Raw genomic sequence first — 55,993 nt, 5'->3', positions numbered from 1 at the left:
ACCTGCGCGTTGCGCCGCCCAGCTACACGCGACAGGCTGCACGCGACGAGCCTTCGCTCGACACGCGCGCGCCGCAGGGCACGCGTTTGTCGTGGACGCTGCGCCTCGCGCCGCAGCCTGCCGCGGTCGAACTCGTCTTCCACGACGGCCGTCGCGTCGCGCTGCGTCGCGATGGCGACGTCTGGCGCGGCGAGCACGTGCTCACGCGTTCGGCGCTGTATCGACTGAGCCTGACCGATGCGCCGCCGCTGCGCGATGCCAAACCGCATCGCCTCGATGCTGTGGCCGATCGCCCGCCGCAGGTGCGCGTGATCGAACCCGACCGCAGCTTGAGCCTCGCCACCGCGAACCAGAAGGCGTGGTCGGTTTCGTTCGAAGCGAGCGACGATTACGGCATCGCGAACACCGCGAAGCTGCGCATCACGCTTGCGCAGGGCAGCGGCGAGAACATCACCTTCCGCGAGCAGACCGTCGCGTTGCGCAGCACCGGCAGCGCGACGACGAAGCGCTTCTCGCATTCGCTCGACCTGCGCGCGCTCGGCTTTTCGGTGGGCGACGACCTGATCGCGCAGCTGGAGGTGGAAGACAACCGCACGCCGTCGCCGCAGAACGCGCGCAGCGCGAGCCTCATCCTGCGCTGGCCTTCGGACCTCGGCACCGAAACCAGCGATATGGAAGGCATGGTGCGCAAGGTGATGCCGGCGTACTTCCGCAGCCAGCGCCAGATCATCATCGACGCCGAAGCGCTGTTGAAGGAAAAGCGCCGCCTCGACGCCACCGAATACCTGCGGCGCAGCGATGCGATCGGCGTCGACCAGCGCATCCTGCGCCTGCGTTACGGCCAGTTCCTCGGCGAAGAGGCCGAAGGCAAGCCGAAGCCGCCGCCGACGTCGGATGACGTTGCCGCCGTCACCGAATCGGCGACCGAAGACGAACACGACCACGCGAACGAACCGGCGACGGACGATCACGCGCACGACAACGCCGCCGCGACGCCCTCGACTTTCGGGCAGGAAGGCGCGGTGCTGGAGGAATACGGGCACACGCACGATCACGCCGAAGCGGCGACGCTGCTCGATCCGGAAACGCGCGCAACGCTGAAGCTCGCACTCGACGCGATGTGGCAGTCGGAAGGTCATCTTCGCCAGGGGCATCCCGACCTCGCGCTGCCCTATGCGTACACCGCGCTCAAGCACATCAAGCAGGTGCAGCAGGCCAGCCGCATCTACCTTGCGCGCGTGGGGCCGGAGCTTCCGCCCATCGACGAATCGCGCCGCATGAGCGGCGACCGCACGGGCATCGCGCGCCGCGGCGATGCGCTGGTCGCGGCGACGGCGCCCGATCCCGCGCTGCTGCAGTTGTGGCAGGCGCTCGACGACGCGCGCGCTCGCACGGGCGACATCGACTTCGCCGCACTCGACCGCTGGCTGCGTGCCAACGAATCGCGCGTGGCCGATCCGCTGTCGCTGATCGCCGCGATCGATGCGCTGCGCGCCGAACCATCGTGCGCGTCGTGCCGGAGCGAACTGCGCGCGCAACTGTGGCCGCTGCTGTCGCGGCCGCCGGCCGCGGTGCCGCGTCGCGACGACGGCGATGCGGCCGGTCGACGCTATCTCGACGCACTGCGGCAGGAGAACGCGCGATGACGTGGTTCACGCCGACGACGACGGCCTGGGTGCTCGGGCTCGCGACGGTCATCGCGATCGTGCGCCTGCTCGTGCGCCACCTGCGCGCCGAGCCGGCTCAGCGCTCGCACCCGGCGCGCATCGCGGCGCTGCTTGTCGCGCAACCGCTGTGTGCCGCGCTGCTCTACTTCGCGCTGTGGCCGCCGACGGTGCCCGGTCGCGCGGGCACGCTGGTGATCGCCACCGCTGGCGCGCAGCGCACGCAGGTCGCGTCCGGCGATGCGCTGGTCGCGCTTCCCGAAGCTCCGACGTGGGCGGAGGTCGAGCGCGCGCCGGATCTCGCGACCGCATTGCGACGACATCCCGGCACGCAGCGCGTGCGCGGCATCGGCGAAGGCCTCGATGCGCGCGATCGCGATGCGGCATCGGGCCTCGTCGTCGAGTTCGAAGCGCCGCCGCTGCCGCGTGGCGTGCTCGAACTGCATGCACAAGAGCGCATCGCGGTGGGTGACGAATTCAGCGTGTCCGGTCGCGTCGGCGGCGTGCAGGGGGGCGTCGTTGAACTGCTCGATCCGGCGCGACGTCGCGTCGACCAGATGACGCTGCCGGCCGACGGGCGCTTCGCCCTGACCGCCACCGCGCGCGGCGAAGGCAGCGCAATGTTCCGCGTCCGCGTGCTCGATGCGCGCCAGCGTGCGGTCGAAGACGTCGACGTGCCGGTCCAGGTCGAGGCGCAGTCGCCGCCGCGCGTGCTGGTGATCGCCGGTGCACCCAACCCGGAAGTGAAATACCTGCGCCGCTGGCTGGAAGACGCCGGCCTGCCGGCGCAGACGCAGATGGCGGTCGGCGGTGGCGTGCAGCTGGGCGATGCGCCGGTTTCAATCGATGCCGCAACGCTGTCGCGCTTCGACGTCGTCATCCTCGACGAGCGCGCGTGGTCGTCGCTCGGCGATGCGCAGCGTGGCGCGCTTGATGCCGCAGTGCGCGATGGCCTGGGTCTGATGATTCGCGTGACGGGCGCGCTGTCGGCGAACGAACGTGCGCGCCTGCGCGCGCTCGGTTTCGTCGTCGAGGGTGGCCGCGACTCCACTGTCGCGAAGCTTGCGCAGGGCGCCCGCGACGATGCCGCCGAGCGCGCACGGCTGGGTCCCGGTACGCAGGACGCGCCGCGTTCGCACGAGGAACCGCCGGTCGCCGTGCCGGAACTCACGCGTCGCGATGCGAAGCTCGGCGCTGCCGATGGTGTGACGCTGCTGCGCGATGCGAATGGCGCGGTGCTCGCCATGTGGCGCGCACACGGGCGCGGTCGCGTGGGGGTGTCGTTGCTGGCCGACAGCTATCGCCTGGTGCTTGGCGGTCGCGACGATCGCCATGCGCAGCTGTGGAGCGATGCCGTCTCGACACTGGCGCGCGCGCGAACCCACGCGACATTCGATATCGACGCCGATGCGTGGCAGGGCGAGCGGATGTCGCTCTGCGGCGTGCAGGAGGGCGCGTCGGTCGTTGGACCCGACGGTTCGATGCATCGCGTGCTGCGCGATCCGGCGGCCCGTGGTTGCGCCGCGTTCTGGCCGGAATCGGCGGGCTGGCACCGCGTGCGATCGGGCGATCGCGAACAGGCGTTCTTCGTGCGCGCCCACGATGCGGCGCCGGGCATGCGCGCGCAGTCGATGCGTGAGGCAACACTGCGCCTCGCATCGTCCACTTCGAATGTTGCGAACGATCAGGCGACGGGCCCGGATCGACCGGGCGCGCGTTGGCCGTGGTGGCTCGGCTGGCTGGTCGCGAGCGCGGCGTTGTGGTGGTTCGAGCGTTCGCGCATGGGGCGCCGCATCAGCGCAGCGTGATCGAGCGTGACGGGCGCGTGTCGGCCTGCAAGGCATCGCGCAGCAGCTTCAGTGAAGCCGTGCGCCGACCCTGCGTCTCGGACGCGACGCAATCGGACGGCACGCGCAGTTCGAAGCCGTGCATGTCGGCATCGGTCGCGGTGGCGAACACGCAGACGTCCAGCGCGACGCCGGTCAGGATCAGCTTCTTCGCACCGAGCTTGCCCAGCAGCATGCGCAGCGGTGTATCGCGAAAGCCGCTGCGCTCGGGCTTCAGGACGAAGAAGTCGTCGTCCTCCGGATGCAGCAGCTTCACCAGCGGCGCGCCGAGCGAACCCGCCGCGCCGCACTCGGCGACGACCTGCTTGAAGTCCGAACGCCATTGGCCGTAGTTGTCGTTGACGTAGATCGCCGGCACGCCGCGCGGCTTCAGCCGCTTCTTCAGGCGCGCGATGTTGCGTGCGGCCGGCAGGGCCGCGGCGAGCAGCTTGTCGCCCCGCGGGAAATCCAGGGCGTTGATCATGTCGATGATGAGGAGGGCGTGGCCTTTCACGCGTCGCTGCGACCAAGAACGGGAAGGCTAGGATCGACGCGACGAGGTGAGCGTGCCGTCAGAAGTCATTTCCGTGAGCGGCTGACGTCGCCTGGAAGCGCCCTCATCCGCCCCTCCGGGGCACCTTCTCCCGCAGGCAGGAGAAGGGCATCAACAAGTGAGCGGCGAGTACGCTCAGTTCACCGGCGCGTAGCGCAGCGTCAGGAACCACTCCCGTCCAGCCTGGTTGTAGAACGCGACGGTCTCGTAATCCCGATCGAACACGTTCGCCACGCGGGCCTGCAGCGTGAGCGAGGTGGTGATCGCATACTCCGCGCGCAGGTCGAGCGTGCCGTAGCCGCCGAGGCGACGGGTGTTGGCGACGTCGTCGAAACGCGATCCTTCACCCACCGCGGTCGCGCCGATGCGGAACTTGCCGAAGGCGCGATCCACGTCGACGCGGGCGCTGTTCTTCGCGCGACGTGCGAGGTCGTTGCCTTCGTAGAAGCCGCTGCGGTTCTCGGTGTCGAGGTAGCTGATCGCACCGTTGATCGTCCATTCGGCAACCGTGGTGTCCACGGCGAGTTCGGCGCCACGCATACGTGCGCGCTCGACGTTGTTCGGCAGGCCGATGGCCGCGTCGAATGCGATCAGGTCATCGACGTCGGTGTCGAAGGTATCCAGGCGCACGTTGAACGTGTCGCCGCGCCACGCGACGCCCAGTTCCCACGTCTCCGAATCTTCCGGACGCAGGTTCGCGTTGCCGAAGAACGGGTAGTACAGCTCGTTGAACGTCGGCGCCTTGAACGCGCTGCCGTAGCCGGCGGTGACGCGCCAGTTCTGCGCGAACTCGATGCCCCACGCCGCGCTGCCGGTGGTGTGGTCGCCGAACTGCTCGTTGTCGTCGCGACGCACGGATGCTTCCACCGACTGCGCACCGATGCGCCCCTGGTACTGCACGAACGCGGCCTTGTTGTCGCGCGACAGTTCGTCGTACTCGGTCGTGCTGCTCACGCTGTCGTCGAGCCAGTCCAGGCCCACGCTCAGCAGGTGCTTCTCGGCGAGGCCGAAATCGCCCTGCAGCGTCGCGCTGTCGCGGTAGGTGCTGAAGTAGTCGAGGTAGGTGTCGCCGAGGTAGTTGTCCGACGCATCGGTGTTCCGGCCGGCGGTGAGGTGCAGGTCGACGCGGTCGTTCGGGTGCCAGCGCAGCTTGCCGCCGACGACCTGCTGCACGGTCTTCGCGCGATCGGTGAAGTCGCCGTCGAACTCGTTGTCGCCTTCGTTGCGCAGGCCGTGGCCTTCCAGGCTCCACTGCTCGTTGAACTCGATGCCGCCGCGGACCGACAGCGCATCGCGCGTGTAGCCGTCGCGGTCGGGCTGCGAATCCGGCGCGATGAAGCAGCCGGCGCCGTCGAAGGTCACCGGGTCGAAATAGCCGCGGCACGCGTTGATGCCCTGCGTGTGGCTGTGCGAGTAGTCCGCGCCGAACCACGTGCGGCCGCTGCGGCCGCCGAAGCCGGTGGCGAATTCGTTGAGGCCGTTGGAACCGCCGCCGACGGTGACGCGCGGTGCGAAGCCTTCGCGGTCGCGGCGCGTGAACACCTGGATCACGCCGCCGATGGCGTCGGCGCCGTAGAGGCTCGAACGCGGGCCGCGCACGATCTCGACGCGGTCGATCAGGTCGACCGGGAGATCCTGCAGCGACGCGAGGCCCGAAGTCGCCGAGCCGATGCGGATGCCGTCGACGAGCACGAGCACGTGGTCGGATTCGGCACCACGGAGGAACAGCGTCGTGAGCTTGCCCGCGCCACCCTGGTTCGACAGCGAGATGCCGGCGCGACCGCGCAGCAGGTCGGGCAGCGAGCGCGCCTGGCTGCGGCGGATCTGCTCGGCGTCGATCACCTCGACCGGCGCGAGCGCATCGTTGACGGTGACTGCGGTGCGGTTGGCGGTGACGACGACTTCGTCCAGGTCCGTCGCCTGCGGCGCGGCGTGCGCGAGCAGGGGCAGGGCGGACGCGCAGGCCAGGGCGAGCGCTTGGACGTGGATGCTGCGGAAGGACATCGGGGTTCTCCGGCGCGTGTTCGCGCCAACGACAAGGGGAACGGTTGCCGGGAGAATCGAGGCTGCGGACAAGGGCGCGGACGCACCGACGTCGCCGCCGCGACGCCCTCCGCATCGCAACCAGGGGTGGTCCGGCCTGTCGCCAGGCGGTCCGTGCGGAGAGGCCGGTCTCCGGACTCGCGAGGCAGGACAGGGTCCTCGGGCTGCGGCGCCTTCCCGTGCGTGCGCACAGTGGCCAGTGCCTAGCCCGGATCCGGATGGATCCGCCTTCGCTTACCGTTGCGGGGGCAGTGCCGGAATGGCCGCGTGGGCGTCACCGGCTTCCCGTTTCAACCCGTGGGCAGACGCCGCCGGGTCACCTCGAAGCGGGGCGAAGTCTACGGCATTTTCTCGGCGAGGCAGTTGAAAGCCCCTCTCCCGTTTGCGGGAGAGGGGCTGGGGTGAAGGGCAGGAGCCGTGGGCAACTATCTGGAAAGCATCGGCATCGATCGATGTCGACGCAGCCATCCGTGGCGAAAGAAGACCGGCTTGCCGAACGCCCGGCCCGGCCATCCTGGCCGGTCGTTCGCCGGACCACGCGGCAATGCCGCGTAAGCGGTCCGGCTCACCCTCATCCGCCCTTCGGGCACCTTCTCCCGCTTGCGGGAGAAGGGAAAGAAAAGGTCAGTCCCGATCCGCCGGCTCGTCGAACAGCGTCGGCATCGCGATGCTTTCTTCCTCGCGCGCCATCTGGGTCGTGGTGACCGGCGCGGCGGCCGGCTTGTAGCGCGGCGGCGGCAGCAACGCGGTGGCCGCGTCGGCGGCGAGGATCAACTCGCTGCGGCGTTCGTCGGAGATTTCCTGCCAGTGGCAGTCCTGCAGCGCGCCTTCGATGGCGTAGAGCAGGTTGAGCGTCGGCTTGAAGCCGGCACGCTTGACGCGCATGAAGGCTTCCACCGTGCCGGCGGCCGCGAGGTCCTCGCGCGTGCGCAGGCCGACCTGGCGCAGCCAGGCGGCGGACTTCGGGCCGATGTTGCGCAGCTTGTCGGCCTGCTTCGGGTCGGGCTTGTCGGTCATTCCAGTGACTCCACGAAAGCCCGCGCGATTGCCTCCAGGCCGTGCTGGTCTTCAACGTCGAAACGATCCTGAACCGGACTGTCGAGGTCGAAAACGCCGATCAGCGCGCCCGTCGACGACACCAGCGGGACGACGAGCTCGGAGTTGGAGGCCGAGTCGCAGGCGATATGGCCCGGGAACGCGTGCACGTCGGCGATGCGCTGCGTCTGGCGGGTCGAGGCCGCGGCACCGCACACGCCCTTGTCGAGCGGGATGCGCACACAGGCGGGCAGGCCCTGGAATGGGCCGACGACCAGTTCGGTGCCGTCGAAGAAATAGAATCCGGCCCAGTTGAGCTGCGGCAGCGCGTTGTACACCAGCGCCGACAGGTTGGCGGCATTGGCGATGCGATCGCGCTCGCCGTGCATCAGCGCCCGGGCCTGCGCAAGCAGCTGTTCGTATTGTTCCGGCTTGCTGCCGCTTAGACTTGCGCTGGTGAACATGAGTGCCTCGAACCTGCCGTCGCATAGTGCCTGGGATGCCAGTGTAGATGGGGCCGGACTGCATCGCTGCAACCGGCGCGGCAGCCAGGTGCGGCGATGACGCGCGGCTGGTTCGTCACCGGCACGGACACGGGCATCGGCAAATCGCTGGCCAGTGCGACGCTGCTGCACACGCTGCGCGCGGGCGGGCAGCGTGCGGTGGGCATGAAGCCACTGGCGAGCGGTTGCGAATCCACGCCCGATGGCTGGCGCAACGAGGACGCCCTCGCGCTGCAGGCGGCGAGCGATCCGCGACCGGCCTACGACGACGTCAATCCGTTCGCGCTGCCCAATCCGCTGGCACCGGAGCTCGCGGCCGCCGATGCCGGCATTCGCGTTACCCTTGCGCCCATCGTGTCCGCATTCCGGCGCCTGTCCTCGCAGGCCGATGCGGTGGTCGTGGAAGGCGTGGGCGGCTGGGCCGCGCCACTGTCGGCCGACCTGGACCAGGTCGACCTCGTGCGCGCGCTCGACCTGCCGGTGGTGATGGTCGTGGGCCTGCGGCTGGGCTGCATCAACCACGCGCGCCTGACTGCGCGTGCGATAGAACACGATGGATTGCGGCTTGCGGGCTGGATCGCCAACGACATCGACCCGGCGATGGGCCGCGCCGACGACAACTTCGAGCTGCTGAAGCAGCGGCTCCCGGTGAAATGCTGGGGACGGCTCCCGTTCCGCGAAATGCCCGATCCCGCACAGCTGTGGTCTTTGCTCCAACCGGCCTGATCGTCGATAGGCGTGACCAATGGGAGATGGGCTGCTCCCGAGCAATGCTAGACTGATCGGTATAGGAATTCGAACCCGTCCGGGCTTCACCGCTCGTCATGAAGGAACTGGAGTCTTCCCCCATGGTCAAGAACCCGCGCACGGTGGCGATCGCCGCCGCGTTGGCCCTCGCACTGTCCGCCTGCGGCGGCAAGGATCAAGCCCAGCAGGGTGGCGGCATGCCGCCGCCGGAAGTCGGCGTGGTCACGGTGAAGCCGGGCGACGTGCCGTTGCAGAAGGATCTGGTGGGCCGGCTGGCCGCCTTCCGCAGCGCCGACGTGCGCGCCCGCGTGCCGGGCGTGCTCCAGCGCCGCGTCTACGAGGAAGGCAGCGACGTGAAGGCCGGGCAGGTGCTGTTCCTGATCGATCCGGCCCCGTTGCAGGCAGAAGTCGGTCAGGCGCAGGCCTCGCTGGCTTCGGCGCAGGCCAACTACGCCAATTCCAAGGCCGCGGCCGATCGCGCGCGCCGCCTCGCCCCGGACAAGTTCGTCTCGCAGTCCGACCTGGACAACGCGCTGGCCGCCGAGCGCAGCGCCGGCGCGTCGGTGAAGCAGGCCGAGGCCGCGCTGGCCAACGCCCGCATCAACCTCGGCTACGCCACGGTCACCGCGCCGATCAGCGGCCGCGCCAACCAGCAGCAGGTCACCGAAGGCGCGCTCGTCGGCCAGGGCACGGCCACGCTGCTGACCACCGTCGACCAGATCGACCAGCTGTACGTGAACTTCTCGCTCAGCGTCAGCGAGCTGGAGCAGGTGCGTCGCGCCCAGCAGCTGGCCGGCGACTCGAAGGTGCAGGTGATCCTGCCCGACGGCACGCCGTACGAGCACCCGGGCAAGCTGGACTTCTCCGGCGACGTCGTGGATCCGACCACCGGCGCGATCGCATTGCGCGCGCTGATCCCGAATCCGGAAAAGAACCTTCTGCCGGGCACCTTCGTGACGTTGCAGGCGACGCTCGGCACGCAGCCGAACGCCTACCTCGTCCCGCAGACCGGCCTGCAGCGCGACGCGAAGAGCGCGTACGTGCTGGTCGTCGGCAGCGACGGCAAGGTCGCGCGCAAGGACGTGCGCGCCGAGCGCCAGCAGGGCGGCAACTGGGTCGTGACGCAGGGCTTGGCGCCGAACGACCAGGTGATCGTCTCGGGCGTGCAGCGTGCGCAGCCGGGTTCGCCGGCCACCGCCAAGCCGGCCGACGCTGCCGATGCGGGCAAGCCGGGTGCCGCGGCCGCGCCGGGCGCTCCCGCGCAGGGACAGGCTGGCCAGAAGCCGGCTGAAAAGGCCGCCGGTCAGGAACCGGCCAAGAAGGACTAATCCCCCGCCATGTCCAGATTCTTCATCAACCACCCGGTCTTCGCCTGGGTCATCGCGATCCTGATCTCGCTTTGCGGCGTGCTCGCGATCCTGAACCTCGGCGTCGAGTCGTATCCCTCCATCGCACCGCCGCAGGTGACGGTGTCCGCGTCGTATCCCGGCGCGAGCGCCGAAACGGCCGAAGGCGCGGTCACGCAGGTCATCGAGCAGCAGCTGACGGGCATCGACAACCTCGTCTACTTCTCCTCCTCGTCCAGCTCCAGCGGCGGCTCGAACATCACCCTGACGTTCTCGCCGGGCACCGATCCGGACATCGCGCAGGTGCAGGTGCAGAACAAGGTCGCACTCGCCACGCCGCGACTGCCGACCGAAGTGACGCAGCAGGGCGTGGTCGTCGCCAAGGCGAACGCGGGCTTCCTGAAGGTCGTCGCGCTGCGCTCGGACGACGAGTCGATGGACCGCGACGCGCTGAGCGACATCATCGCCTCGCGCGTGCTCGACCAGATCGCGCGCGTGCCGGGCGTGGGCAGCACGCAGCTGTTCGGCAGCGAATACGCGATGAACATCTGGCTGAACCCCGATCGCCTGCGCGGCTTCGGGTTGTCGGCCACGCAGGTGCTGCAGGCCGTGCGCTCGCAGAACGTGCAGTTCGCCGCCGGCAAGATCGGCGCCGACCCCGCGCCGGTGGAGCAGGGCTTCACCGCGACGGTGTCCGCCGAAGGCCGCTTCAGCACGCCCGAGCAGTTCGGCAACATCATCCTGCGCACCAACACCGACGGCACCTCGGTGCGCCTGCGTGACGTCGCGCGCGTTGGCCTGGGCGCGACGTCCTACGGCTTCGACAGCCGCTGGGACGGCAAGCCCGCGGCCGGTTTCGCGATCCAGCTGGCGCCGGGCGCCAATGCGCTGGGCGTGGCCGAAGCCGTCACCAAGCGCATGAACGAGCTGCAGGCCACGTTCCCGAAGGGCGTGACCTGGTTCTCGCCGTACGACAGCTCGACCTTCGTCGCCGTCTCGATCAAGGAAGTGATCAAGACGCTGTTCGAGGCGATCGTGCTCGTGTTCCTGGTGATGCTGATCTTCCTGCAGAACCTGCGCGCGACGCTGATCCCGACGCTGGTCATCCCGATCGCGCTGCTCGGCACGTTCCTGGGGATGTACTTCATCGGCTTCACCATCAACCAGCTCAGCCTGTTCGGCATGGTGCTGGCGATCGGCATCGTGGTGGACGACGCGATCGTGGTGATCGAGAACGTCGAACGCATCATGACCGAGGAAGGCCTGTCGCCGAAGGCCGCCACGCGCAAGTCGATGTCGCAGATCAGCGGCGCGGTCGTGGCGATCACGGTCGTGCTCGCGGCGGTGTTCATCCCGTCGGCCTTCCAGGGCGGTTCGGCGGGCGAGATCTACAAGCAGTTCGCCATCACCATCGCGATGGCGATGTTCTTCTCGGCGTTCCTCGCGCTGGGCTTCACGCCCGCGCTGTGCGCGACGCTGCTGAAGCCGACGGCCGATCATCACCGCGACAACATCGTCTTCCGTACCTTCAACAAGTACTACGACAAGATCGCCAAGACCTACGTCGGCCACATCGGTCACGCCATCAGCCATGCGCCGCGCTGGATGATGGTGTTCGGCGTGCTCGTGGTGCTCGCGGGCTTCCTGTTCACGCGCATGCCGGGCAGCTTCCTCCCCGAGGAAGACCAGGGCTACGCCATCGCGCTGATCAACCTGCCGGCCGGTGCGACGATCAACCGCACCAATGCCGTGCTGGACCAGGTGCGCGAAACGGTGGCGAAGGACGACGCGTTCGACGGCATCTTCACCGTCGCCGGCTTCAGCTTCGTCGGCCAGGGCGAGAACGTGGGCATCGCGTTCATCCGCCTCAAGCCGTGGGACGACCGCAACGTCACCGCTTCTGAATTCATCCAGAAGGCGAACATGGCGCTGTTCGGCATCCGCGACGCGCAGATCTTCGTGATCAATCTGCCGACGGTGTCGGGCCTGGGCCAGTTCGGCGGCTTCGACATGTACCTGCAGGATCGCAGCGGCCAGGGTCGCGCCGCGCTGACCGAGGCGCGCAACACGCTGCTGGGCAAGGCCGCGCAGGACAAGGCGCTGACCGGCGTGCGTCCGAACGAACTGGAAGCGGCGCCGCAGCTGCGACTGGACGTCGACCGCGTGCAGGCGCAGTCGATGGGCCTGTCGGTGGGCGACATATACAGCGCGATCCAGCTGATGCTGGCGCCGGTGTACGTCAACGACTTCGTCGACGAAGGCCGCGTGAAGCGCGTGACCATGCAGGCCGACGCGCCGTACCGCACCGGTCCGGAATCGCTCACGCGCTTCTACACGCCGAGCCCGCTGACGCAGGCCGCCCCGGGCGAAGCCACGTCGATGGTGCCGCTGTCGAACATCGTGCGCAGCCACTGGATCACCGCATCGCCGTCGCTCACCCGATACAACGGCTACGCCGCGGTGGAAATCGTGGGTTCGCAGGCACCGGGCCACAGCTCGGGCGAAGCGATGACCGCGATGCAGAACATCGTCGAGAAGGACCTGCCGCAGGGCTTCGGTTACGACTGGACGGGCCAGTCGTACCAGGAAATCCTGTCGGGCAACCAGGCGCCGGCGCTGCTCGCGCTGTCGATCCTGGTGGTGTTCCTCTGCCTTGCGGCGCTGTACGAAAGCTGGTCGGTGCCGGTGGCGGTGCTGCTGGTCGTGCCGCTGGGCGCGCTCGGTGCGGTGCTGTTCTCGCTGCTGCGCGGGCTGCCGAACGACATCTATTTCAAGATTGGCCTGATCACGGTCATTGGTCTTGCGGCCAAGAACGCGATCCTGATCGTGGAGTTCGCCATCGAGCAACGCCAGCACGGCAAGACGCTGCGCGAGGCGACGATCGAAGCGGCGCACCTGCGTTTCCGCCCGATCCTGATGACGTCGTTCGCCTTCATCATGGGCGTGTTCCCGCTGGCGATTTCCAGCGGCGCCGGCGCCAACTCGCGTCACGCGATCGGTACCGGCGTGATCGGCGGCATGATCTTCGCGACCTTCCTTGGCCTGCTGCTGATCCCGGTGTTCTACGTCGCGGTGCGTCGCCTGCTCGGCGACAAGATGGACGAGAAGCCGGTGATCGAGCACGACGACGAGGAAACGACGCCGCGTCCGGCGACGTAACCGATCGCCTGCTTCACGAAAAAGCCCGCCGGTTGGCGGGCTTTTTCTTTGCGGCGCCGATGTCGTGCGCGCGTCGATCAATCGCGTGCGTCGTCCGCATCGCGCCACGATCGCGCGTCGCCGGGAAGATGCCCGTCCGGATCGTGCACGCGCAGCATCCGCGCAGGCAGCTGGCTGGAGTTGAACAGAACGAGATTCGTACCGCCTGCATGCGCGGACGACGGAAAGAGGATGCCGGCGGCACCGGCATCGAGCGCGATATCGCCCAGCACCCAGCTTGGCGGCTCGCTGCGTTCGTCGAAGGCGAGGCGTCGCCAGTTGCAGGCGTAATCGGCCCAGATCGGCTCCCAGCGTGTGCTGTCGAAACCGGCGGAGAAGTCGACCACCACGAGCGGGCCGACGAGGAAGGTCACCAGCGTTCCGGGTGGCAGCAAGAGCTCGTGCTGGCGGTATTCCTCCAGCGCGGTGATCGCGTCCTTCGACAGATAGAGCGCTTCGAGTCCGGGCCGGTTGAAGCGACCGCCCTTGCGTGCCGCGCCGGCGCCGGAGGTCGGCGCGTGCGACCAGCGCGGGACGATGACGCGATACAGCGCGTCGCCATCGCCCAGCTCGCGCAGGATCATCCGGTCGCGCCGCCGGCAACCGACTCGATGTAGTCGATCACGACCTGCGCCTTGCCGGCCTGCACCAGCGCATCGGCGGTGAGGTACTCGAAATCGGCCAGCGGGTCGTTCATGAACCAGAAGATGGCGCGCGTGCGATCGCCGCCGGCGGCGTCCTCCGCCGCGGCGATGACGCGCACGACGTCGCGCAGGTACTGCTGGAGGTGTTCGTTCTGCGGGCGCGCGGTCGGCGTGTTGCGGCTGACGCGGGCGCGCTCGGCCAGGCTCTGCACCTGCAGGCCCAGCGCATCTCCGATGCGGCGGGGCGAGAGGTAGACCTGGTCGGGCTCGCGGACGGCTTCGGCCAGGCTGGCGCGGGATTTCATGACGGCGTTCATCAGGAACTCCGGTCGAGGCATGCACGAATCATGCACGAAATTCGCACGCAGTTCCAGCCGCACGGCGCGAGCGGCTGCACAGTCGCCCAAAAAGAAAAAACCCGGCAGCACGGGCTGCCGGGTTTCCAGTCCGCCGGGAGGGGAGGCGGACGTCTTGGAAAAAGAAAGCGAAAGGAGAGAGTTGAAGCGGTAGGGATTACTTGACGCTGGCGGCCTTCGGGCCGACGGACGCGGCGGCCTTCACGGTCTTCTCGACCTCGCCTTGCACGCCGCGGGCGGCGGCTTCGAACTGCGACTTGGCCAGCTCGGAAATCGCGCCCTGCGTCTTCATCGTGCGGCCGAAGACTTCCTGGCCGGTGGCGACGCCGCGCTCGAAGTTCTCGCGGGCGACCTGCGTGCCCTTCGGCCACAGGTTCTTGAAGCCGTCGAAATCGCGGATTTCAGCCGCTTCGCCGAGGAAGGCGAACGTGGCGTTGACGCGGTCCTCGATCGCCGAAAGCTGCAGGCCGAAGACGGCCTCGGCGTTGTCGAGGGCGAGGCGGTTGACCTGTGCGGCCGTGTCCGCGAACTGGCGCGTCGCGGCGGCGAACTGTTCGTTGAACGGCTGGTACATGGTGGTCTCCAGGCAATCCGGGGAGAGAGGGGGTTCGGATTGTGCGGTGCAGCATAACCGAGGATTTGTTGCGGTGCAACACGGGGCGGCACGGGACTCAGGTCCCATTGGGGGAGTTGAAGTCCGGTGGCAGAATCCCGCTGCAACGGGCTCTGCCCGCGCAGGATCGCCAACCAGGATGACCGGACGATGATGCAGGCCCGCCTCCCCTCCACGCCGCGCTGCCGGGGGCTGATGGCCAGCCTGGCCGTCCTCGTCGCCGTCCTGCTCGGAGCGGTCGCATCCCCGGCCATCGCCCAGACCGCGGCTCCGGATCCGGCGCATTCCGCCCATCTCCCCTGCGTCGGCCTGGTGCTCGGCGGCGGCGGCGCGCGCGGGTCGGCCCACGTCGGCGTCCTCAAGGTGCTCGAACGCGAGCGCATCCCCGTCTGCAAGGTCGCCGGCACCAGCATGGGCTCGATCGTCGGCGGCCTGTACGCCACCGGCTACACGCCGGCGGAGATGGAAAACCTGATCGACACCATCGACTGGGCGGACATGTTCGTTGACGACCCGCCGCGGCCCGGCCAGCCGATGCGCCGGAAGGACGCCGATTTCCGCTATCTGCTCGACCTGGAGATCGGCTACGTCGACGGCCGCGTCGTGCTGCCGGTCGGCATCGTGCAGGGGCAGAAGCTGTTGATGCTGATGCGCCGGCTGACGATCTCGACCTGGAACGTCAACGACTTCGACCAGCTGCCGATCCCGTTCCGCGCCGTCGCCGCAGACATCATCAACGGCGACAAGGTCGTGTTCGAGGATGGCGACCTCGCGCTGGCGATCCGTTCGAGCATGTCCGTGCCCGGCGCCTTCGCGCCGGTGCGCGTGGGCGACCGCCTGCTCGTCGACGGCGGCATGGTCGACAACGTGCCTGTCGACGTCGTGCGCCAGATGGGCGCCGACCGCCTCATCGTCGTCGACGTCGGCTCGCCGCTGCACAAGGAAGAGGCGCTGACCAATCCGCTGGTGATCATGGACCAGATGATCTCGGCGCTGATGACCGAGAAGACCGAGGCGACGCTCGCCACGTTGCGCCCGGAGGACGTGCTCATCCGCCCGGAACTGGGCGACATCACCGCGGCGGAATTCAACCGCGGTGCCGAAGCCATCGCCATCGGCGAACGCGCGGCCGAAGCGGCGCTGCCGCGGCTGCGCGCGCTGTCCGTGGACGAGGCGACGTATGCCGCCTATCGCGAGCGCCAGCGCAAGCGCGATTTCGATCCGAAGCTGGTGGCGTTCCTCGACGTCGTCGAAGGCCGTTCGCCGTCGGCGACGCGCGAAGTCGAGCGTGCCGTCGCCCCGAACCTGGACGAGCCGTTCGATGCGGAGCGTCTGGAGAAGACCATCGGCACCGCGTACGGCGACGGCCGCTTCCAGCAGATCGACTACCGCCTGGTCGAACGCAACGGCGAACGCGGCCTGCAGATCATTCCGGCGGAAAAACCATGGTCGGCGTTCGGCAAGCTCGGCTTCCAGCTGGACGACAACTTCAACGGCCGCAACAGCTACATGGTCTCGGCGGAGCTGACGTTCAACGACGTCAACACACTGGGCGCGGAATGGCGCAACGTGCTGCGACTGGGCCGCATCACCGGGCTGCTGTCGGAGTTCTACCAGCCGCTGGGCGAAACCGGGGCGTTCTACGTGAAGCCCGCGCTCGAACTGCGCAACGAATCCTTCCCGCTGTGGATCGAGGACGCGCAGCTGGCCGAGTACCGGGTCAACCGGCGCCAGGTCGCCGTCGAAGCGGGCTGGTCACCGCAACCGGAATGGCGCATCAGTGCGCAGCTGGTCGCCGGCAAGGATCGCGGCGACCTGCTCATCGGCAATCCGGCCGACTTCACCAACAGCGAGGAGAAGTACGCAGGCGTGTTCTACAACGCGACCTGGGACACGCTGGACAACATCAACTTCCCCACGCGCGGCATCCGCGTGAGCGCGGACCTGGAGACCTACCACGACACCGCCGGCGCGAACGTCGAAGGCGACGTCGCGCGCCTCACCGCCGACTGGGCGCAGGCGTGGGGCCGCTACCACCTGCTGCTCGGCGCGCACCTGAGCAGCGCGCTGGAAGACGACAGCTTCTTCCAGACGCAGGGCTTCCTCGGCGGCTTCCTCAATCTTTCCGGTTTCGACGAACGCGCGCTGTTCGGCACGCAGACCGCACTGGCACGCGCGGTGATGTACCGCCGCACGGGCAACACGAGCCGGTTGTTCTCGATGCCGATGTTCGTCGGTGCGAGCCTTGAAACCGGCAACGTCTGGGCCACGAAGGACGAGGTGGACGACGACCTGATCCTCGCCGGCAGCCTGTTCGTCGGCTTCAGCACGCCGCTGGGGCCGATGTTCCTGGCGTACGGCGCCAACGACGAAGGCGAGAACTCGTGGTACCTGACGTTCGGCTCGCTGCTGCGGCCGCAGGTGAAGTGATGCCGGGCGCGCCGGTGGCGCGCCTCAGGCCTTGTAGTGGCAACCCGACGTGCAGGTCTCGTGCACGACCACTTCGGACAGCAGCGGGAGCGAGGGCCTCAGCTGGTCCCAGATCCACTTCGCCAGCACTTCGCTGGTCGGATTCTCCAGGCCTTCGATGTCGTTGAGGTAGTGGTGGTCCAGGCGGTCGTAGATCGGCTTGAACGCCGCTTTCAGGTCGGCGAAGTCCATCACCCAGCCGAAGTGCGGGTCGATGTCGCCCTCGACGTGGATCTCGATGCGGAAACTGTGCCCGTGCAGGCGCGCGCACTTGTGGCCCTCGGGGACATTGGGCAGGCGGTGCGCGGCTTCGAGCGTGAAGGCCTTGAAGATTTTCATGCGCGCAGTGTACCGCCGGCCCGTCGCCCGGGCGCTGCGACGCTCCCGGCGCGGGCGGCATCCAGAGGTAGAAATCCCTCGGAAAACTCCGCCATGCCGAAGCTGCTCCGCGTCGCCGCCCTTTTGCTGCTGTCCGCCTTCGCCGCGCATGCCGCGCCCGTCCCGCGCGAGCGGGTCGACGCCGTGGCCGATGCGATCGCCGCGAACTACTTCGATCCCGCGCGTGGGAAGACCATCGCCGACGACCTGCGTCGCGATGCCGCGAGCGGTAAGTTCGACGCGCTCGCACCGCAGGCGCTGGCCGACGCACTGACGACGCGCCTGCGTCCGCTCGATCGCCATTTCCGCGTGCGCTGGGAGGGCACAGGCGCGACCGATACGCAGCCGGCCGGCCCGAGGCGCCACTCGCCGCCGGCGAACCACGGCATCGCGACGGTGGAAACCCTGCCGGGCGATATCGGACATCTCCGCCTGAGCGAGTTCGCGCATTTCGAGTTCGGCGACGCGAACGCGCCCGAACGCGCCGCGATCGACGCGGCACTCGCGAAGCTCGCCGGCACGCGCGCGATGATCGTCGACCTGCGCGGTTGCCGCGGCGGTTCGCCGAGCATGGTCGGCTACCTCGCCAGCGCCTTCGTCGCGCCGGGCGCCGACATCTACAACACCTTCCACACGCGCACGCAGACGCTGAGCGAGGCGCCCGATACGCCTTACGCCACGCCGCGCACGCAGGTGCCGCTGTACGTGTTGGTGGACAAGGGCACGGCTTCGGCGGCCGAATCGTTCGCCTATACGCTGCAGAGCGCGAAGCGCGCCACCATCGTCGGCGAACGTAGCGCGGGTGCGGCCAATCCCGGCGGCATGACCGACCTCGGCGACGGTTACAGCGTGTTCGTCTCCGACGGCTCGCCCGTCAATCCGATCACGCGCACGAACTGGGAATCGACCGGCATCGCGCCCGATGTCGTGACCACCTCCGACCAGGCGCTCGACGCCGCGCTGCGTCTCGCCCGCGCGTCACGCTGAACGGAAAACGCGTCGTACACGCCGGATTCGCATCGGTGAACGGACACGGCGCACGAAACGCGCGATATCGCGGATTTCACGCGGAACTACGCATTTGCGCTGAAAGCTGTGCGCACCTTCAACGGGAGCCACGACATGAAGATCCGAACGAATTCGACCTTGTTCGCCGCCGTCTTCGGCGCGGCCGCGATGATCGCCGCGCCGGCCATGGCGCTTGCGCAGGATCGCACCCAGACCGAAGCGGAAGAGGAAAGCGATTCCGCGCAGCCGGTCAACGACACCTGGATCACCACCAAGGTGAAGGCCGATCTGATGGCGACCTCCGACGTGCCGGGCACCGAGATCGACGTCGACACCACCAACGGCGTGGTGAAGCTGTCCGGCACGGTCGACAGCAAGGCCAAGCATGACAAGGCGATCTCGGTCGCCAAGGGCATCAAGGGCGTGAAGAGCGTCGATGCGAAGGGCCTGACCGTCGCCAAGGGCGACAAGAAGTAACGAACCGATAGGGCGGCCCTGGGGCCGCGCGGGCGGCAAACGCCCGGGTGTCCGCACCCGGGCGTTTTGTCGTGGAAAGAGGAGAACAACGCGATGGCAAAAGAGAAGAAGCCGACGTCGAATGCCGATGGCACGGCGGCGAAGCAGCAGGCGATCCAGGAGCAGGTCGAGGCGAAGGAGGCGAAGAAGTCGTCGGCCGGCGATTCGGAGTCGAAGAAGAAGCCGGTGCAAGCCGGCACGCGCAAGCAGCCCGAAAATCCGCTGCCCGCGCAGCACCAGGACAAGCCCGGACAGGAACACGAACTCGATCCGCGTCCGCGGTACCTCGCGCCGGATTACAAGGGGAGCGGAAAGCTGCAGGACATGGTCGCGATCGTCACCGGTGGCGATTCCGGCATCGGTCGGGCGGTGGCGGTGCTGTACGCGCGCGAAGGCGCGGACGTCGCGATCGTGTACCTCAACGAGCACGAGGACGCCGAGGAAACGCGCGCGGCGGTCGAGAAGGAAGGCCGCCGCTGCCTGGTCATTCCCGGCGACGTGAAGGATCCGAAGTTCTGCGAGGGCGCCGTCGCCGCCACCGTGCAGGCGTTCGGCAAACTCGACATCCTGGTGAACAACGCCGCGTTCCAGATGCATGCGCAGTCGCTGGAAGACCTCACCGACGAACACCTGCAGGAAACGCTGCAGACCAACATCGGCGGCTATTTCCACATGGCGCGAGCGGCGCTCAAGCACCTGCCGAAAGGCGGCTGCATCGTCAATTCGGGTTCGGAAACCGGTCTGTTCGGTTCGAAGCAGCTGCTCGATTACTCGGCGACGAAGGGCGCGATCCACGCCTTCACCAAGTCGCTGGCGAGCAACCTGCTCGAACGCGGCATCCGCGTGAATGCCGTCGCGCCGGGCCCGGTGTGGACGCCGCTCAATCCGGCGGACCGGGATGCGAAGGAAGTGGCGAAGTTCGGCGAATCCAGCGACATGGGCCGTCCGGCGCAGCCGGAAGAGCTGTCGCCCGCGTATGTGTTTCTTGCTTCGCCCGTGTGCTCGTCGTACGTCAACGGGATCGTGCTGCCGGTCATGGGTGGGCCGTATGGGTAAGGCAGGCCGCTTGCGCGGGTGAGTAGGGGTGCTTGCGCGGGTGAGGAGGGGTGCTTGCGCGGCATTGCCGCGCGCCCCGACGAACGACCGGCCACGGAGGGCCGGGCAGGGGTTCCGAAGCCTGATGCGTGGCGCCATGAATGGCGGCGGTGCGGTCGACGGAGTGGCGCCTTTGTCTTTGCTGTTGCTTCTGCCGTCGCTCCAGGAGTCGCCTCTGCCGTCGCTCGTGCTGTTGCTCGTCATTCCCGCGAAGGCGGGAATCCATGGGCGTTCCACGCTTTCGCGTTGCATTTGGAGTGTGAGGAGAACAGCGGCACGCGCAGGTCGCAAACGCTGACCGCCAAGCGTGAAAAGTCCATGGATTCCCGCCTTCGCGGGAATGACGGGGGCATGGTTTACCCGTGAGGTAGTGCCCAAGCACTCCGGGCCTGGGTCCCGGCTTTCGCCGGGATGACGGTGTTCTGAGGTGACGGCGGTCGTGAAGTGACGGCGGTGATGAAGTAACGACGGGTGATCTGGAGCGACGACGGTGGTGAAGTGACGACGGGTGATCTGGAGTGATTGCGGTGATCTGTCGTGATGGAGGCCATCAACCCACCACAGCCATCCTCACGTCGCTGCACTTAAAGCACCGCCCAACGGCAACTTCAATCCAGCACGCCGCTACTCCGCCTCCTCCACCTTCCGCTCCCGCAGCTTCGTCATCGCCGCTTCCTCGCGGGCGCCCATGATCATCTCGGCGAGCCATTTGACGAGGATCGTCTGGTACGCCTTCTGCGCGGGCTTCTGCGAGAACGCGTGATCGGCACCCTCGATCACGCGGCGCGTCAGCGAGCGCGTGTTGTGGAGCGCATTGGCGTAGTTGTCGATCACCGGATGCGGCACGACGGTGTCGTGTTCGGCCGCGACGAGCAGCGCGTGGCCGCGATACTCCGCGCACGCACGCAGCACGGCGTTGTCCTGCCAGTCCATGCGGCGCTGTCGATATGCCACCAGGTCGGTGTCGATATGCAGCTGCAGCTTCGGCCGTTCCCAGCCCTCGTCGCGATAGATCGCAGGCGAGCGCAGCGCGAGCCAGCGCACCGGTCGCTGGGCCGTCATCAACGCCGCAAGGTAGCCGCCGTAGCTGATGCCGACCACCGCGATCGCATCCGGATCGACATTGGGCCGCGCCGCGAGCCAGTCGTACGCGGCGAGCAGGTCGGCGAGGTTCTGCGGGCGGTTGACCTTCTCCCAGTGCCGCGCGGTGCGCTCGTGCCCGCGCAGGTCGAAGGTGAGGCAGACGCAGCCGATGCCCGCCGCTTCGCGCGCGCGCACCAGGTCGTGTTCCTGGCTCCCGCCCCAGCCGTGCACGAACAGCACGGCGGGCAGCTGCGACGGCGGCGAGAGCACCGTTCCGCTGATGCGCTCCTGTTCGACCGCCAGTTCGATGGTTTCGAGGCTAACGTCCATGCGCATCGTCCTGCGCGTCGAGCATGGCGTACTTCGTCATCGGGCCGACGTGCGGATCCTCGCCACGGAAGGACACCTGCGCGCCCGGCGGTGGATCGACCAGCGCGTGGAACTCGTGCGTCGACACATTCACGCGCGACAGCAGCGGATCGCGGTGCATTGCTTCCAGCGCGAGGATCTCCGCCGGCGTCGCACCGCCCACGCGCCAGGACTGTTCGAGCACGCCGGTGCGCGGCATGCCGGACGGATCCACGCCCAGCGCGACGTCGTAGTTGCGGCGCGATGCGAAGAATGCCGGATACGCGCGCGACACTTCGGCGTCGTAGCGGATCGCGCAACGCAGGACGCGACGCTCGGCTTCATCGTCCAGCGTAGCGAGCAGGTCGTTGAGGTCGCCCCGGATGCACGCGAGCGAGGAGCCGCCGTACACCGACAAGCCTGACCGGTTGCGCGTGAGCGTCTGCATGCCGAAGTAGGCGATGCGGTGCGGCCCGAGCGCGACGGTGCCGACGCTGTAGGTCTTGACCGGCTTGAGGTTGAGTTCGACCACGGCGCCCACGCGCGCGAGCGATTGCGGGTCCAGGTGCGCGAGCGCGGCGTCGAGCGACTTGCGCTCGGTCGCGACCGACTGCCCGAGCCCGCCGATGCCGTCCGCGCGCTTGATACGCGCCGGCAGGCCTTGTTCGAAGAGCGAGCGCGCAGCGCGGCCGACGTCTTCGAGGGAGAAGGCCGCAAAGCCCGGCAGCGTCACGTCGTCGAGCGCGCGGCCGAGCTCGTCGGACCAGCCTTCCGGCTTTGCTCGCGCGCCGTCGACCAGCGGATGCGTGATCGTCTTCGTCGCCACGAACGCGTGCGGCACGACGCCCCCGAGCAACTGCTTCGGCCCGGCGATGCCCAGCTCGTGCGCATCGGTGGCGAGCAGCGTGACGTCGGGCAAGAAGAACGGCGGGGCGTCGTACCGCACGCTGGCGTCGTGCACGCCTCCGTATTCGAAATCGAGCAGCGTCGCGACGCGTTCGCCTATCCAGCGGCCGGTCGCCGCCTCGTGTTCGCTGCGACGCTCGCGTCGCAGCAGTTCGACCACGCAGCCGGCACCGTCTGCGCAGGCAGCGCGGCCGGGGTCGGGTGCGGTCTGGGTCCAGACTCCGCCGGCCGCCATCGTGCGGTCAGTCCGGTGCCTTGGCCGGCACGAAGGGCGATACCGGATCGCTCGCCGGGAAGGTTTCCTCCAGCGCCTGGTCCTGGTTCTCACTCTCGTGCTGCTTGCGCTTCTCGCGCTCGCGCGGGTCCTCGGGCTTGTCCTGCGAGGTCTTCTTGTCGTCGTGCAGCGGCGGGTCTTTACGATCCTGCGACATGGCGCGGCTCCGGTGTTGCGTATCGATGTTGCATCGACGATACGACCGCGCCCGGGTAACGCCGCGTGATGGCGCGGGTGTCCGTGAATGCGCCACCGGCCGCTGCTGTTCACGTGGATTTTCGCCGGCGCGGCGGATGGTTTCGTCGCGGCGATCGGCCGCGCCACGACGCCCCGTATGGACTGGCACAGCAAGTTCGCCAAGAGTGCGGCCCGCTGGACCGGCAACGCCTCGTGCTTCGGCCTGGCGGTGCTGGTGGTGGTCGTGTGGCTGGTCAGCGGGCCGATGTTCGGGTTCAGCGACACGTGGCAGCTGGTCATCAACACCGGCACGACGATCATCACCTTCCTGATGGTGTTCCTGATCCAGAACACGCAGAACCGCGACACCGAGGCGATGCAGATCAAGCTCGACGAGCTGATTCGCGCCACGCGGATGGCCGAGAACACGCTGCTGGACCTGGAGGAGCTAGACCAGGCCCAACTGGATCGCCTGCGAAAGCGCTACGAGGAACTCGCGCGCCTCGCGCGCGAACACAGCGATTCGCGGCGGCGCGACTCGCCGGCGCACGAACATGCGCGCAAGGCGGATGCGGCGCGATCGGGCGAACGCGATGGCGGCTACGACAATCGCGGCGAACATCGCGAGCCGGCGCCGCGCGGAGAGTGACGCGCCCTCAACGCCAGGCGCTGCCGACCTGCACGTAGAGCGTCTCGTCTTCCGGGCCCCACGCGTAATCGACGCCGGTGTAGAGGCCCAGCACGCTGGCGATCTTGTAGCGCACGCCCGCGCCCTTCGCGACCTGGCTCGGCGCCTCGCCGAAATCGTTGTGGCGGCCCCACGTGCGGCCGGCGCCGAGAAATCCGATCAGCGCCCAGCGCGGCGTGGTGTTCCAGCGAAGTTCGGTTTCCAGCGTCGCCGCGCGGGTATCCGCGTAGCGTGCCGAACCGACGCCACGCAGGTCGATGAACGGCAGGCGGTAGAACGGGATGTCGCCGTTCGCCCAGCGCATGTCGATGCGACCGCCGAGCACGAAACGTTCCCCGCCCATCGGCAGGTAGGCGAAGGCGTGCGAGCGGTAGCTCTGGAACGTCGTGTCGCTGCCGAAGGCGTCGTCGTAGAAGTTGCCTTCGATCTGGCCCAGCCACCCGCTATTGGGCGTGAACGAGTTGTCGCGCGTGTCGTACTGCAGCGACAGGCCCAGCCCCGACGTGGTCTGCGCGCGCTCCTTGGGCGTGAAGCGCTGCGCGTCGCCGGCAACGTCGAAGCTCAGATCCAGGTCCATGTACGTCCACGACAGGCCGAGGTACAGGTTCTCCTCGCCGAGTCGCCGCGCGATCTTCTGGAACGACACCACGCCGTCGGCGTTGTAGCCGATCGCCAGCGGCTCGGTGAAGCGGCCCGGCGTGTAGAAGTCGAGGTTTACCGACGCTTTCGCGACGCCGCCGGTGTAGCGCCAGCGATCGTCCTTGAAGTGCAGCATCGCGCCGCCGCCGTAGGCATGCGTGCCGTTTTCGGTCTTCATCGCCATGCCGCCAAAGAGGTTGGGCGGCACGAGCTGCTGGCGGCCGTCGGACGTCGTGCGCGTGGTCGTCGCACCCGCGGGGCGATGGAAGAACAGCGCGGCCAGCCCGCCGCCATAACCGACGGCCGGATCGCTGACGATGATCGGCACCGGCAGGAAACCGCCCTTGCGCTCCAGCAGCCAGCGCGACATGTCGAACTTGCCGTCCTTCGGGTCGTGGAGCAGGGCGCGCAGCCCGGGCTTTTCAGCGGCCGCGTCGTCGGAAGCCGGCGCCGCGGTCCCGGATCCCGACTGCGCGAAGGCCGTGGTGCACGCGAGCACGCCCGCGAGCGTCAGCGCGCAGCGCAGTGTCGCGCGGCGCATCAGTGTTCCGGCACCAGGAAGGTGACGACCAGGCGCACGCCCCAGTCCGGCCCGCCGCGGGGCGCGTCGGCGTAACCGCGAATGCCTCCAGCGAAGCTCAGCGTCTGCCCGCCGATGCGCGTGACCTTCGAGTACAGCACGTTGATCGGCACCGTCCACTGCTGGTTTTCCCAGTCGTAGGTGGACTCGGAATTGAACGTGAGCGTGCGGCCGCCCGGGAACTGGCGCGCGAAGAACGGCTGCAGGAACGTGTTGCTGAGGTCGGGATCGTTCGCCGAACCGCCGAACGACCAGATGTGGTTGGCGAGCGCACCCATCGTCCAGTGCTTGCCCTGGTGCAGCACGAGTACGCTCGGCCCCGCGCCCCATTCGTCCACGCCGAGCAGGTCGTCGCTGGCGGTGGGCAGCAGGAACACCGGGCCGATGCCCCACGTCAGGCCGCCTGCGGTGGGCTGCTTGGGCGAGAAGAAGAAGGTCGGCGTGATGTTGCCCAGGCCGAACTGGCTGCCGGACTTGCCGGCGGTGTCCTCCTGGTAGATCACCGGCGCGATCACGCGCGTGATCAGGTTCCAGTCCTGCGAGATCGATGCGGGAATCACCGGCTGGATGTTCAGCGTCTGCTTCGTGCCGTCCTCGCTGCCGTAGCCGAAATCGGCGTTGTACTGGAACGGCACGCTGATCATCGACGCAACGGGGTTCGACAGCTTCTTCGCCAGTTCGTCGGCGCTTTCCTGCGCATGCGCGACAGGCACCGTGGCGGCGGCAAGAACGATTGCGAAAAGGACGCGCGTGCACATGCTCGAACCTCCGTGTTCGTGATCAGAAGGCGATCGTCGCCGTCACCATCAGCGGATCGCCCTTGATGCGCCGCTTCACGTCGAACTCGGTGAGCCAGCGGGCGGCGAATTCGACCTGGCCGCCGTCCCACTTGTTCGTGTAGTTGACCGTCGGGCCCAGCGCGAATGCGCGACCCTTGAAACCGTTGAGCCGGTCGGCCGTGGGGCCCTCGTCGTCCTCGATCTGCTGGATCCAGCCGCCGATGCCACCTACGCCCCAGCCATTGGCGAAACGCTTGACCAGTTGCGCATCGAGGCGGAACACCGCGCCGTTCTGGTAATCGGTGGCGTCGTTCTTCGTGTAGATGTCGACGGCGCCGACGGTGGTGAATTCCAGCGTGCCCTTCTGCATCAGCTGCGTGTAGCCGATGGTCGGCGAATATGTCCAGTTGTTGAGGCTGAGGTTTGCCAGGCGGTCGGGGTCGTAGTCGCCCCAGTCCGTGTAGACGTACAGCGCCAGCGTCATGTGCCTGGTCTGGTCGAAGTGGTAGCCGGCGATGATCGGCGCGAAGAACGGGTCGAAGATGTCCCAGTCGGCCTTGTCGTTCACCCGCCCGGTGCGCGAGCCGATCGACACGTTGGCGGTGACGTCGACTTCCGCGAATGGCAGCGTCGCCATCGATGCGAAGTTCCATCGACCTTCGCCCGTGTCCCAGACGTACAGGCCGGTGACACTGAGCATGTCGAAGGTCGCGTCCATGCCGAGCGTCAGCTGGTTGTTCAGCGGGACTTCGCGCGAAGCGCTGATCTCGCCGCTGTAGTGCACGTAGCCGATGGCGGCATTGAAGCCGGGCGTCGGCGGCACGACGCCGGCGAAGGACTGCACGTTCGTGCCGGTGATGGTGCGGCCGAGTGCGCCTTCGGTCGCGAACGCGGGCTCGGCCAGCGCGGCGCAACCCAGCGCGATGCCGGCGGCGAGCAGGTGACGGGTGTTCATCGTTCTCTCTCCAAGCCAATTCAGACGCCGTCTCATCCGGCGTCGAGGAAACAGACGCGGCGCGGTGCATGGCCGCCCCCGCGCCTCTATCGATCAGCGACGACGGAAACCGCCGCCGCCGCGGAAGCCACCACCGCCCAGTCCCGGACGGAAGCCGCCGACCGGCCGCTGCATGCCGCCCGCAGGCCGCTGCATGCCACCGCCGCGCTCGAAGCCGCCGCCGGTGCGTTCCATCGCGCCGCCCTGGCGCTCGAACGCAGCGGGATTGAGCGAGCCGCCATCGCCGCGGATGCGCGCATCGCCGCGTTCGCGCGCGAAGCGGTCGCCGTCGAGCGAAGCCGGATCCACGTTCTGCCGCGTCTGGCCGGACAGGTTCTGCGAGCGGTCGGGACGATCGACCTGCGTCCAGCCGTTCTCGTCGTGCTTGTAGACGTTGCCGTCGCGACCGGCGTAGACGTCGTCGTTCACCTGCACCACGCCGCCGCGGTTCAACGTCCCGGTGTCGGCGTTGTAGTGGAAGCCGCCCGCGCCACGTGCATCGCTGCCGTTCGGGCCCTGCGTGTTGAACGCGCCGGCCGCGCCCGCACCGCTCGGGCCGATGGCCGCGCCGCCCGCGGCCTGCGTCACGCGACCGGTGTTGGTGTTCACGACGGTGCGTTCGCCCGCGCGCGCGGCCTGGCCGGTGTACGGATTCACTGCCGCGACGCCGCCGCCGGCCACGACGCGACCGGTCTCCGGGTTGTAGCGGATGCCCTGCGCGCCCGCGCTGGTCGTGCCGGTGTAGACGTTGGTGTTGACGCCCGCACGGCCGATGCCGCGCCCGCCGGTGGCTTCGTTGTAGTAGCCGCCGCGTGCGCCGCGACCGACGTTGCCGGTCCACGGATCCGCCCACGCCGCGGCCGTGCCGCGCACCGCGGCGTTGCCCCAGTGGCCGTAGACGTTCCATGCCGCCGCGCCGCCACCCCACCAGCCGTATGGATACGCGGGGCCGTACCACGGGCCCCACCATGGGCTGTACGGCCCGTACCAGCCGTCGTACCACCCCCAGCCCCAGCCGAAACTCCAGCCGACCCACGGGTTCCAGCCGAAATACGCGCCCATGCCGTACGTCGCCGGGCAGCCGTACCAGTACGCGCCGACCCACGGCGTGCACGCGTAACCCGTGCCGTACACGACGACGTTGTCGGTCACGACCGTGCCGTAGTAACCCGGCGTGTAACCGACGTACACGTCGTCGCCGTCGTTGCCGTACACGCGCACGTAGGTGACGTAATGCAGCGGCGAACTGGTCGGGATGCCATAGATCGCGGGAGGAACGCTGGTGGCGACGGTCCACGGTCCCGTCGGCGAGGACGCGGCGAACCAGATGCCCTTGTCGACGGCGTAGTAGCTGTCGTTCGCCACGCGGATCACCGGCACGGCCGTGTTGCGCGCGTACTGCAGCGAGGTTCCTTCGACGTTCGCGAACTGCGGCGCGCCGTCGTAGGCGACGGTGAGCTTCGCCTGCGCCTTCTTCACCGTCGCGGTCTGCGGGATGTCGTTGGCGATCAGCGCTTCCTTCGACTCCGGCGTTCCGGGAATCGACGCGAGCACGCCGCTTTTCGGGCTTTCCGGCGGGATCTTCGCGAAGTCCGCCGGCAGCTGGTTCGGCGCCACGTAGCGCCACGGCCCCTTGCTGCCCGGCGCCGTGAACCAGCGACCCGACACGAGCACGTACCACGCATTGTCCGCGCCGGCATCGACGAACACGTCCGCACCGGTGTTGGTGACGTAGCTGAGTCGGGTGCCCTCGATGGCGGCGAACTGCGGATCGCCCTGCACCGTGATCAGTTCGGCCGGATGCGTGCGCACGTACAGCGCGGGCATGCCGCCGTTCGCGAATGCGTCGGCGAGCGCCTGCGGCGGCTTGTCGAGGGTGTCGACCTGCTTCGACGACACGGCCTGCTGCATCGCCTGCGTCAGCTTCGCGTCGACCGTGGGCGCAAGCGTCCACGGACCGTCGAGCGACGCCGCCTTCGCCCAATGGCCCGCCAGATGCGTGTAGTACTGGCCGTTCTGTTCAAGCAGCAGCGAACGGCTGTTGATCACGCGCTGCACGCCGGCCACGCCGCTAGGCTTCAACGCGGGGTTTCCGTCGACCAGCACCAGCACCGCCGGCTGCGTGCTGAAGAGGATGTCGGGCGGATCGTTGCGGACGGGAAGCGAAGCCGGCGTCTTCGCGTCGACGGCGGCGATCGCCAGCGCGGATTCGAGCTGGTCGAGCGAGACGGTGAGGGTGGATTTCTGCTTCAGCTGCGCGCGCACCAGTTCCAGGTACTGCGCCTGCTTCGCGGTGGCGGTGGGGAAGCTCGCGTTCGTCAGCTGGATGTCGCTCAGCACCACCGCGCGCGCATCCTTGTCGATCTGCGTGCGTGCCTGGAACGTCACCACGCCGTAATCGGCGGTCTGTTCCGGCTTGCCGTCCGCGCCGCTGTGCGTGCCGGTGTCCACCGACATCGCGAAACGGCCCTTGAGCTGGTTGTCGTTCCAGCTGTCGTACTGCGGCTGGTGGACGCTGAAGGTGGTGCCGTTCTGCGTGAACTGCCGCGGGAAGGGGCGCGCGTCGATGTTCGCTGCGGCATCCGATGTGGACGACTGCGCAACCAGCAAGACCTGCGCTGTCGAAGGAACCGCGACAAACAACGCCATCGCCGCACTCAACACCAACGACTGGATACGCATATGCACTCCGTTTGCAAGGTCGTTCCCAGCGACGCATGAACGACGTGGTGGGTGGCGGATGGTGACAGGAAACGCGAGCGGGCTAGTCCCAGAAAATTTCAGCGATGAATCGTCAATCCGGTGGATTCACGACGATGTATTGCACCGCGGTTCCTGCGTACTGCGGCTGATACCAGGTGCTGCCGCACTGCTGGTACGCGATGCCGTTGACGACGGTGGTAACGCAGCTCGGCGGCACGGAATTCACGATCGAACCGACCGCCGCCGCCGTCACGGCGACGGCCGTGGTGACCGCGGCCGCGGTCGCGACCGGATGGTCGTCGTACCAGCCGTGATGCCAGCCGTTGTCCACGTCGATGTCGATGTCGTTGTGGACGTCGATGTTCGTGTTGCGACTGACGTTCGTGCTGCGATTGACCTGGGTGTTGCGGTTGACGTTCGTGTTCGCGCTGCGGCTGGGTGCGACCGCATGCCCACCGGCGCCAGCGTGATTGACGCTCGTGCGCGCACCGCCGCGGGCGCGTGGACCCGCATGTGCGTCGGACGTGACCGCGAGCAACGCGACCGCACCGGCCAGCAGCCCGATGCCCGCGCCGATGGCGATCGTGTTGCGCCACGGGTTCGCGTGCGGTGGGCGTGCCGCTTCGACGCACGATGTTTCGTCGCAGCGTGTTTCATTGCGACACCTCCTGCGCGGCGACCAGCTCGATGCGATGCGCATCCTTCGGCGCCGTGAACGCGAAATCGCCGTCGCGAATCGTCGCGTTCGTGTTCCATCGCAGCGTGCTGGCGTACTGCGGCTGCGCCGCATCGTCGGTCGTGGTGATCACCATGCGGCGCGGCAGCGGCTTGTCGCCGGCTTCGATCCAGATCTGCCAATCCACGCCGTCCTGCCGGAAGGCGTACTGGTCGGTGACGCTGCCGTCGATGCGCGCCGGGCCGACATACGCCGCCGAACGCAGCGCCGAGACAGGCGCCCGCGCCGTGCCCCACAGGAACAGATCCGCGAGCGGGAGTTCGATGCCGTACTTGTCCTCGGCCAGCGCGAGCAGCCCCGCGATCGTCGGCGGCGCCGGCGTCTGCGCGTACAGTTTGTTGCGCGGGCCGTAGACCGTCAGCGTCTTGCCGTCGTAATAGAGTTCGCGCTCCTTGCGGTCGCTCTTCATGCCGATGTACAGGCCATTCGGCGAACGCACCTTGTAGTTGAGCGTCCCGGGGAACTCCAGCTTCTGCCCGTCTTCCATCACCAGGTCGATGGTGGTGTCGGCATGCAGGCCGAACTGCTTCAGCGACCGGAGGTAAGCGGACATCTTTTCCAGCGCGGCGATCGCCTCGGGCTGCACCTGCGGCGCGGCCATGATGGCGGAGGAGGGCACATCGCCTGTCTGCGCACGCGCGAGCGCCGGGGCGCACGCGATGGCCACGATGACGACGAACAACGAAGAACGACGCATTGCGCACCTCCTCGATGTGGCGGCGACCCCGGCGGGCGCCGCGTGGCCGTGCTGCGGCCATGGCGACACGTCACCGTCCGCGAGAGGCTAGCGACGCGCCTGTCTTTATGTGCATGCGGAGGATGGTGTCGCGCGCGAAGCTGCAGCCGCGCATCGTGCGCGCTGCTTCGCCGCCGCGGCCAGGCACGGTTTGCCTGCTCGACATCGTCCCTCCCTTCCGGCATCCGTTGCGGTTGGTGCGTGACGCATGCGGTGCTTGTGCGCGATGCAACAGACGCGACGTCACCGCCGGCACATTTCCGGCAATGCGGCGTGAAACCGTTGTGACGGGGGCGCGAACGCGTGTCCGTTCAGGCTGAACGACGACGCGTCCGTCGACGAGCCGTCATTCCCGATGCGTGATTACGCCGCGTCGGGCGCGAGCGTCGTGCCGGTGATGCCGCGCAGGTGCTGTTCGAGTTCGCCGATGCGTTCGGCCAGGCGCCGCGTCTGTTCGTCGTCCAGATGCTGCATGTCGCCGAGGATCGCGGCCAGCCGCGACAGGCGTTCGCTTTCGTCGCGCACATGCTGCCGCTGGCGCAGCGCGAACTGTTCCTCGGCATTCACGGTGCTGCGGCGATGCAGGTCGATGAGCACGTCGTAAAGCCGTTCGGCGATGCGGCGGTCGCCGTCGCTCCACGGCACGCTCTGTCCACGCACCGTCTCGCGCCACGCGGCGAAACTGCGTCGTGGCGCGATTCGCAGGCCGTCGTCGGTGGGCACTGTCGCCTTGTGGGGCTGGCCGGCCCACGTGACTTCCTCGACCTGTTCCTTGCGGAAGCAGTACACGCCGTCGCCATCGCGGCCGAACGCCATGGCCAGCACGCCGGCGAGACCGTCTGCCGGGCGTTCCTGGCTGCGCCAGTCCTCGCGAAGGTGCGTGGAGGCGACCGCACCCGCGCGCGCGGCGCCCCACGCGCACAGCTCGGAGAACGACTCGCCGCCCGGGACCGTGCCGATGCTCAGCTGCCGGTTGCCCAGCAGCATCATCACGCCGTCGGCATCGAGCAGCTTCGCGATCACGCGCAGGTACGTCGGCAACACGTCGGCGAGCGCGCGCCCCTTCTGCGTCGCTTCGCGCAGCACATCGCCGAGCTGCTGGCTCTGGTCGTACAGCGCCATCGCGGTGGCCTGCTCGTGGCCTGCCACGCGCATCGACACGTACATGCCGAACAGGTCGGCGGTGGCGCGGATGCCGGGCGGAACGAGCCGGGCAACGCGGTGGTGGCACGCGATCAGGCCCCACAGGCGACCGCCGCTGACGATGGAGATCGACATCGACGCGCCCACGCCCATGTTGCGCAGGTATTCCAGATGCACGGGCGACACGCTGCGCAGCGCGTGATGCGACAGATCCAGCGATGCACCGCCGGCATGGCGCGGCGGTTCGATCGGCACCGGCGTGTAGCCCGAATCGGGAATCACGCGAAGCCGGTTCATGAGGTACAGGTGCCGCGCCTGCACCGGGATGTCCGAGGCCGGATAGCGAAGGCCGAAGTACGGCTCCATGTCGTCGGCGTGATCTTCGGCGATCACTTCGCCGGCCTCGTCCGGGCGGAAGCGATACACCATCACCCGGTCGTATCCGGTCAGCTCGCGCACCAGTGCCGCGACCTGCTGGAAGAACGCCGGGCCCGGATCCTGCCCGGCGATGCGGCCGATCATGGCATTGGCCGTCAGCGGGCCGACGTTGTCGGTGCCCGGCTGCTGCGGTTCGATCTCGATGTGCACCAACCCCTGGTGCAGGTGCGTGCTGATATCGCACAGCGCGCCGTGCCCGCCGATGTTCGTCGTCGCCACGCGCTGCGCGGCCAGTCCGGGCTCGATGAAACGCAGCGCGTCGGCGATCGCTTCCAGGATGCTTTCGTCGACGTGCTCGCGCAGCGACGTGCCCAGCAGCTGCGCCGGCGTCTGGTCGAACAGGTCGGCGACGTTGGCCGAGGCATGGCGCACCGTCCAGTCGGGCCAGCTGCAGCTCACCAGATAGCCGTGCGGCTGGATCGCGCCGGACAGGTGGATCGGTTCGCGCGCGCAGATTTCCGCGTCCGTGGCGTTGGCGATGTTCATTCGGTTCCTTCCTTTTCGACGCGCAATGCGTCGCGCAATGCGGCTTCGACGGCGGCGAAGGCGCGATGGCTGGCGGCGACGAGGCGATCGAGCTGGCCTGCGTCGGGCGTGGCGTCTTCCAGTTGCCGGAGCAGGTCCGGCCAGCCGCTGGAGGCGGCATGCTCGTTCAGGTAGCGCGCACCGGCGCTTCCATCGAAACCCAGCGCGCTGGCCTGGCGCAGCAGCAGGCGCGCGCCGAGCGAGGAGCCTTCGAACACGTACGCCCAGCCGAGCCGCTCGTAGCGGTCTTCCGGCTCCGCATCCGCGGGCGTCGCTTCGCCGACGATTCCCAGCGTTTGCAGATCGTCGGAAAGCAGCGGCAGGTAGCGATCGCGCGCGCCGTCGGGCAGTGCGCTGGTCGCGACGAAGCGATGCATCGCGCGCAGGTAGGCGGCGTAGTCGCGGTGCTTCGTAACACCATCGGGAAGCAACGCATCGACGCGTCCATGCGCGGACGCGGTGGCATGGCGCAGATGCGAGCGGACGGGGCCCAGCGACATCGGGCGCTCCCGCGCGATCGAGGAGCTCCAGACTACCCGATCCGTGCTTGCCGCGTTGGTCCGTTCAGGCTCAGCCCTGCGCCGTGGCGCTCTCGCGCTGGTTGCGCGATGCAGTGAACGCCGACGGATGTTCCCCGATGCGGAAACCCATGCCGGGGATCGTCTGCAGCAGCGGCGTGTCGTGCCCGCGATCGATCGCCTTGCGCAGGATGTAGAGGTGGCTGCGCAGCGAATCCGAATCCGGCGGCTCGTCGCGCCATACCTCGCGCTGGATTTCCTCGCGACTGACCACGCGCGGCGCTTCGCGCATCAGCAGGTGCAGGATCTGGAAGCCGATCGGCGTGAGGTGGATCGTCGTGCCGCCACGCTCCGCGCTCATCGCATGCGGATCGAGCACGAGATCCCCGACGCGGATCGGCTCACCGGCGGTCTTGCGCGAGCGGCGCATCAGGCCACGCAGGCGCGCTTCGAGTTCCTCGATCGAGAACGGCTTGGTGAGGTAATCGTCGGCGCCCGCTTCCAGGCCTTCCACGCGATCTTCCACGGTGTCGCGCGCGGTGAGCATGAGGATGGGCGTGGAGCGGCGCTGCTCCTGGCGGATGCGGCGACACACTTCCACGCCGTCGATGCGGGGCAGGTTGCGATCGAGCAGGATCGCGTCGTACGGGTTGTTCGCCGAGAGCCGCAGTGCTTCGGCACCATCGCGGGCGTAATCCACTTCGTAGCCACCCGCCTCGAAATAACCGCCGAGCATTTCCGCGATGGAAAGGTGGTCCTCGACGATCAGGATGAGTCGACCGTTCTGGTTCATGTGCGTACCGATGCAAGAAAACCTCTGGATTTCAAGACTCGGTGAAGAACCGTGACGCGCACGTGAGAGCGTTCCCGCAACACGCTTAACGCAACGATGAAAAGACTTAACGTCGTCTGCGCGTTCACGATTCCGTCGCCGCATCGCCCCGATGATCGAGCTCATCGCAAACCGAAACGGAGACTGCAATGGCGAACATCGAACATGAACTGCACGTGGTGAACAGCCTCATCGAGACCACCATCGACAGTGTGGACGGCTACCGCGAGGCGGCGAGCGACGCGCAGAACCCGACGCTGCGCACGCTGTTCGAGCGCCGCGCGAGCGAGCGCCAGGCAGCGGTCGCGGCCTTGCAGGCCTACGTCGTATCGCAGGGCGGCAAGCCTGAGGACGACGGCACCGTGCTCGCCGGCGCGCATCGCGTGTTCGTGGACCTGCGCGCCGCGCTGACGAAGGGCGACGAGGCGGTGGTCAAGGAAGTCGAGCGCGGCGAGGACCACATCAAGCACAAGTACGAGGAAGCGCTGAAGGACCTCGAGCTCTCGCCGGCCGCGCGCGACGCGATCGACAAGGCCTACGCCTCGGTCAAGCAGGGACACGACGAAATGAGCCGCCTGAAGCACGGCTTCGAGGCGTTGGGCTGATCGAGCGCGTCACCATCAACCGCGCCGGCCACTGGACGGGACGCGCCGCATGAATCCCGATGTGATCGGCTGGCTCGCGTCGATCGTTCTTCTTGCGACGCTCATCCGCCAGGTCGTGACCATGGCGCGCGACCCGGAGGCGAAAGGCGTCTCGCGCTGGCTGTTCATCGGCCAGTGCGTGGCGTCGGTAGGCTTCGTCGCCTACAGCGCGATGGTGGGAAACAAGGTGTTCGTCGCCACCAACGTGGCGATCCTCATCACCGCCATCGTCGGTCAATGCATCGTGGCGCGGCGCAAGTCGCGCCACGCGCGCGCCTGACGGCCGCGCCATGGACCTGAAAAGCGGCTACCCGTTCTGGGCGGTCAAGAACGGGCTGATGCAGTCGTATGGACCGCTGCGCACGGATCTTCGTTGCGACGTGGCGGTCATCGGCGCCGGGATCACCGGCGCCATCATCGCCGATGCGCTCGCCGACGCCGGGCACGAGGTCGCGGTGTTCGACCAGCGCGACGTCGGCTGGGGCAGCAGTGCGGCGAGCACGGCGCTGCTGCAGTACGAGATCGACACCCATCTGACGGACCTCGCACGCGAGTACGGCGAGGAACCGGCTTCGATGGCGTATCGCGCATGCGAGGAAGCGATCGAGATGATCGGCGACCTGGCGCGTGGTGTCCGTGACGTGGATTTCGCCCGTACCAACAGCCTGTACTTCGCGAGCAGTCGCTGGCACGTGCCGCGCCTGCGTTCGGAATTCGAGGCCAGGCGTCGCGCAGGCCTGGACACGCACTGGCTCGATCGCGGTGATGTCGCGCGTGAGTACGAATTCGACGCGCCGGCGGCGCTGCTCACGACGCAGGCCGCGCGCGTGGACCCGTATCGGCTCGCGCACCGGCTGTTGGAACGCCTGCACAAACGCGGCGGTGGCGTATATACGCGCACACGGTTGAAGCCGGTGCGGACCACCTCACGGCAGGTCGTGCTCGAAAGCGATGCTGGCGCCCGAGTGATCGCGCGGGACGTGGTCGTGGCAGCGGGCTACGAGTCGCAGCGCTGGATCGACCAGAGCCTGGCCCGCAATCGCAGCAGCTACGCATGCATCACCGAGCCGGTGGAGCTGGGCGCGCTCGCGGACACCATGCTGTGGGAAACCGCGCGTCCATACCTCTACATGCGCGCTACGGGCGATTCTCGTCTGCTGGTCGGTGGTGAGGACGATGCGGTGGACATCCCCCGGCGTCGCGACCTGCGCGTGGACAAGAAGGCGGGACAGCTGATGAAGCGCGTGCAGGACCTGTTTCCGCGATTGACCACCGTCCCGTCGTTCGCCTGGGCGGGGACGTTCGCGGAAACGAAGGACGGGCTGCCCTTCTTCGGTCCCCATCCGCAATGGGGCCCGCGCGTACTGTTCGCGATGGCCTACGGCGGCAACGGCATCGTCTACAGCATGCTGGGGGCCGGGCTGATGCGCGCGTGGCTCGAGCGGCGCCGACATCCGCTGCAGGCGCTGTTCGGGTTCGAGCGATTGCGCTGAGGAGGCGGGTCGAGCGGGTCCGCTCTGCCGGCGTTCGTGAACGGGGAGCAGATGGCGCCTCGTGGTGGGCGAACGGTCTCGGTCGCCTTCGAGCGGGCAACAAAAAACCCGCATCGCTGCGGGTTTTCGTGTGCTCTCGCGGATGGTGGCTATGGGTGGACTCGAACCACCGACCCCAGCATTATGAGTGCTGTGCTCTAACCGGCTGAGCTACATAGCCCTACCTTACGGATCAATAGGTTAGCCAAACCGCCACTAAGCGTCCCGTCTCGGTAAGTGGCCGGTAAGCCGGAGCCGCCGCTCAAGCTGGTCTCAATCACCGAGACGGCTCCATTCGATTCTTTGCGCCCCGGTCTTTTGCGACCCAAGGGCCGCCCTACCGCGACTAAAAGCGTATGCTGCGAAGTGATGTAAAGTGATGCAACTAATTATGGGGGCGGGTATGTCTGCGAAACGAGGCCGGAAGCCGACCGGAAGGCCCCGCGCCATGCGCGCGACGGCAAGTCTCCCCCCGGACATCTACCAGACCCTTCAAGACATCGCGAAGCAGAAGAAGGTGTCGGTGGCCTGGGTCATCCGCGATGCGGCAGAGAAATACGTTGCCGACCAATGGCCGCTGCTCGGTAAAAATCACCCATGAATTTTATTGCTAACGAAACGGCGCAGAAGCTCCGAGGTGGCTACTACACCCCGGAAGACCTCGCCACCTTCCTGTGTCAGTGGGTGCTTGAGATCGATCCTAAGCGTGTCCTAGAGCCTAGCTGTGGTGATGGGGTGTTCTTTAGCGCGCTTCGTGGCGCGGGCGCTCCATCGACGCTGGAAGTGACGGCTATGGAGCTAAACGATCAGGAGGCTGCCAAATCAAGGAGGCGCGCGAAAGAAGTCGGCTTGCCAGCGGCCAAAGTTCACGTGACAGATTTCCTGTCCTGGGCGCTGGAAATGTCTGGCCGGGAAGAAGCTACCTTCGACGCGGTGATTGGCAACCCTCCGTTCGTTCGTTACCAGTATTTGCCCGAACCATTCCAAGTGAAGGCCGAACAGGTCTTCCGCAGCCTGGGGCTTCCTTTCACTAAGCATACGAACGCTTGGGTTCCTTTCATCCTGGCCAGCATGAAGATGCTCCGCCCGGGCGGTCGCTTAGCGATGGTTGTTCCGGCGGAAATCATCCATGTGATGCATGCTCAGTCGTTGCGCTCGTATCTCGGCGCTGAGTGTCGGCGTCTAGTTGTCATTGACCCCGAAGAGTTGTGGTTTGCCGGAACCCTCCAAGGTGCGGTTCTGCTTCTAGCAGAAAAGCGGCGCGACGAAGCTGACAAAGCCCAAGGCCTTGGCATTTATGAGGTGAGGGACCGCGAATTTCTTCGGATGAAGCCTGCGAAGGTTTTTTCTGCGCCTCAGTCGATCAATGGAAAGACTGTTGCCGGTAAGTGGACGCGCGCCATCTTGGACAAGGAAACGCGGGACCTATTTGACGAGCTTGGTGACCACGAGGAAGTGCATCGTTTTAGCGATGTTGCCGATGTCAATGTTGGCATCGTTACAGGGGCCAACAAATTCTTCTTGGTGACCGATGAAGTTGTGGCTAAGCACGGCTTGGAGCGTTGGGCCTACCCGATGTTTGGCCGCAGCGAGCACTGCCCTGGGGTCATCTACGATACGAAGCAGCATGCCGCCAATGCCAAGGTCGGGAACCCCACAAACTTTTTGTGGTTTCAAGACAGCGAGCCGCTTCGGTATAAGAAGTCGAAGGCTTACATTGAGGCAGGGGAAGCGGAATCGCTACATACTCGCTACAAGTGCCGAATTCGGTCGCCGTGGTTCTCGGTGCCTTCGGTGTACTCGACGGAAATTGGAATGCTCAAGCGTTCCCATGATCTCCCGCGCCTTATCTTGAACAAGGCAGGGGCTTACACGACCGATACCGCATATCGAATTCGGGTGCTTAACGGGACCTCCGCCGAAAAGTTTGTTGCGTGCTTCTTCAACGGGTTAACTGCATTGAGTGCCGAATTGGAGGGGAGGTACTACGGAGGTGGGGTGCTGGAGTTGGTGCCGTCTGAAATCGAGAAGCTCGTAATCCCCCTGCCCGGCAAGATTAAGGCCGGAGCGAAGGAACTCGACAAACAAATCCGTACACAAACCGCTCGTGAGGCCCTCGAGGTCAACTCGCGGATCGTGTTAGGTGGGTTGGGGCTGTCGCATGCAAAGCAAGGATGCGTGCTCAACGGATGGAAGCGGCTACGCGATCGACGCCACCGCACCACCAGTGACGAGAAGGTCGAGGTAGAAGCGGTTTAGTCAATTTCGAGGACAAACCGCTTCGGGTCGGCTTTGTCTCGATAGAGTGAAAGTGTTCGGCTTATGAGATCAGCCTTGGCTATGTAATCGCGCATTGGCCCCCAGCTAAGGCGCGTCACCGCATTGTTTTGCTTGTAGGTCTTGCTGGTGGTGCCCATGGTGTGAGCCACGCGCAGATCGAATTCGCCGTAGCTGATTCCTTTCACCACGAGCTGGAACTTTGCATAAGCTTCTTCGACCGTTGCTGTCCTGCTGGGGCCCCAAGTCAACGTGGGGAAAATCTCCTCGCGGAAGTAATGCCGCTGGTCTACGTCGTCAGGTAGTAATCCCTTGTCGAGATTGACGGAGCCGGTTTGGTTCGTGTTCTTCCCGTCCGGGATGTTCAAGTCACGCCGCGTCAGCGGCTTGCTTTCCCAGACAAGCTCGTACTCAACTCCAGATGCGGGTGGCGGCGTGGGTGCGGCGACAGGGGCGACCGTTGCCGCGGCAGCCGCAGCAGGGGCAGGGGCCGCCGTTGCCGTGGTTGCGGCTGTCGTCGGGGCAGAGGCAGCGGCTGCTGCAACTTGGGATGCCGCCGGGGCGGTAGGGGCAATCGTTATGTTGGCAGCCGCCTTCTTCGCAGCAGACAGGGTGCTATAGAGCGGTGCAACTTTGAGGGCGATTCGGGGAACCGGGTCGTTCGCTGGCGAGGTAGCAGCACTCACGGGGCGTGGTGGCGAAGCCACGGTCTCGTCGATGAGGCGGCCGCTCGCTTGGAGGGCGTCCAGCACTGATTCTGCCGTGACCTCTATGAGATTCTGGGGGTAGTCGGTGGCCAGATCATCGAAACCCTGCTCGATGCTCTCCACCAGTGCTCTTTCATCGGGGTCGCCGAGGTCAAATTCAACAACGATGCCTGCTTCGATGTTGTTGTTGAGGCCGCCCGGCGTAAGGTTGGCGCTGCCGATTATCAATCGGGCCTCACTGGCACCCTTGACCAAGTAGACCTTGGGATGGAAAAGGACTCTGCGGGACCCAGTATCCACGAGGAAAAGGGAGACGCCCAGATCGAGCAGGTGCTTGGCGGCCTGGGTAGAAGTAATGTCGTTCCGAATGCCAATGAAGACCTTGGTCTGGCCGCTGTATTTGCTTAGCTGCGACTCGAGCAGGGCGACGCCGCTCTGGTTCACGAAGGCCACGCTGACAATCACGCGCTCAATGTCGGGAACATCGAAGAGGCTGATGATCGCGTCCTTGTGAGTCCTTGCGGTGAAGCCTTGAAGGATGAAGCTCTTCTTCGCCACAGTGGCACCCCCCATCGACAGAATTCATCCTCTATCCTGCCATAGCGGCAGGCAGTCAATGGATGGTCTGGTTTCTTGCCGACGCCTTTCGGGATCTGCCGATTTTGGGCGTCCGAGATGGAACGACCAGAGGTACCAACGATAGTGGCGGTGGTTGACGTTACGCCCATAGGTCAAGCAGTTCCGGTAGTCCCTTCGCCCTCGAATACCTGGACGCTCCCATCCGAGCACGCCGCTACAGTCGCAGGTTGGGCCCTAGCCGCGTTCCCACTGCCATAGCCGATAGGTCACAACCACCCCAAGCCCCGTCGCCGTCAGAAATGCTCCTGCTGGCACCCATCGTAGGACGTCGAACAGCCCGACCAGCACAGGGCTTGCCCGCAGTGCCAGACACTAGCCACGCCGACACCACGCCCACGACCAGTGCAAGGCCTGACGGCACGTACGCCCGAAACGCCATCCAGCCCCAACGATCCATGATCTGCTCCGATAGTGATCCATCCGGAATGATCCTTGGGGCAGTCGTACACGGTGAGACTGGCGCCGTTTTCCGACGAAGGCTTACACTGTGCCAGCTATGCGGGAAAACATGGGTTATCACTTCATACTTGCGTCCCTGCATGCAGCGCGCGCTGTATGGATACGCGCCAGTGCGGTCGCAGTGCTGGCGCAGGCAGAGTGACCGCTTGAAAATCCTGTGGGCGTTGCGCGCTGGATGTCGCCAACTGCATTGCACCAAACCCATCAGGACACGCGCCATGCGGTTCCGCATCGATCGCGCTACCCCTGTAGCTGCGCATGCGGTCGGAGCCAGCCAGGTGTCGATATAGCCAACCGTAGCAGCATCCGCATGTGCGACTGAGCAGCACTGTCGCGGCTCTCGCATCATCCTTCCGCATCTTGCGCTTTCGGCGTTCTGGAACCAGCGTTTCACATGTGGTTTCAACATGGTGTCGGTGGATCCACAGTCGCCCGCCACCTGGCATCTGACCCCAAAACCGCGCTCACTTGCACGGTGCAAGGGTCCGCACGTGGTTCCATGGCGCTTGACGCGGTCCCGGATGCACGAAGGGGCGTCACAGGCGCCCACGGTGACGGAATCGACCCGGCGCGCCGAAGGCGCACTGGGTCCGAGTCCGAAATTCTTGCTGGGACCGAAGCAGCCTCAAGGGTCCGAAACGTTTCTTAGATTCCGAAGCAGCTTCTTCATGCGTCAGCGCGTACTACTTCCGGAATTTGAATTTTCATGGCGCCGTAAGGCGCCATACATATCGATGAGGGCGAGGGCCGAAGGCCCGAGAACCATCGATATGTCCCCTCGAGCCCGTGTTTTTATTTATATTTTGCTTCTAACTTTCTTAATTGATTAGGTAAAGCTTTTAAGGGAAGCGTTACGCGTGAACTGCCGGGGCGATCGCCCCGGCAGCCTTTGCTTTCCGCGTCACAAGTCCTTGAGGAAGTCATCGAGATCGTCGCTGCCAATCGCTCGGCGATCCCCTGCGGCATACGGCCCATGAGCCACCGCTTTGCGCTGTGCGTTCTCGGCACGGCGCCGATCCCTGTGACGGCGTTGACGATCCGCCCCCTGTTGTCGCTTACGCGCCAACCTGGGGTTATCGCTACCCATGGTGGCGGCCAGCTCACGCCCCGCCGCTTCGACAAGATCGGCGCACCCGCCACGCACAGGACACTCCTGGCAAGCCATGCTGTCTGCCTTCTTATGGAAGCCGTAACAAGACGGGGTAGGCGCCTCGCTGCTCCACAAGACGGGCCCATCTGGTACACCACCGAACTCGATCGCCTCATCCACCAGGTCGTTGCCGAACAACATGCGTCCTTCCGTTTCGGTCAAAGCTCGCCGCTCTACTAGATAGGTCGCCAAGCGCTGGGCCCTTCCGGGTGCCGCGAACACGTCCTTGCACATCAGTTCGAGCGCGGCGCGTCGAATCGGGTCATCAGAACGTCCTCCGGCAAAGAAGCGCGAGTCCCAGCCGTCACCAAACAGGCGTGCGCTGACTTCTTCGCGTGTCGGACGACCACGTAGCCGGGGAGGTGCCAACTTTCCGTACATCTGATTGGGTCGCGGAGGCCGCTGCCACTTGTCGCTGGCGAGATGGCCTTCCATCACGGTGTCGCAGTAGATGTCGTACGGCATCCCCAAGGCATCCGCATGCGCGCGTGCATGGGCCAAGGCGTTGATTTCGTCGGGCGAACATCCGGCCAGGGTGGTGGACAGAGGGCGGAGCATGGCCACCTTGATGGGATCGAAGTGCCGGCCGTAAGCACGTCGATAAGCAGCCACGTACTCCCGGGCGAACAGCTCCGTACGCTGCAAGAGCGTCATATAGCGGTACTGGACCCACATGAGGTCTTGGAGGTGGGGCTCGGCGTCGAGGTGTCGCTGGTCGAACCAGGAACGCGTCAGGGCAACTTCCCCGACGAGTCGAGCTGTCGGGTCCGGGCGCGTTCTGACAGCCGCGAGGTTGGCCACCCGTTGCAGGGCTGCTTGCTGCAAGGGTGATGACTTCTTCTTCGGCTTACCGGGCTGCTGGGGCTTACGTGGGGTCTTTCTGGTCTTGGGCATAGAGTGCTCCGGGAGTGAATGTCCCGGATGCATACCGTGGTAATTCATGGCGTCACGCCCCAAAATGAACGGTTCGTAAACCAGTCTCTCCTTCCCTCCTGAGGACCCCAATGGCTGACAGCCCTTCTGAGCCCGCCCGCTCGATCAATCCGCGCGCGGTACGGTACGTAAAGCTCGGTCCCGGTGGGTCATGGGAGCAGGACAGCAAGCGGCTAGGCATCTTGCGGTTTGGCTTTGAGTCGGCCGATCCGGAAACCCTCGCGCTGTGTCGGGCCAAGGACTGGGACGAACTGGCGCGGTCGTGGCGCGAACAGGGAAAGCAATCACCCGGGACGGCGACATCCTTCACTAACCAGATCAGGGCGTTCTTTGAGGATCAGGGCGACACGCTATGGGTCACCTTCATCGATGACGTCCTGCATTACGGGTTCTTGGAACCCGGCGAGCCGCAACGCTGGGATCGCGATGCCAACTACAGTAGCTACCGGACCCTTTGCGGGGGATGGAGGACGACTGACGCGACTGGAGCAACGCTGACCAAGACCAGCCTCCCCGGCACGATCACCAAGCTCAGCATGTTCCGGGGCACTTCGTGCAACGTCATTGACGCCGAGCGCTTGGTGAAGCGCATCAATGGACAACGATCCGATGAGGTGACGAGAGTCGAACAGGCCCGGACATCGCTCCTTGAGGCTCTTGTTCCGCTAATCCAAATGCTGCACGAGCGTGACTTCGAGATTCTCATCGATATGGGGTTTGTCAACGCCGGCTGGCGCCGTTTGGGCGCCGTGGGCGGCAATCAGGCCACCAAAGACCTCGACCTCGAAGCTCCCCTGACCCGTGAACGCGCGTATGTCCAAATCAAGTGCCAAACGACGCAGGGCGAACTGGATGCGTACGCGAAGGATTTTGCCAACAAAGACACCTACGATCGCCTGTTCTACGTCTATCACACCGGCCAGATAGAGCACTCGTTCTCAGAAGCGGGAGTAACGCTCTTTGGAGCAGGCGATGTGGCGCGGATGGTTCTCGAGGGTGGCCTCGTAGATTGGGTTATTGACCGCGTGAAATAGGAAGCAGGGCCGACAACGTCATACCTCAGCAGATAAGAGCGGCCGAGGGCCGTTTCATGTTGTCAGGCCCGGATTGCGGGGTTAGGCACGAGGGCGCCTGTATGGAGTGCGCCTCGGACGACCGCCACTTCGGATGAGTCGGAACACGGGTTCCAGCGAACACCTAGGACTTCCACCCTATCCGGCGACAGGAGCCCAGCGCCCTCCCGCAGCGCGCGCTGTAGCACCCAGCAAAACGTAACCTACCGCGCCCTGACAGTTCCCGAGTCGATCAGATAGGGGTATAGCGGTGAGCGCCTCGGACGCAGGCCCGGTCTAATTGGCTGGGCTTGGGTATGCCCGAAAGCGCGAGCCTCGCCGTCGCGATCACGCCGCTAGTTTCGCCACCGCTGCGGCAAGCGTTCCCGGGCATAAGTGGGCGTATCTCAGTGTTATCGCAATGTCAGCATGCCCGAGTAGTTCGCGGATCGTATTGAGGTCCACACCAGCACGCGCGAGCTTGCTGGCGAAGTGATGGCGCAAGTCGTGGAAGCGGAAGCTACCAATGCGGGCGCTGGTCAGTACCCCCGCCCATGCTTTCTTGACGCTGGCAACGTTGAACACGCGCCCCGTCGTCACGAGCGTCCGGGTGGCCCACTGTGCAAGCACGGTATGAGCTTCGGTGTTCAGTGGGATGTGACGCTGGCGCCCGCTCTTGGCGTTCTCTGCGCGCACGGTGAGCATGCGGGCATCAAGATCGACATCCGCCCACGTCAGCGACAGCAGCTCGCCCCGACGCAGCCCGGTGTTCATCGCAAGCAGTACGACCGGGGTCAGATGGTCGCCGAAGCTGCCCGCAGGAATTTCCGGCATCATTTGCACGTTGCGGGACGCTCTCCAACGGTTTCCCGAAGCACGGGCAGCGGCAAGGCGTTGGTCGCGTTCGATCAGCGCTGAGCGCAACCGCTTTTCTTCATCGGGGGACAGAAACCGGATGATCTTGCGAGACTCGACCGACTTCTGCCGCAGACCCAGCAATGGGTTCTGATCGAGTAGCTTCCATTCCACAGCCTTGGATAGAGAAGAGCGAAGGCACGCCAAGTCGCGGGTCGCCGTCGCTTTCGATACAGCGCGATCCCCTGTGATGCGGGCGCGCCACCAGCGGTCGATTACGGCTTCATCGATATCCGATAGCTGGCGGTTCAGAAGCCCGGCGAAGTGAATCTCGATTCGCTCGACGTAATGTTGCCCGCCCCGGAGTTCGACCTTAGCCCATGGCTCGTAGTGGTCGTTCAGAAACGCAGCCAATGTGCACCTGGGGCGCTCCGGCTTAGCGATGCTGGGCAATCCCTGCTGGATGACTTCGGCCATCGCCTGCGATGCGTAGGCGCGTGCTTGTTCGAGGGTCAGGAGGGTGGCTTCCCCCAGCGTCCTGCGCTTCCCATGCGCCCAGGTGACGATCCACGCTTTGTGCCCGCTCGGCTGCACTCTGAGTAGTAGGCCGCGCACCTGCGCGTCCCTGAGCTCGTAGGGGCGCTGCCGGGGCTGGGCGGTCGCGACGACGCGCTTGGTGAGGGGTATGCGCATTGGGCTCGATCCGAAAGTGCCTAGTCAGACGCTATCGGACCCCCAGATTCGGTGTTCGGATGAGGATCATCCGTACAGGCGCGATCGCCCACGGAAGCCCTTAAATGCCAAAAGTACCCGCTTTTCAGCAGGGCCCTTCTGATTCGCGGATTGGCAGATTTGACTCGCCCAGTCCGCCCTAACACAGCGGGGCAGCGCGCCGCTATTCTTCCGGTCCGAACTGAATAGCGAAGCGGTTCAAAGCCGCCTTCCAATCGTGCACCGGCAGCGTCCAGCGCCGACTGATATTGCGCAGCGCCAGATACAACAGCTTGAGTAGGGACTCATCATTCTGGAACGTCCCGCGATAACGCATGACCCGGCGCAGGCTCATGTTGATCGACTCAATGGTGTTCGTCGTGTAGATGATCTTGCGAATCTCCTTAGGGAAGTCAAAGAACGGCGTGAGCTGCGCCCAGTTTCGCCGCCAAGCTTGACCAATCGTTGGATACTCAGCCGCCCACTTCGACTCGAAGTCACTGAGAGCCGCAGCAGCAGCCTCAACCGTCGTAGCGGTGTAAATGGGGCGAAGGTCCAGGGCGACCTGCTTGCGAGCCTTCCATGAGACGAAATCTAGGCTATTTCTGACCATATGCACCACGCACAACTGCACGGTGGCGCGAGGGAAAACCGTCGCTATCGCATCCGGGAAGCCCTTGAGGCCGTCCACACAGGCAATGTAGATATCTTGGACACCGCGGTTCTTGATCTCCGTTAGCACTTGGAGCCAGAACTTTGCGCCCTCGTTTGGCGACACCCAAAGTCCGATGGCCTCCTTCTGGCCGGTAATCGATATTCCAATTACGACGTAAACGGCTTTAGGGCGAGACGCGCCATCGCGCACCCGGACGTGTATGCAATCCATGTAGACGATGGGATAGACGGCATCCAGTGGCCGTGACTGCCACGCCTTGACCTCGTCTATCGCCGCGTCTGTGACGTTGCCGATCGTTGCCGGGGACAAATCGATACCGTAGAAATCGAGAATCTGCTCATGTATCTCGCGCGGCGTGAGGCCCTTCGCATACATGTCGATGATCTTAGTGTCGAGGCCAGGGGGTATGGTTCTCCCCTTACTCGAAGTTCTTTTCCGCGCAGCCGGCGCGTCGCCCTCCAACAGCGGTCCACCCACATCTGCCGTGACCTTCGATGCCGACAGGGATTGAGATGGCTTAGCGTTTTCGCTGGTTTTCAGATCCAGGGATCGGGCGATTAGCTGTTGGGCGAGCTGCTGGATGAGGCCGTCGTTGCCTAGAAGCTCTTCTGGACGTGGCCGTTGGGCGAGCAGGGCTTCAATAAGGTCGTTCGGGATCGTTTGCGCGCTTTTTGACATGGCGTCCTAGCCGATTCATCGGGAGGCGCAATTTCTACGGTGGTGCTGTTACCCAAATGTTTCATGCAAAAGATAGGTGTGCAGTGCGACAGAAAGTGTGCGCCATCGGATTTCCACTTGTGACGGGAACGCACATTGGTCGCGCCGAGCTAATCGAAGATCTGTCCCATCGCGCTGGATGAGGGCTATCCGCACCGCGCTGATTTCCCGATCCAGCCTGTACCCACGGAGTTGCTCTCTGAGGAGTGGTTCCCGAACCACCGTGTCCCGAAGTTCGGACCAGCGTTCCCCCAGGGGCAGGCCGTCGCCACGATGGGCTGGGCACGATCCCTAAGTGGCTGTTAAGCCAATTAGGGGGAGGAGAAGCGCTGTTCGGATGAGGATCGTCCTCGGTGGACTGTCAGCACCCCCGGAAGTCCTTGAAAGCAAAAGGCCCCGCTTGTCAGCAGGGCCTTGTTCTCTCGCGGATGGTGGCTATGGGTGGACTCGAACCACCGACCCCAGCATTATGAGTGCTGTGCTCTAACCGGCTGAGCTACATAGCCCCGCGGAGAACCGCGAATTATTCATGCCGAAGGGGTGTCCGTCAATCGCCCCGGACCGGGTTGTCGTCGCGGGCGAGGGCGTGGCAGAGTCGGAGGCAGTGAATTCAGGAGTCCGCATCGTGATCGATCCGGACGGCTACCGACCCAATGTCGGCATCGTCCTGATGCACCCGGACGGACGCGTGTTCTGGGCGCGCCGCGTGCATCGCGACGGCTGGCAGTTCCCGCAGGGCGGGATGAACAGCGACGAGACGCCGCTGGAAGCCATGTACCGGGAGCTCCGCGAGGAGACCGGGCTGCTTCCCGAGCACGTCGAGGTCCTCGGCGCCACGCCCGGCTGGCTCCGCTACCGCCTGCCGCAGCGGGCGATCCGCCGCAACGACCGCCTGGTCTGCATCGGCCAGAAGCAGGTGTGGTTCCTGTTGCGCCTGTGCGGGCAGGAGTCCGACCTGCGACTGGACCTGACAGACAAGCCCGAGTTCGACCACTGGCGCTGGGTCGATTTCTGGTACCCGGTCGAGCATGTGGTCATGTTCAAGCGCTCGGTGTACGCCCGGGCGCTGCGGCATCTCGCCCCCGCTGCCCGGCAGGTGGCCGGACCCGCGGCGGTACCGACGCCGGGTCCGGAATTCCGGCCCCAGGACCAGATCGGCCGCAGCCGCGGCGCGCGCTGGCGCGGCGCCGGAGCGGGGTCCGGGCCCCGCTGACGGGGGCGTCGGACTGGTTGCCGTCGATTAATTGACAATCATTCTCATTCATGGCGGAATGGCCCTGCAGCCGATCCGGCTGTCCAGCCGAATACCGCCGCCGTGTACGTCTGCATCTGCAATGGGGTCACCGATCACGACATCCGCTCGGCCGCCGAGGCCGGTTGCCGCAGCGTGACCGAGCTGACGATGCGTACCGGCGCCGGCGCCAACTGCGGCAGCTGCCTCGACATGGCCGCGTCGCTGCTCGATGCCGCCCACGCGGTCCGCGAGCTGCCCTTCGCGGTGATGCAGGAAGCCGCCTGAGCTTCTTTCCCAACCGAGACTGATTCTCGGACGCGGCTGCACCCGATTCGCGTTCCGTCATCGCGCCCATGAACGGGCTAGAGTGCCGCCATCCCACGTCTTACGGAGGCCGGCCATGAAGGGCGACGCCAAGGTCATCGAGTTCCTCAACAAGGCGCTCTACAACGAGCTGACCGCGATCAACCAGTACTTCCTGCACGCCAAGATGCTGAAGAACTGGGGCCTGAAGGAACTGGCCGAACACGAATACAAGGAATCCATCGACGAGATGAAGCACGCCGACAAGCTGTCGGAGCGCATCCTCTTCCTCGAAGGCCTGCCGAATTTCCAGGCGCTGGGCAAGCTGCGCATCGGTGAGAATCCGCGCGAAGTGCTGGCGTGCGATCTCGCGCTCGAACTGGAAGGCCTGCCGCTGCTGCGCGACGCCATCCGTTATTGCGAGTCGGTGAACGACTACGTCAGCCGCAAGCTCTTCGCCGACATCCTCGATTCCGAGGAAGAACACATCGACTGGATCGAGACGCAGCTGTCGCTGATCGAGCGCCTGGGCGAACAGAATTACCTGCTGACGAAGCTGGAAGACTGATCGCCTCGCATCGCGAAGGCTGAAACGAAAATGCCGCCGGATCCGGCGGCGTTTTTCGTTGGCGGTTCGTCAGATCGGCCCGTCAAATCGGCCCGGGTTTCGGCGTGCGGCGGAACAGCATCCGCCAGACCCACCACAGCAGCAGCGCGACGGTGATGCTGATCAGCACGACGAGGCCGAGCGCGATCCACGGATGCGCGAACACCAGCGCCAGGCCGCCGATCGTGGCGGCGTCCTCCGTGATCGAGGCCGTCCAGTTGCTGATCGGTTCCGGCGAGGTGTTGAGCAGGGCGCGCGAGCCGGACTTGAGCACGTGGCTGGTCAGCGCGACGCCCGCGCCCGCTGCGAGCGCGCCAGCGCCGAGCTGCCCGTCGGGCGACAGCGTGGCGGCCGCGAGGAAGGCGCCCGCCGGGACGCGCAGCAGCGTGTGCAGCAGGTCCCAGCCGGAGTCGACGCCCGGAATCTTGTCGGCGAAAAATTCACCAGCGGCGAGCAGGCCCGAGACGCCAAGGACCCAGGGCGAGGCGGTAACCTGCAGCGCCTGCGGCAGGTCCAGCCAGCCGAAGAAGCCCGCCAAGCCGACGCCGAAGACCGTGAGATACACGCGGATTCCGGCCAGCCAGGCCAGAACTACGCCAATTGCGAACAGGTGCGCATCCGTCATGTCGCTCCCTCGCTAGACTGTCCATCGAAGTATAGGGGCTGGGGAATCCGGCGACTCACCGCCGGAAACACGCTTATGAACAACACGCCGCGCAGGGCGCCGCCGCCGCGCTTCACGATCGTCCAGCAGCGTCCGGACCGCCGGCCGCTGATCGCGGCCGTGCTCGCCATCGCGTGGCTGGGCTCGCTGGCGGGCGTGTGGCTCGGTGCCGAGCGCCATGCCGCGCCCAAGCTGCCGCAGGTGACGGCGCAGCTGGACGCGGCCCAGGACGAACTGCGCCGCTGGCGCTCGCAGGCCGAGCAACTGGCCCAACGCGAGGCGACGCTTTCGCGGTCCGACCAGATCAGCCGAGCCGCGAACAAGGAAGTGCAGGGCGAACTGGCCGAGCGCGAGGAGGAAATCTCCGACCTGCGCGCGAACCTCGCCTTCTACGAGCGGCTGGTCGGCGCGACCGGCCAGCCGAAGGGCCTCAGCGTGCACTCGGCGCGCTTCGATGCCGAGTCCGGCGGCAGCTGGCGCTACCAGATCGTGCTGACGCAGAGCCTCAACAAGGGCGCGATCAGCCGCGGCCGCCTGCATTTCACCGTCGAGGGCGTGCGCCACGGCAAGCTCGCGACGATCAGCTGGGACGAGCTCCACCAGCGCAGCTCCGCGCCGCCGCAGGACTACTCGTTCCGCTATTTCCAGCAGCTCAACGGCAGCGTGATGCTGCCGGCCGACTTCACCCCGCAGCGCGTGCGCGTGTCGCTCGACGGCGGCGACGTCGCCGTGGAGCAGACGCTGGGCTGGCAGCTCGGCGCCACCTGATCCGACGATTCCCCCTTACTGCCGGTCCGCCGGCGCGCAACCGGAAGTACCCGATGTTCAAGAACAAACCCGCCCAGATCGACGGCCAGGTCGACACCCTCATCGGCGCCCAGGTCGTCATCCATGGCGACCTGAAGTTCAGCGGCGGCCTGTATGTCGAAGGCCGGATCGTCGGCAAGGTGATCGCCGAGGAAGGCCAGCGCGCCACGATCACGCTGGCCGAGAACGGCAGCATCGAGGGCGAGGTGCGCGCGCCGGTGGTCATCCTCAACGGCCGCCTCGATGGCGACGTCTATGCCAGCGAGCGCGTCGAACTGGCCGCGAAGGCCCGCGTGCAGGGCAACGTGCACTACCAGGTCGTCGAGATGCTGGCCGGCTCGGTGCTGACCGGCCGCCTGATCCACGCCGGCGCCCACGAAGGCCACGCCCTGACTGAAGCGGATCTGGACGGCGCCGCCGTTCTGCGCTGACCGTCACACCGGCTCGCGGTAGGCTGGGCGCCGATTCCCACGGCGCCCCGGCATGACCCCGAGCGATCCCGAGCAATCCACGTCGCCCCGACCGCCCGGCCACGTGCCGGAGCACGTCGCCGCGCCGTCGGCCGCGCGCGACGCGCTGGTCGGCGGGCGCACGCCGTTGCTGCTGGGCGTGGTCGCCGTGGCGCTGCTCTTCGGCCTCTGGGGCGCGTGGCGCGTGTTCGCGCCGGCGCCGGACAGCCCGCAGGCGCAGCTGGAGAACCGCGAACGCGAAACGCGCAGCCAGCGGCGCCAGATCGAACAGCTCGAGCAGCGCGTGGCGACGCTCAGCCGTTCGGACCAGATCAGCCGCGATGCCAATCGCGACCTGCAGAGCACGCTGGCCGAGCGCGACGAGGAAATCGCCGGCCTGCGCGCCGACGTCGCCTTCTACGAGCGCCTGGTCGGCAGTACGGCGCAGCGCCGCGGCCTGGCGGTGCATTCGCTTCGGCTGCAGCCGCAGAACGACACCGCCTGGCACTTCACCGGCACGCTCACCCAGAACCTCAACCGCGGCGCGGTCAGTACCGGGCAGCTCACGCTGGCGATCGAGGGCACGCGCGGCGGCAAGCTCGAAAAGCTCACCTGGCCGGTGCTGCGCCAGCAGGCCAACGCGCCGGGCATGACGTACTCGTTCAAGTACTTCCAGCAGGTCGAAGGCGACATCTTCCTGCCGCCGGGCTTCACGCCGGTGCGCGTCGCCGTGCGCCTGGCGCCGCGCTCGGGCGCGCCGATCGAGCAGTCCTTCACCTGGGCCGACGCCACCCGCGACGTCGCGCCGGCCACCGCGACGCCCTGAAACCGGCGTTGCGGCGCCCGCAGGACGCAGCGACCCGTCCTGCGGCTTGAACAACCCGGCCGCGCGCCCCATCCTTTTTCGCATGGAATTGCCCACCGTTTCCCCCACGCCGGACTACCAGTCCCTCGACCGCCCCCTCCAGTTCTCGTCGGCCGCCGCCCGCAAGGTGCGCGAGCTGATCGCGGAGGAGGGCAACGACGCGCTCAAGTTGCGCGTCTACATCCAGGGCGGCGGCTGCTCCGGCTTCCAGTACGGCTTCGAGTTCGACGAGGCGCAGGGCGAGGACGACCTCGCCATCCAGACCGATGGCGTCACGCTGCTGGTCGACCCGTTGAGCCTGCAGTACCTGATGGGCGCCGAGGTCGACTACACCGAAAGCCTGCACGGCGCGCAGTTCGTGATCCGCAATCCGAACGCGAAGACCACCTGCGGCTGCGGTTCCTCGTTCGCGGTGTGAGCGACACGCCGGCACCGTTCGCGTTCGTCGAAGCCGGCGCGGATGCCGCGTGCCGCGGCGCGCTCGATCGTGCCGACCGCCTTCGCGACGATCCCGACGCGCTGAAATCGCGCTGGCCCACCTCGCGCGTGATCCTGCTCGACGAGAAGGGCAACGCGTACGCCGACGCCGAAGGCCGACTACTCGCCATCACCGGACACGACGTAAGCGAGGGTCCCGGAGGCGTGGGTGCCGCGGTGTTCCTCGGCCTCGATCCGCACGACACGGCGTGGTTCGCGCTGGAAGGCGCGCTGACCGCGCTCGATGCGCCGCGTCGCGTCGACCTGCGCAGCGCCGCGGCGTCGTGGCCGGCGTTCGATGCGAGTGTGTTCGCGCAAGCTCGCGCGCTGCAGCACTGGCGCAGCCGCCACCGCTACTGCGGTGTGTGCGGCGGCGAAGTCGCGTTGTCGCGCGCCGGCTGGCAGGGCACGTGCACGAAGTGCGGTGTCGAACATTACCCGCGCACCGATCCGGCGGTGATCGTCGCCGTCACCGACGGTTCGCGTTTGCTGCTCGGTCGCCAGGCCGCGTGGCCCGCGCGGCGCTACTCGGTGCTCGCGGGTTTCGTCGAGCCGGGGGAATCGCTGGAGCAGACCGTCGCGCGCGAAGTGCTGGAAGAAACCGGCGTGCGCGTGCGTCGTTGCCGTTACATGGCCTCGCAACCGTGGCCGTTCCCGGGCTCGCTGATGCTCGGTTTCCACGCCGAAGCCGAGCCCGACCAGCCGCAGGTCGACGACGAGCTCGAGGAAGCGCGGTGGTTCACCGCTGATGACGTGCGTCGTGCACGCCAACGCGGCGAGTGGGGCAGCACGCAGGACGATGGCGAAGGCCCGGTGCTCTCGCCGAGCATTTCGATCTCGCGCTGGTTGATCGAGCGGTGGCTGGCGGAGCACGGCGGCGCGTAAGCGAGCCGTTACCAGTCGCCCGAAAGAAAGCCGTCATCCCGGCGAAAGCCGGGACCCAGGCCTGTAACGCACGGGCACTCCCGCACCCGAAACCTACCTCACCGTCATTCCCGCGAAGGCGGGAATCCACGGCCCACGCCCCGCCTCATTCGGCGTCGTTGATGCATGCAAACAGGATCCCCGCCTTCGCGAGGATGACAGCCAAGGGCGTAGTGCGCCGTATCTTCGAATCATTTCGGTGATGTGTCGCAACAGAATGCCGTCGTCCCGGCCAAAGCCGGGACCCAGGCCTGTAACGCACGGGCACTCTCGTGCCAGCACCCAACAGCACCGTCATTCCCGCGAAGGCGGGAATCCATCGGGCCCACGCCCCGCCTCATTCGAAGGCGTTGATGCTCGCAGGCATGGATCCCCGCCTTCGCGGGGATGACAGCTAAGGGCGCAGTGCACTGCATCGCGAATGATCTTGGCTGCAGCAGGCAACTGCCTCACGTCGCGAAAGACGCCCGCGAGACGTGTGGGCCATCACTCCGCCAGGCTCACCCCGCCCCCTCTCAGCTCTGCACTCCCTTCGGTCGCCGGCGGGAGAGGGGCTATGAGCAGACGCCATCGCTCCCGCAACGCCACGCTAGAATCGATCCAGCCCACGCGACCGGAGCCGCCGCGCAATGTCCGCCACCCTGATCGCCGTCGTCGTCGCGCTGGTGCTCGGCCACATGGCGCCGTCGCTTGCGGCGTCGGTTCGCCAGTACGGCTGGTATCGCGATTGGCTGCGCTGGCTCGACTCGCGCTTCCCCGAAGGCAGCTTCTGGCGCGGTCGCTGGGGACTCGTCCTAGCGCTTGCACCGATCTCGCTCCTCGTCACGCTGTTCCAGCTCGCGTTGTTGGATACCTTCTTTGGCCTAGCAAGCCTGATCTTCGGCGTCGCCGTGCTGTTCTACGCATGGGGCCCGCGTGACTTGGACGTCGATGTCGATGCCGTCACCAACGCGCCCGATCCCGTCGCGCGCCGCACCGCTGCGATGCGCCTGTGGCCCGAAGGGGGCATGCCCGCGGTGCTCGACGGCGGCAGCCTCGTCGAAGCCGTCTTCCGCAACGCGCAGCACCGCTGGTTCGGCGTGCTGTTCTGGTTCCTGCTGCTCGGGCCGTTCGGCGCGTTGCTCTACCGGCTTACCGCCATTTCGGCCGAAGGCGAAGCGGCCAGCGCATTGCCGAACGAAACGCGCGAAGGCGCGCGTTACCTGTTCGCGATCCTCGACTGGCCCGTCGCGCAGCTGATGACGCTTTCGCTCGCGCTGGTCGGCAACTTCGACACCGTGCTCGGCGCGTGGCGCGATGCCGGTGGCGCGTCGTTCGACGTGCGCCGTCCGTTCCTCGGCGCCGTCGCGCGTGCCAGCGTGAAGTGCGAACTCGCCGACGAGGCCGCCGATTACGACGACGTCGCCACCGGCGTGGAAGCGGGCGATGCCGGCCTTGCGCCGACACCACCGCCGATCTCCGCAACGTTCTCCGGCGAAGTGCCGGAATTGCGCGACGCGATGAGCCTGGTCTGGCGCAGCCTGCTGGTATGGCTTGCGGTGCTCGCGCTGTTCGTCATCGCGGGCTGGGTGAGCTGACGCTCAGCCCGGCGCCATCCACGCAAACATCGGCAGGTTCCGCAGCACGCCGAACGCGATAAGCGCGACGATCCACACGCGTCCATCGTGCGCGTACCGGTTGAGCGACGCAGGCAACAGCGGCCGCGCTAGCCACCACTGCGCCAGCATCGCCGCGAGCAATGGCAGCGCGATCATCGCCAGCGGATTCATCGACCACGCACGCGCCACGTCGCCATGCACCAGCGCGTGCAGCATGCGCGTGAGCCCGCAGCCGGGGCAGTGCAGCCCGGTGACGGCATAGAAAACGCAGGGCCACAGCGACTCGGGCTGGAACACCCGCAGCAGCGCGGCACCCAGCAGCGTGAGCACCGCCGTGGCACCCGCCACGGCGGTGCGCATCCCGAACGCGAGCGACGAGGCGCGGCAAACGACGGCGTTCATTGCTGCACGCGCTGCACGTTTTCCAACTCCTGCATCATCTGCTGGTAATGCGCCATGCCGCCGGCGCTGATGAACCAGATCGTCCAGCACAGGCCGAGGATCGTCAGGCCCGTGGTGATCCAGCACCACAGCTTCGCGCGACGCGACGCGACCCACGCGCCGGCTTCATCGCCCGCGGCGAGCTTGGTGTTGACCTGCGCGGCGAACACGATGGCCACGATGCCCGGGATCGTGCCGACGATGCAGCAGAACAGCACCGAGGCGATCGTGATGAGGATCGCCCAGATCATGTAGTTGGGAATACGCGACGCCAGCGAAGGCGGCGGCGACGACGGCGGGATGGGAGGCGGCACGTTCATGGCGATCCTTCGGGTGCGCCGCGACGCCGCGGCGAACCGATCCTAGGAAACGCCCCATGGTCCCGCCGTGATGGCTCAGGCGGCGTCGCCGCGCATCGCCCGCACTTTCGCTTCCAGCGTGGCCGCGTCGATGGCGGGATCCAGGATCGGTGCCTGCGCGATCACCTCCACCGGCGCGCGGAACCGGCGCGGCACGCGCATCCGCCCCAGTCGCGTGTCGCGGCGGCTCCACATGCTCGTCCACATGTTGCGCAGGGCCATCGGCACCACGGGCACGATCTGGCCGCGCGCTGCGGCGCGTTCCAGGATGTGCTCCACGCCCGACTTGAACGGCGCGATCTGACCGTCCTTCGTCAGCGCGCCTTCGGGGAAGATGCCGACCAGTTCGCCTTCGGCCAATGCGGCGTCGATCTCGTCGAACGCCTTGCGCATCAGCTCGGGGTCCTCGCGCGCACCGGCGATGGGGATCGCCTTCGCCGTGCGGAAGATCCAGCTCATCACCGGGATGTTGAAGATCCGGTAATACATGACGAAGCGGATCGGCCGCGGCACGCTCGCCGACAGGATCAGCGCGTCCATGTAGCTCACGTGGTTGCACACGATCAGCGCCGCGCCTTCGTCCGGCACGTGCTGCTCGATGCCGTGCGGCCGCATGCGGTACAGCACGCGCACGAACACCCAGCTCAGGAACCGCATCATGAACTCGGGCACGATCGTGAAGATGTAGATCGCCACGATCACGTTCGCGATCGCCAGTGCCAGGAACACCTGCGGGATCGTCCAGCCGAAGAAGCGCTGCACCACGATGCCCAGCGCCGCCGCCAGCACGATGAAGCCGGCATTCTGGATGTTCATGCCG

The 55,993-nt window shown here is 66.5% G+C and carries 53 protein-coding genes, 2 tRNA genes and 1 riboswitch (1 of these 56 cut by a window edge); of the genes, 25 read left to right on the top strand and 30 right to left on the bottom strand.

Translation table 11 applies throughout. The features are described 5' to 3' along the window. Positions 1–1,646 carry the 3' portion of a hypothetical protein gene (locus DX912_RS07455; RefSeq protein WP_115841869.1) on the top strand. 532 nt of this gene lie to the left of the window's left edge, so 1,646 of the gene's 2,178 nt are visible here — the last part of the coding sequence; its start codon lies beyond the left edge, outside the window; it ends in the stop codon at positions 1,644–1,646. After that, positions 1,643–3,472, top strand: a complete 1,830-nt coding sequence (locus tag DX912_RS07450; RefSeq protein ID WP_115841868.1) for a carboxypeptidase regulatory-like domain-containing protein — start codon at positions 1,643–1,645, stop codon at positions 3,470–3,472. Before DX912_RS07455 ends, DX912_RS07450 begins: the two co-directional genes overlap by 4 nt. Here the strand turns inward: DX912_RS07450 and DX912_RS07445 are convergent. The 4 genes from DX912_RS07445 to DX912_RS07430 all read right to left on the bottom strand — a co-directional run bounded on the left by DX912_RS07445 (position 3,459) and on the right by DX912_RS07430 (position 7,585). Next, a complete protein-coding gene (locus DX912_RS07445; protein WP_267896503.1) occupies positions 3,459–4,004 on the bottom strand; it encodes a cysteine hydrolase family protein in 546 nt (181 codons plus the stop codon). The two genes, DX912_RS07450 and DX912_RS07445, sit on opposite strands and share 14 nt — an antisense overlap. Before the next feature lie 174 nt (positions 4,005–4,178). Continuing rightward, positions 4,179–6,047, bottom strand: a complete 1,869-nt coding sequence (btuB, locus tag DX912_RS07440) for a TonB-dependent vitamin B12 receptor (RefSeq protein ID WP_115841867.1) — start codon at positions 6,045–6,047, stop codon at positions 4,179–4,181. 161 nt (positions 6,048–6,208) lie between these two features. Then, positions 6,209–6,408: riboswitch (cobalamin riboswitch) on the bottom strand. Positions 6,409–6,710: 302 nt separating this feature from the next. Further along, a complete protein-coding gene (locus DX912_RS07435; protein ID WP_115841866.1) occupies positions 6,711–7,103 on the bottom strand; it encodes a TfoX/Sxy family protein in 393 nt (130 codons plus the stop codon). Then, positions 7,100–7,585: a GAF domain-containing protein gene (locus DX912_RS07430; RefSeq protein WP_115841865.1), complete on the bottom strand. Its 486-nt coding sequence runs from the start codon at positions 7,583–7,585 to the stop codon at positions 7,100–7,102. Before DX912_RS07430 ends, DX912_RS07435 begins: the two co-directional genes overlap by 4 nt. Positions 7,586–7,681: 96 nt before the next feature. Here DX912_RS07430 and bioD point away from each other — a divergent pair, with 96 nt between their 5' ends. The 3 genes from bioD (at position 7,682) to DX912_RS07415 (ending at position 12,876) form a co-directional block, all read left to right on the top strand. Then, positions 7,682–8,350: a dethiobiotin synthase gene (gene bioD, locus DX912_RS07425; protein ID WP_115841864.1), complete on the top strand. Its 669-nt coding sequence runs from the start codon at positions 7,682–7,684 to the stop codon at positions 8,348–8,350. 122 nt (positions 8,351–8,472) lie between these two features. Continuing rightward, positions 8,473–9,699 carry an efflux RND transporter periplasmic adaptor subunit gene (locus DX912_RS07420; protein WP_115841863.1) on the top strand — a complete coding sequence of 409 codons (1,227 nt, stop codon included), beginning with the start codon at positions 8,473–8,475 and terminating at the stop codon, positions 9,697–9,699. 9 nt (positions 9,700–9,708) lie between these two features. Continuing rightward, positions 9,709–12,876 carry an efflux RND transporter permease subunit gene (locus tag DX912_RS07415; RefSeq protein WP_115841862.1) on the top strand — a complete coding sequence of 1,056 codons (3,168 nt, stop codon included), beginning with the start codon at positions 9,709–9,711 and terminating at the stop codon, positions 12,874–12,876. Between the two features lie 77 nt (positions 12,877–12,953). On the opposite strand, the gene DX912_RS07410 is transcribed toward DX912_RS07415, so the two are convergent. From DX912_RS07410 to DX912_RS07400, 3 genes are all read right to left on the bottom strand, one after another. Then, positions 12,954–13,499 carry an RES family NAD+ phosphorylase gene (locus DX912_RS07410; RefSeq protein WP_115841861.1) on the bottom strand — a complete coding sequence of 182 codons (546 nt, stop codon included), beginning with the start codon at positions 13,497–13,499 and terminating at the stop codon, positions 12,954–12,956. Beyond that, complete coding sequence (locus DX912_RS07405) at positions 13,496–13,876, bottom strand: DUF2384 domain-containing protein (protein ID WP_115842070.1); 381 nt, start codon at positions 13,874–13,876, stop codon at positions 13,496–13,498. The genes DX912_RS07410 and DX912_RS07405 overlap by 4 nt, the downstream gene beginning before the upstream one ends. A 196-nt stretch (positions 13,877–14,072) precedes the next feature. After that, on the bottom strand, positions 14,073–14,489 hold the full coding sequence (locus DX912_RS07400) for a phasin family protein (RefSeq protein ID WP_115841860.1): 417 nt from the start codon (positions 14,487–14,489) through the stop codon (positions 14,073–14,075). A gap of 189 nt (positions 14,490–14,678) precedes the next feature. Here DX912_RS07400 and DX912_RS07395 point away from each other — a divergent pair, with 189 nt between their 5' ends. After that, positions 14,679–16,958 carry a patatin-like phospholipase family protein gene (locus DX912_RS07395; protein ID WP_115841859.1) on the top strand — a complete coding sequence of 760 codons (2,280 nt, stop codon included), beginning with the start codon at positions 14,679–14,681 and terminating at the stop codon, positions 16,956–16,958. Between the two features lie 24 nt (positions 16,959–16,982). Here DX912_RS07395 and queD read toward each other — a convergent pair whose 3' ends face one another. Next, positions 16,983–17,336 (bottom strand): 6-carboxytetrahydropterin synthase QueD, encoded by a 354-nt coding sequence (gene queD, locus DX912_RS07390; RefSeq protein ID WP_115841858.1) that lies wholly within the window; start codon positions 17,334–17,336, stop codon positions 16,983–16,985. Positions 17,337–17,429: 93 nt separating this feature from the next. Here queD and DX912_RS07385 point away from each other — a divergent pair, with 93 nt between their 5' ends. From DX912_RS07385 to DX912_RS07375, 3 genes are all read left to right on the top strand, one after another. After that, positions 17,430–18,362, top strand: a complete 933-nt coding sequence (locus DX912_RS07385; protein ID WP_115841857.1) for a S41 family peptidase — start codon at positions 17,430–17,432, stop codon at positions 18,360–18,362. Positions 18,363–18,497: 135 nt separating this feature from the next. Further along, complete coding sequence (locus tag DX912_RS07380; protein WP_115842069.1) at positions 18,498–18,860, top strand: BON domain-containing protein; 363 nt, start codon at positions 18,498–18,500, stop codon at positions 18,858–18,860. A 93-nt stretch (positions 18,861–18,953) separates the two neighbouring features. Continuing rightward, positions 18,954–19,955: an SDR family oxidoreductase gene (locus DX912_RS07375; protein ID WP_115841856.1), complete on the top strand. Its 1,002-nt coding sequence runs from the start codon at positions 18,954–18,956 to the stop codon at positions 19,953–19,955. A 663-nt stretch (positions 19,956–20,618) separates the two neighbouring features. Here DX912_RS07375 and DX912_RS07370 read toward each other — a convergent pair. The 3 genes from DX912_RS07370 to DX912_RS07360 all read right to left on the bottom strand — a co-directional run bounded on the left by DX912_RS07370 (position 20,619) and on the right by DX912_RS07360 (position 22,762). Next, complete coding sequence (locus DX912_RS07370) at positions 20,619–21,407, bottom strand: alpha/beta hydrolase family protein (RefSeq protein ID WP_115842068.1); 789 nt, start codon at positions 21,405–21,407, stop codon at positions 20,619–20,621. Further along, the gene (locus tag DX912_RS07365) at positions 21,397–22,491 is read right to left on the bottom strand and encodes a DUF3182 family protein (protein ID WP_181902751.1); all 1,095 of its coding nucleotides are present in this window, start codon (positions 22,489–22,491) and stop codon (positions 21,397–21,399) included. The genes DX912_RS07370 and DX912_RS07365 overlap by 11 nt, the downstream gene beginning before the upstream one ends. 82 nt (positions 22,492–22,573) lie before the next feature. Further along, positions 22,574–22,762: a hypothetical protein gene (locus tag DX912_RS07360; protein ID WP_115841854.1), complete on the bottom strand. Its 189-nt coding sequence runs from the start codon at positions 22,760–22,762 to the stop codon at positions 22,574–22,576. A gap of 177 nt (positions 22,763–22,939) precedes the next feature. Between DX912_RS07360 and DX912_RS07355 the strand changes: the two genes are divergently transcribed. Next, on the top strand, positions 22,940–23,431 hold the full coding sequence (locus DX912_RS07355; protein WP_115842067.1) for a low affinity iron permease family protein: 492 nt from the start codon (positions 22,940–22,942) through the stop codon (positions 23,429–23,431). A 7-nt stretch (positions 23,432–23,438) separates the two neighbouring features. Here DX912_RS07355 and DX912_RS07350 read toward each other — a convergent pair whose 3' ends face one another. The 9 genes from DX912_RS07350 to DX912_RS07310 all read right to left on the bottom strand — a co-directional run bounded on the left by DX912_RS07350 (position 23,439) and on the right by DX912_RS07310 (position 34,054). After that, a complete protein-coding gene (locus DX912_RS07350; RefSeq protein ID WP_115841853.1) occupies positions 23,439–24,650 on the bottom strand; it encodes a BamA/TamA family outer membrane protein in 1,212 nt (403 codons plus the stop codon). After that, positions 24,650–25,447: a transporter gene (locus DX912_RS07345; RefSeq protein ID WP_115841852.1), complete on the bottom strand. Its 798-nt coding sequence runs from the start codon at positions 25,445–25,447 to the stop codon at positions 24,650–24,652. The genes DX912_RS07350 and DX912_RS07345 overlap by 1 nt, the downstream gene beginning before the upstream one ends. Positions 25,448–25,469: 22 nt before the next feature. Further along, a complete protein-coding gene (locus DX912_RS07340) occupies positions 25,470–26,423 on the bottom strand; it encodes a SphA family protein (protein WP_181902750.1) in 954 nt (317 codons plus the stop codon). A gap of 93 nt (positions 26,424–26,516) precedes the next feature. Beyond that, positions 26,517–29,144 carry a hypothetical protein gene (locus tag DX912_RS07335; protein ID WP_147298583.1) on the bottom strand — a complete coding sequence of 876 codons (2,628 nt, stop codon included), beginning with the start codon at positions 29,142–29,144 and terminating at the stop codon, positions 26,517–26,519. 112 nt (positions 29,145–29,256) lie between these two features. After that, positions 29,257–29,865 (bottom strand): hypothetical protein, encoded by a 609-nt coding sequence (locus tag DX912_RS18595; RefSeq protein ID WP_233433521.1) that lies wholly within the window; start codon positions 29,863–29,865, stop codon positions 29,257–29,259. Further along, complete coding sequence (locus DX912_RS07325) at positions 29,819–30,598, bottom strand: DUF2092 domain-containing protein (protein ID WP_115841849.1); 780 nt, start codon at positions 30,596–30,598, stop codon at positions 29,819–29,821. The genes DX912_RS18595 and DX912_RS07325 overlap by 47 nt, the downstream gene beginning before the upstream one ends. 402 nt (positions 30,599–31,000) lie before the next feature. Then, positions 31,001–32,704 (bottom strand): GAF domain-containing protein, encoded by a 1,704-nt coding sequence (locus tag DX912_RS07320; protein ID WP_115841848.1) that lies wholly within the window; start codon positions 32,702–32,704, stop codon positions 31,001–31,003. Then, positions 32,701–33,243, bottom strand: coding sequence for a biliverdin-producing heme oxygenase (locus DX912_RS07315; protein ID WP_115841847.1), 543 nt, complete (start codon positions 33,241–33,243; stop codon positions 32,701–32,703). The genes DX912_RS07320 and DX912_RS07315 overlap by 4 nt, the downstream gene beginning before the upstream one ends. Before the next feature lie 70 nt (positions 33,244–33,313). After that, positions 33,314–34,054, bottom strand: a complete 741-nt coding sequence (locus DX912_RS07310) for a response regulator transcription factor (RefSeq protein WP_115841846.1) — start codon at positions 34,052–34,054, stop codon at positions 33,314–33,316. Between the two features lie 188 nt (positions 34,055–34,242). Here DX912_RS07310 and DX912_RS07305 point away from each other — a divergent pair, with 188 nt between their 5' ends. From DX912_RS07305 to DX912_RS07295, 3 genes are read left to right on the top strand one after another with little or no spacing between them, the layout of a single operon-like run. Continuing rightward, positions 34,243–34,698, top strand: coding sequence for a PA2169 family four-helix-bundle protein (locus DX912_RS07305; protein WP_115841845.1), 456 nt, complete (start codon positions 34,243–34,245; stop codon positions 34,696–34,698). A gap of 49 nt (positions 34,699–34,747) precedes the next feature. Beyond that, the gene (locus DX912_RS07300; RefSeq protein ID WP_115841844.1) at positions 34,748–35,017 is read left to right on the top strand and encodes a hypothetical protein; all 270 of its coding nucleotides are present in this window, start codon (positions 34,748–34,750) and stop codon (positions 35,015–35,017) included. A 10-nt stretch (positions 35,018–35,027) separates the two neighbouring features. Then, positions 35,028–36,230 carry an NAD(P)/FAD-dependent oxidoreductase gene (locus tag DX912_RS07295; protein ID WP_115841843.1) on the top strand — a complete coding sequence of 401 codons (1,203 nt, stop codon included), beginning with the start codon at positions 35,028–35,030 and terminating at the stop codon, positions 36,228–36,230. 143 nt (positions 36,231–36,373) lie between these two features. On the opposite strand, the gene DX912_RS07290 is transcribed toward DX912_RS07295, so the two are convergent. Continuing rightward, positions 36,374–36,450, bottom strand: a tRNA-Met gene (locus tag DX912_RS07290). 267 nt (positions 36,451–36,717) lie between these two features. Between DX912_RS07290 and DX912_RS07285 the strand changes: the two genes are divergently transcribed. Together DX912_RS07285 and DX912_RS07280 are read left to right on the top strand one after the other, a co-directional pair. Beyond that, entirely contained in the window at positions 36,718–36,870 is a 153-nt protein-coding gene (locus tag DX912_RS07285; protein WP_115841842.1) for a ribbon-helix-helix domain-containing protein, read from the top strand. Further along, the gene (locus DX912_RS07280; protein ID WP_115841841.1) at positions 36,867–38,528 is read left to right on the top strand and encodes an N-6 DNA methylase; all 1,662 of its coding nucleotides are present in this window, start codon (positions 36,867–36,869) and stop codon (positions 38,526–38,528) included. The genes DX912_RS07285 and DX912_RS07280 overlap by 4 nt, the downstream gene beginning before the upstream one ends. Here the strand turns inward: DX912_RS07280 and DX912_RS07275 are convergent. Together DX912_RS07275 and DX912_RS07270 are read right to left on the bottom strand one after the other, a co-directional pair. Next, entirely contained in the window at positions 38,525–39,811 is a 1,287-nt protein-coding gene (locus tag DX912_RS07275) for a phospholipase D-like domain-containing protein (RefSeq protein ID WP_181902749.1), read from the bottom strand. The genes DX912_RS07280 and DX912_RS07275 overlap by 4 nt on opposite strands. 1,441 nt (positions 39,812–41,252) lie before the next feature. Continuing rightward, a complete protein-coding gene (locus tag DX912_RS07270) occupies positions 41,253–42,395 on the bottom strand; it encodes a hypothetical protein (RefSeq protein WP_147298582.1) in 1,143 nt (380 codons plus the stop codon). 110 nt (positions 42,396–42,505) lie between these two features. Here DX912_RS07270 and DX912_RS07265 point away from each other — a divergent pair, with 110 nt between their 5' ends. Continuing rightward, positions 42,506–43,468: a hypothetical protein gene (locus DX912_RS07265; protein WP_115841838.1), complete on the top strand. Its 963-nt coding sequence runs from the start codon at positions 42,506–42,508 to the stop codon at positions 43,466–43,468. A 366-nt stretch (positions 43,469–43,834) separates the two neighbouring features. Here the strand turns inward: DX912_RS07265 and DX912_RS07260 are convergent, their stop codons facing one another. From DX912_RS07260 to DX912_RS07250, 3 genes are all read right to left on the bottom strand, one after another. Beyond that, the gene (locus DX912_RS07260) at positions 43,835–45,034 is read right to left on the bottom strand and encodes a site-specific integrase (RefSeq protein WP_115841837.1); all 1,200 of its coding nucleotides are present in this window, start codon (positions 45,032–45,034) and stop codon (positions 43,835–43,837) included. A 202-nt stretch (positions 45,035–45,236) separates the two neighbouring features. Continuing rightward, positions 45,237–46,406: an IS256 family transposase gene (locus tag DX912_RS07255; protein WP_115841836.1), complete on the bottom strand. Its 1,170-nt coding sequence runs from the start codon at positions 46,404–46,406 to the stop codon at positions 45,237–45,239. Between the two features lie 468 nt (positions 46,407–46,874). After that, a tRNA-Met gene (locus tag DX912_RS07250) sits at positions 46,875–46,951 on the bottom strand. A gap of 119 nt (positions 46,952–47,070) precedes the next feature. Here DX912_RS07250 and DX912_RS07245 point away from each other — a divergent pair. The 3 genes from DX912_RS07245 (at position 47,071) to bfr (ending at position 48,550) form a co-directional block, all read left to right on the top strand. Continuing rightward, positions 47,071–47,658 (top strand): RNA pyrophosphohydrolase, encoded by a 588-nt coding sequence (locus DX912_RS07245; RefSeq protein WP_115841835.1) that lies wholly within the window; start codon positions 47,071–47,073, stop codon positions 47,656–47,658. Between the two features lie 102 nt (positions 47,659–47,760). After that, positions 47,761–47,964, top strand: a complete 204-nt coding sequence (locus DX912_RS07240) for a (2Fe-2S)-binding protein (protein WP_115841834.1) — start codon at positions 47,761–47,763, stop codon at positions 47,962–47,964. 115 nt (positions 47,965–48,079) lie between these two features. Then, on the top strand, positions 48,080–48,550 hold the full coding sequence (gene bfr, locus DX912_RS07235; RefSeq protein ID WP_115841833.1) for a bacterioferritin: 471 nt from the start codon (positions 48,080–48,082) through the stop codon (positions 48,548–48,550). Positions 48,551–48,632: 82 nt separating this feature from the next. Here bfr and DX912_RS07230 read toward each other — a convergent pair whose 3' ends face one another. Continuing rightward, positions 48,633–49,214 (bottom strand): DUF4126 domain-containing protein, encoded by a 582-nt coding sequence (locus DX912_RS07230; RefSeq protein WP_115841832.1) that lies wholly within the window; start codon positions 49,212–49,214, stop codon positions 48,633–48,635. A 75-nt stretch (positions 49,215–49,289) separates the two neighbouring features. Between DX912_RS07230 and DX912_RS07225 the strand changes: the two genes are divergently transcribed. The 6 genes from DX912_RS07225 (at position 49,290) to DX912_RS07200 (ending at position 54,352) form a co-directional block, all read left to right on the top strand. Further along, complete coding sequence (locus tag DX912_RS07225) at positions 49,290–50,021, top strand: DUF6776 family protein (protein ID WP_233433520.1); 732 nt, start codon at positions 49,290–49,292, stop codon at positions 50,019–50,021. A gap of 53 nt (positions 50,022–50,074) precedes the next feature. Further along, positions 50,075–50,491, top strand: a complete 417-nt coding sequence (locus tag DX912_RS07220) for a bactofilin family protein (RefSeq protein WP_115841831.1) — start codon at positions 50,075–50,077, stop codon at positions 50,489–50,491. 52 nt (positions 50,492–50,543) lie between these two features. Next, complete coding sequence (locus tag DX912_RS07215) at positions 50,544–51,335, top strand: DUF6776 family protein (protein ID WP_233433519.1); 792 nt, start codon at positions 50,544–50,546, stop codon at positions 51,333–51,335. 82 nt (positions 51,336–51,417) lie between these two features. Then, positions 51,418–51,792, top strand: a complete 375-nt coding sequence (gene erpA, locus DX912_RS07210) for an iron-sulfur cluster insertion protein ErpA (protein WP_181902748.1) — start codon at positions 51,418–51,420, stop codon at positions 51,790–51,792. Beyond that, positions 51,789–52,736 (top strand): NAD(+) diphosphatase, encoded by a 948-nt coding sequence (gene nudC / locus DX912_RS07205; RefSeq protein ID WP_115841830.1) that lies wholly within the window; start codon positions 51,789–51,791, stop codon positions 52,734–52,736. The genes erpA and nudC overlap by 4 nt, the downstream gene beginning before the upstream one ends. Positions 52,737–53,404: 668 nt before the next feature. Then, positions 53,405–54,352, top strand: coding sequence for a hypothetical protein (locus DX912_RS07200; RefSeq protein ID WP_115841829.1), 948 nt, complete (start codon positions 53,405–53,407; stop codon positions 54,350–54,352). Positions 54,353–54,355: 3 nt separating this feature from the next. On the opposite strand, the gene DX912_RS07195 is transcribed toward DX912_RS07200, so the two are convergent. From DX912_RS07195 to DX912_RS07185, 3 genes are all read right to left on the bottom strand, one after another. Beyond that, positions 54,356–54,775 carry a DUF2752 domain-containing protein gene (locus DX912_RS07195; RefSeq protein ID WP_115841828.1) on the bottom strand — a complete coding sequence of 140 codons (420 nt, stop codon included), beginning with the start codon at positions 54,773–54,775 and terminating at the stop codon, positions 54,356–54,358. Then, positions 54,772–55,134: a CD225/dispanin family protein gene (locus DX912_RS07190; RefSeq protein WP_115841827.1), complete on the bottom strand. Its 363-nt coding sequence runs from the start codon at positions 55,132–55,134 to the stop codon at positions 54,772–54,774. Before DX912_RS07190 ends, DX912_RS07195 begins: the two co-directional genes overlap by 4 nt. A gap of 75 nt (positions 55,135–55,209) precedes the next feature. Then, a partial coding sequence (locus DX912_RS07185; RefSeq protein ID WP_181902747.1) for a 1-acyl-sn-glycerol-3-phosphate acyltransferase occupies positions 55,210–55,993 on the bottom strand: 784 nt, incomplete at its 5' end.

This window comes from Lysobacter soli (genome assembly GCF_003382285.1).
Lineage (GTDB): Bacteria > Pseudomonadota > Gammaproteobacteria > Xanthomonadales > Xanthomonadaceae > Lysobacter_J > Lysobacter_J soli.
This window is presented reverse-complemented; position numbering and strand designations above follow the sequence as displayed.

Coding starts and splice junctions, on each gene's coding strand:
- DX912_RS07200 (WP_115841829.1), top strand. CDS start 53,405: ATGTCCGCCACCCTGATCGCCGTCGTCGTCGCGCTGGTGCTCGGCCAC.
- DX912_RS07335 (WP_147298583.1), bottom strand. CDS start 29,144: ATGCGTATCCAGTCGTTGGTGTTGAGTGCGGCGATGGCGTTGTTTGTC.
- DX912_RS07325 (WP_115841849.1), bottom strand. CDS start 30,598: ATGCGTCGTTCTTCGTTGTTCGTCGTCATCGTGGCCATCGCGTGCGCC.
- DX912_RS07350 (WP_115841853.1), bottom strand. CDS start 24,650: ATGCGCCGCGCGACACTGCGCTGCGCGCTGACGCTCGCGGGCGTGCTC.
- DX912_RS07400 (WP_115841860.1), bottom strand. CDS start 14,489: ATGTACCAGCCGTTCAACGAACAGTTCGCCGCCGCGACGCGCCAGTTC.
- DX912_RS07430 (WP_115841865.1), bottom strand. CDS start 7,585: ATGTTCACCAGCGCAAGTCTAAGCGGCAGCAAGCCGGAACAATACGAA.
- DX912_RS07285 (WP_115841842.1), top strand. CDS start 36,718: ATGCGCGCGACGGCAAGTCTCCCCCCGGACATCTACCAGACCCTTCAA.
- DX912_RS07435 (WP_115841866.1), bottom strand. CDS start 7,103: ATGACCGACAAGCCCGACCCGAAGCAGGCCGACAAGCTGCGCAACATC.
- DX912_RS07355 (WP_115842067.1), top strand. CDS start 22,940: ATGGACTGGCACAGCAAGTTCGCCAAGAGTGCGGCCCGCTGGACCGGC.
- erpA (WP_181902748.1), top strand. CDS start 51,418: ATGGAATTGCCCACCGTTTCCCCCACGCCGGACTACCAGTCCCTCGAC.
- DX912_RS07260 (WP_115841837.1), bottom strand. CDS start 45,034: ATGCGCATACCCCTCACCAAGCGCGTCGTCGCGACCGCCCAGCCCCGG.
- DX912_RS07360 (WP_115841854.1), bottom strand. CDS start 22,762: ATGTCGCAGGATCGTAAAGACCCGCCGCTGCACGACGACAAGAAGACC.
- DX912_RS07380 (WP_115842069.1), top strand. CDS start 18,498: ATGAAGATCCGAACGAATTCGACCTTGTTCGCCGCCGTCTTCGGCGCG.
- DX912_RS07405 (WP_115842070.1), bottom strand. CDS start 13,876: ATGAACGCCGTCATGAAATCCCGCGCCAGCCTGGCCGAAGCCGTCCGC.
- DX912_RS07220 (WP_115841831.1), top strand. CDS start 50,075: ATGTTCAAGAACAAACCCGCCCAGATCGACGGCCAGGTCGACACCCTC.
- DX912_RS07225 (WP_233433520.1), top strand. CDS start 49,290: ATGAACAACACGCCGCGCAGGGCGCCGCCGCCGCGCTTCACGATCGTC.
- DX912_RS07305 (WP_115841845.1), top strand. CDS start 34,243: ATGGCGAACATCGAACATGAACTGCACGTGGTGAACAGCCTCATCGAG.
- DX912_RS07255 (WP_115841836.1), bottom strand. CDS start 46,406: ATGTCAAAAAGCGCGCAAACGATCCCGAACGACCTTATTGAAGCCCTG.
- DX912_RS07270 (WP_147298582.1), bottom strand. CDS start 42,395: ATGCCCAAGACCAGAAAGACCCCACGTAAGCCCCAGCAGCCCGGTAAG.
- DX912_RS07410 (WP_115841861.1), bottom strand. CDS start 13,499: ATGATCCTGCGCGAGCTGGGCGATGGCGACGCGCTGTATCGCGTCATC.
- DX912_RS07385 (WP_115841857.1), top strand. CDS start 17,430: ATGCCGAAGCTGCTCCGCGTCGCCGCCCTTTTGCTGCTGTCCGCCTTC.
- DX912_RS07370 (WP_115842068.1), bottom strand. CDS start 21,407: ATGGACGTTAGCCTCGAAACCATCGAACTGGCGGTCGAACAGGAGCGC.
- DX912_RS07190 (WP_115841827.1), bottom strand. CDS start 55,134: ATGAACGTGCCGCCTCCCATCCCGCCGTCGTCGCCGCCGCCTTCGCTG.
- DX912_RS07340 (WP_181902750.1), bottom strand. CDS start 26,423: ATGAACACCCGTCACCTGCTCGCCGCCGGCATCGCGCTGGGTTGCGCC.
- DX912_RS07420 (WP_115841863.1), top strand. CDS start 8,473: ATGGTCAAGAACCCGCGCACGGTGGCGATCGCCGCCGCGTTGGCCCTC.
- bfr (WP_115841833.1), top strand. CDS start 48,080: ATGAAGGGCGACGCCAAGGTCATCGAGTTCCTCAACAAGGCGCTCTAC.
- DX912_RS07415 (WP_115841862.1), top strand. CDS start 9,709: ATGTCCAGATTCTTCATCAACCACCCGGTCTTCGCCTGGGTCATCGCG.
- btuB (WP_115841867.1), bottom strand. CDS start 6,047: ATGTCCTTCCGCAGCATCCACGTCCAAGCGCTCGCCCTGGCCTGCGCG.
- DX912_RS07310 (WP_115841846.1), bottom strand. CDS start 34,054: ATGAACCAGAACGGTCGACTCATCCTGATCGTCGAGGACCACCTTTCC.
- DX912_RS07315 (WP_115841847.1), bottom strand. CDS start 33,243: ATGTCGCTGGGCCCCGTCCGCTCGCATCTGCGCCATGCCACCGCGTCC.
- DX912_RS07230 (WP_115841832.1), bottom strand. CDS start 49,214: ATGACGGATGCGCACCTGTTCGCAATTGGCGTAGTTCTGGCCTGGCTG.
- DX912_RS18595 (WP_233433521.1), bottom strand. CDS start 29,865: ATGCGCATCGCATCGAGCTGGTCGCCGCGCAGGAGGTGTCGCAATGAA.
- DX912_RS07215 (WP_233433519.1), top strand. CDS start 50,544: ATGACCCCGAGCGATCCCGAGCAATCCACGTCGCCCCGACCGCCCGGC.
- bioD (WP_115841864.1), top strand. CDS start 7,682: ATGACGCGCGGCTGGTTCGTCACCGGCACGGACACGGGCATCGGCAAA.
- DX912_RS07345 (WP_115841852.1), bottom strand. CDS start 25,447: ATGTGCACGCGCGTCCTTTTCGCAATCGTTCTTGCCGCCGCCACGGTG.
- queD (WP_115841858.1), bottom strand. CDS start 17,336: ATGAAAATCTTCAAGGCCTTCACGCTCGAAGCCGCGCACCGCCTGCCC.
- DX912_RS07300 (WP_115841844.1), top strand. CDS start 34,748: ATGAATCCCGATGTGATCGGCTGGCTCGCGTCGATCGTTCTTCTTGCG.
- DX912_RS07375 (WP_115841856.1), top strand. CDS start 18,954: ATGGCAAAAGAGAAGAAGCCGACGTCGAATGCCGATGGCACGGCGGCG.
- DX912_RS07320 (WP_115841848.1), bottom strand. CDS start 32,704: ATGAACATCGCCAACGCCACGGACGCGGAAATCTGCGCGCGCGAACCG.
- DX912_RS07280 (WP_115841841.1), top strand. CDS start 36,867: ATGAATTTTATTGCTAACGAAACGGCGCAGAAGCTCCGAGGTGGCTAC.
- DX912_RS07295 (WP_115841843.1), top strand. CDS start 35,028: ATGGACCTGAAAAGCGGCTACCCGTTCTGGGCGGTCAAGAACGGGCTG.
- DX912_RS07450 (WP_115841868.1), top strand. CDS start 1,643: ATGACGTGGTTCACGCCGACGACGACGGCCTGGGTGCTCGGGCTCGCG.
- DX912_RS07395 (WP_115841859.1), top strand. CDS start 14,679: ATGATGCAGGCCCGCCTCCCCTCCACGCCGCGCTGCCGGGGGCTGATG.
- DX912_RS07195 (WP_115841828.1), bottom strand. CDS start 54,775: ATGAACGCCGTCGTTTGCCGCGCCTCGTCGCTCGCGTTCGGGATGCGC.
- DX912_RS07265 (WP_115841838.1), top strand. CDS start 42,506: ATGGCTGACAGCCCTTCTGAGCCCGCCCGCTCGATCAATCCGCGCGCG.